At 59.7% G+C, this 53,427-nt stretch carries 43 protein-coding genes and 1 pseudogene; 14 read left to right on the top strand and 30 right to left on the bottom strand.

Annotated features, from left to right (window positions below):
• From ACQKP4_RS14000 to mtnA, 8 genes are all read right to left on the bottom strand, one after another.
• Window positions 1-867 (bottom strand): S1 RNA-binding domain-containing protein (locus tag ACQKP4_RS14000; protein WP_427633990.1); only part of this gene is annotated, 867 nt, incomplete at its 3' end.
• Between the two features lie 120 nt (window positions 868-987).
• On the bottom strand, window positions 988-1,677 hold the full coding sequence (gene cmk, locus ACQKP4_RS13995; RefSeq protein WP_427633989.1) for a (d)CMP kinase: 690 nt from the start codon (window positions 1,675-1,677) through the stop codon (window positions 988-990).
• Complete coding sequence (locus ACQKP4_RS13990; protein ID WP_427633993.1) at window positions 1,674-3,881, bottom strand: bifunctional prephenate dehydrogenase/3-phosphoshikimate 1-carboxyvinyltransferase; 2,208 nt, start codon at window positions 3,879-3,881, stop codon at window positions 1,674-1,676. The genes cmk and ACQKP4_RS13990 overlap by 4 nt, the downstream gene beginning before the upstream one ends.
• Before the next feature lie 28 nt (window positions 3,882-3,909).
• Window positions 3,910-5,022: a histidinol-phosphate transaminase gene (gene hisC / locus ACQKP4_RS13985; RefSeq protein ID WP_427633987.1), complete on the bottom strand. Its 1,113-nt coding sequence runs from the start codon at window positions 5,020-5,022 to the stop codon at window positions 3,910-3,912.
• A gap of 10 nt (window positions 5,023-5,032) precedes the next feature.
• The gene (gene pheA / locus ACQKP4_RS13980) at window positions 5,033-6,127 is read right to left on the bottom strand and encodes a prephenate dehydratase (protein ID WP_427633985.1); all 1,095 of its coding nucleotides are present in this window, start codon (window positions 6,125-6,127) and stop codon (window positions 5,033-5,035) included.
• On the bottom strand, window positions 6,127-7,212 hold the full coding sequence (gene serC, locus ACQKP4_RS13975; protein WP_427633983.1) for a 3-phosphoserine/phosphohydroxythreonine transaminase: 1,086 nt from the start codon (window positions 7,210-7,212) through the stop codon (window positions 6,127-6,129). The genes pheA and serC overlap by 1 nt, the downstream gene beginning before the upstream one ends.
• Window positions 7,213-7,526: 314 nt before the next feature.
• Window positions 7,527-10,190 (bottom strand): DNA gyrase subunit A, encoded by a 2,664-nt coding sequence (gene gyrA / locus ACQKP4_RS13970; RefSeq protein ID WP_427633981.1) that lies wholly within the window; start codon window positions 10,188-10,190, stop codon window positions 7,527-7,529.
• Window positions 10,191-10,637: 447 nt separating this feature from the next.
• Window positions 10,638-11,714, bottom strand: coding sequence for an S-methyl-5-thioribose-1-phosphate isomerase (mtnA, locus tag ACQKP4_RS13965; protein ID WP_427633979.1), 1,077 nt, complete (start codon window positions 11,712-11,714; stop codon window positions 10,638-10,640).
• A gap of 107 nt (window positions 11,715-11,821) precedes the next feature.
• Between mtnA and ACQKP4_RS13960 the strand changes: the two genes are divergently transcribed.
• From ACQKP4_RS13960 to ACQKP4_RS13940, 5 genes are all read left to right on the top strand, one after another.
• Window positions 11,822-13,156 carry a TRZ/ATZ family hydrolase gene (locus tag ACQKP4_RS13960; RefSeq protein ID WP_427633977.1) on the top strand — a complete coding sequence of 445 codons (1,335 nt, stop codon included), beginning with the start codon at window positions 11,822-11,824 and terminating at the stop codon, window positions 13,154-13,156.
• Between the two features lie 57 nt (window positions 13,157-13,213).
• The gene (gene ubiG / locus ACQKP4_RS13955; RefSeq protein ID WP_427633975.1) at window positions 13,214-13,912 is read left to right on the top strand and encodes a bifunctional 2-polyprenyl-6-hydroxyphenol methylase/3-demethylubiquinol 3-O-methyltransferase UbiG; all 699 of its coding nucleotides are present in this window, start codon (window positions 13,214-13,216) and stop codon (window positions 13,910-13,912) included.
• Window positions 13,913-13,916: 4 nt separating this feature from the next.
• Window positions 13,917-14,588: an N-acetylmuramic acid 6-phosphate phosphatase MupP gene (gene mupP / locus ACQKP4_RS13950; protein WP_283183652.1), complete on the top strand. Its 672-nt coding sequence runs from the start codon at window positions 13,917-13,919 to the stop codon at window positions 14,586-14,588.
• A gap of 69 nt (window positions 14,589-14,657) precedes the next feature.
• Window positions 14,658-15,398, top strand: a complete 741-nt coding sequence (locus ACQKP4_RS13945; RefSeq protein ID WP_427633973.1) for a YciK family oxidoreductase — start codon at window positions 14,658-14,660, stop codon at window positions 15,396-15,398.
• A gap of 373 nt (window positions 15,399-15,771) precedes the next feature.
• Window positions 15,772-16,698 carry a GGDEF domain-containing protein gene (locus tag ACQKP4_RS13940; protein WP_427633971.1) on the top strand — a complete coding sequence of 309 codons (927 nt, stop codon included), beginning with the start codon at window positions 15,772-15,774 and terminating at the stop codon, window positions 16,696-16,698.
• 62 nt (window positions 16,699-16,760) lie between these two features.
• Here the strand turns inward: ACQKP4_RS13940 and ACQKP4_RS13935 are convergent, their stop codons facing one another.
• On the bottom strand, window positions 16,761-17,522 hold the full coding sequence (locus tag ACQKP4_RS13935) for a TenA family transcriptional regulator (RefSeq protein WP_427633969.1): 762 nt from the start codon (window positions 17,520-17,522) through the stop codon (window positions 16,761-16,763).
• A gap of 78 nt (window positions 17,523-17,600) precedes the next feature.
• Window positions 17,601-20,060 carry an EAL domain-containing protein gene (locus tag ACQKP4_RS13930; RefSeq protein ID WP_427633967.1) on the bottom strand — a complete coding sequence of 820 codons (2,460 nt, stop codon included), beginning with the start codon at window positions 20,058-20,060 and terminating at the stop codon, window positions 17,601-17,603.
• A gap of 274 nt (window positions 20,061-20,334) precedes the next feature.
• Here ACQKP4_RS13930 and ACQKP4_RS13925 point away from each other — a divergent pair, with 274 nt between their 5' ends.
• On the top strand, window positions 20,335-24,960 hold the full coding sequence (locus tag ACQKP4_RS13925; RefSeq protein WP_427633965.1) for a hypothetical protein: 4,626 nt from the start codon (window positions 20,335-20,337) through the stop codon (window positions 24,958-24,960).
• Between the two features lies 1 nt (window position 24,961).
• Here the strand turns inward: ACQKP4_RS13925 and ACQKP4_RS13920 are convergent, their stop codons facing one another.
• The 5 genes from ACQKP4_RS13920 to ACQKP4_RS13900 all read right to left on the bottom strand — a co-directional run bounded on the left by ACQKP4_RS13920 (window position 24,962) and on the right by ACQKP4_RS13900 (window position 29,475).
• The gene (locus tag ACQKP4_RS13920; protein WP_427633963.1) at window positions 24,962-26,779 is read right to left on the bottom strand and encodes an ABC transporter ATP-binding protein; all 1,818 of its coding nucleotides are present in this window, start codon (window positions 26,777-26,779) and stop codon (window positions 24,962-24,964) included.
• On the bottom strand, window positions 26,772-27,374 hold the full coding sequence (locus ACQKP4_RS13915; RefSeq protein WP_427633991.1) for a DsbA family protein: 603 nt from the start codon (window positions 27,372-27,374) through the stop codon (window positions 26,772-26,774). The genes ACQKP4_RS13920 and ACQKP4_RS13915 overlap by 8 nt, the downstream gene beginning before the upstream one ends.
• A gap of 39 nt (window positions 27,375-27,413) precedes the next feature.
• Window positions 27,414-28,355: a rhodanese-related sulfurtransferase gene (locus tag ACQKP4_RS13910; protein ID WP_427633961.1), complete on the bottom strand. Its 942-nt coding sequence runs from the start codon at window positions 28,353-28,355 to the stop codon at window positions 27,414-27,416.
• Between the two features lie 277 nt (window positions 28,356-28,632).
• Complete coding sequence (locus ACQKP4_RS13905; protein ID WP_427633959.1) at window positions 28,633-28,932, bottom strand: BolA family protein; 300 nt, start codon at window positions 28,930-28,932, stop codon at window positions 28,633-28,635.
• Between the two features lie 12 nt (window positions 28,933-28,944).
• Window positions 28,945-29,475 (bottom strand): DUF2059 domain-containing protein, encoded by a 531-nt coding sequence (locus tag ACQKP4_RS13900; protein WP_427633958.1) that lies wholly within the window; start codon window positions 29,473-29,475, stop codon window positions 28,945-28,947.
• A gap of 191 nt (window positions 29,476-29,666) precedes the next feature.
• Between ACQKP4_RS13900 and ACQKP4_RS13895 the strand changes: the two genes are divergently transcribed.
• Window positions 29,667-31,061 carry a class II fumarate hydratase gene (locus ACQKP4_RS13895; protein WP_427633956.1) on the top strand — a complete coding sequence of 465 codons (1,395 nt, stop codon included), beginning with the start codon at window positions 29,667-29,669 and terminating at the stop codon, window positions 31,059-31,061.
• A gap of 125 nt (window positions 31,062-31,186) precedes the next feature.
• Here the strand turns inward: ACQKP4_RS13895 and ACQKP4_RS13890 are convergent, their stop codons facing one another.
• A complete protein-coding gene (locus ACQKP4_RS13890) occupies window positions 31,187-32,146 on the bottom strand; it encodes a DMT family transporter (RefSeq protein WP_427633955.1) in 960 nt (319 codons plus the stop codon).
• A gap of 209 nt (window positions 32,147-32,355) precedes the next feature.
• Between ACQKP4_RS13890 and ACQKP4_RS13885 the strand changes: the two genes are divergently transcribed.
• Complete coding sequence (locus tag ACQKP4_RS13885; RefSeq protein WP_427633953.1) at window positions 32,356-32,550, top strand: DUF6316 family protein; 195 nt, start codon at window positions 32,356-32,358, stop codon at window positions 32,548-32,550.
• Window positions 32,551-32,691: 141 nt separating this feature from the next.
• Here the strand turns inward: ACQKP4_RS13885 and ACQKP4_RS13880 are convergent, their stop codons facing one another.
• Both ACQKP4_RS13880 and pap read right to left on the bottom strand, forming a co-directional pair.
• Window positions 32,692-33,876 (bottom strand): thiolase family protein, encoded by a 1,185-nt coding sequence (locus tag ACQKP4_RS13880; RefSeq protein ID WP_427633951.1) that lies wholly within the window; start codon window positions 33,874-33,876, stop codon window positions 32,692-32,694.
• A gap of 114 nt (window positions 33,877-33,990) precedes the next feature.
• Complete coding sequence (gene pap / locus ACQKP4_RS13875; RefSeq protein ID WP_427633949.1) at window positions 33,991-35,514, bottom strand: polyphosphate:AMP phosphotransferase; 1,524 nt, start codon at window positions 35,512-35,514, stop codon at window positions 33,991-33,993.
• A gap of 160 nt (window positions 35,515-35,674) precedes the next feature.
• Between pap and mnmC the strand changes: the two genes are divergently transcribed.
• The 5 genes from mnmC (at window position 35,675) to ACQKP4_RS13850 (ending at window position 43,168) form a co-directional block, all read left to right on the top strand.
• Window positions 35,675-37,654, top strand: a complete 1,980-nt coding sequence (mnmC, locus tag ACQKP4_RS13870) for a bifunctional tRNA (5-methylaminomethyl-2-thiouridine)(34)-methyltransferase MnmD/FAD-dependent 5-carboxymethylaminomethyl-2-thiouridine(34) oxidoreductase MnmC (protein ID WP_427633947.1) — start codon at window positions 35,675-35,677, stop codon at window positions 37,652-37,654.
• 182 nt (window positions 37,655-37,836) lie between these two features.
• Complete coding sequence (locus ACQKP4_RS13865; protein ID WP_427633945.1) at window positions 37,837-39,609, top strand: N-acetylglutaminylglutamine amidotransferase; 1,773 nt, start codon at window positions 37,837-37,839, stop codon at window positions 39,607-39,609.
• 3 nt (window positions 39,610-39,612) lie between these two features.
• Entirely contained in the window at window positions 39,613-41,361 is a 1,749-nt protein-coding gene (ngg, locus tag ACQKP4_RS13860; RefSeq protein WP_427633943.1) for an N-acetylglutaminylglutamine synthetase, read from the top strand.
• A 165-nt stretch (window positions 41,362-41,526) separates the two neighbouring features.
• The gene (locus tag ACQKP4_RS13855; RefSeq protein WP_427633941.1) at window positions 41,527-42,717 is read left to right on the top strand and encodes an osmoprotectant NAGGN system M42 family peptidase; all 1,191 of its coding nucleotides are present in this window, start codon (window positions 41,527-41,529) and stop codon (window positions 42,715-42,717) included.
• A 223-nt stretch (window positions 42,718-42,940) separates the two neighbouring features.
• Window positions 42,941-43,168 carry a YheU family protein gene (locus ACQKP4_RS13850; RefSeq protein ID WP_007945785.1) on the top strand — a complete coding sequence of 76 codons (228 nt, stop codon included), beginning with the start codon at window positions 42,941-42,943 and terminating at the stop codon, window positions 43,166-43,168.
• A gap of 20 nt (window positions 43,169-43,188) precedes the next feature.
• Here the strand turns inward: ACQKP4_RS13850 and csrA are convergent, their stop codons facing one another.
• From csrA to ACQKP4_RS13835, 3 genes are all read right to left on the bottom strand, one after another.
• Window positions 43,189-43,374: a carbon storage regulator CsrA gene (gene csrA / locus ACQKP4_RS13845; RefSeq protein WP_427633939.1), complete on the bottom strand. Its 186-nt coding sequence runs from the start codon at window positions 43,372-43,374 to the stop codon at window positions 43,189-43,191.
• Between the two features lie 154 nt (window positions 43,375-43,528).
• Window positions 43,529-43,861 (bottom strand): YnfA family protein, encoded by a 333-nt coding sequence (locus ACQKP4_RS13840; protein WP_427633937.1) that lies wholly within the window; start codon window positions 43,859-43,861, stop codon window positions 43,529-43,531.
• Window positions 43,862-43,925: 64 nt separating this feature from the next.
• Window positions 43,926-44,741, bottom strand: a complete 816-nt coding sequence (locus tag ACQKP4_RS13835) for an SDR family oxidoreductase (RefSeq protein ID WP_427633935.1) — start codon at window positions 44,739-44,741, stop codon at window positions 43,926-43,928.
• Between the two features lie 279 nt (window positions 44,742-45,020).
• Here ACQKP4_RS13835 and ACQKP4_RS13830 point away from each other — a divergent pair, with 279 nt between their 5' ends.
• Window positions 45,021-45,179, top strand: a complete 159-nt coding sequence (locus ACQKP4_RS13830) for a DUF3309 family protein (protein WP_172825980.1) — start codon at window positions 45,021-45,023, stop codon at window positions 45,177-45,179.
• Between the two features lie 62 nt (window positions 45,180-45,241).
• On the opposite strand, the gene ACQKP4_RS13825 is transcribed toward ACQKP4_RS13830, so the two are convergent.
• From ACQKP4_RS13825 to ACQKP4_RS13785, 9 genes and pseudogenes are all read right to left on the bottom strand, one after another.
• The gene (locus tag ACQKP4_RS13825) at window positions 45,242-47,335 is read right to left on the bottom strand and encodes an LTA synthase family protein (RefSeq protein WP_427633933.1); all 2,094 of its coding nucleotides are present in this window, start codon (window positions 47,333-47,335) and stop codon (window positions 45,242-45,244) included.
• A gap of 406 nt (window positions 47,336-47,741) precedes the next feature.
• The gene (locus ACQKP4_RS13820; protein WP_427633931.1) at window positions 47,742-48,350 is read right to left on the bottom strand and encodes an START domain-containing protein; all 609 of its coding nucleotides are present in this window, start codon (window positions 48,348-48,350) and stop codon (window positions 47,742-47,744) included.
• 40 nt (window positions 48,351-48,390) lie between these two features.
• Window positions 48,391-48,645 (bottom strand): YkgJ family cysteine cluster protein, encoded by a 255-nt coding sequence (locus ACQKP4_RS13815; RefSeq protein ID WP_427633930.1) that lies wholly within the window; start codon window positions 48,643-48,645, stop codon window positions 48,391-48,393.
• 165 nt (window positions 48,646-48,810) lie between these two features.
• Window positions 48,811-49,284, bottom strand: coding sequence for a translation initiation factor 2 (locus ACQKP4_RS13810; protein WP_427633928.1), 474 nt, complete (start codon window positions 49,282-49,284; stop codon window positions 48,811-48,813).
• Between the two features lie 90 nt (window positions 49,285-49,374).
• Window positions 49,375-50,814 (bottom strand): PLP-dependent aminotransferase family protein, encoded by a 1,440-nt coding sequence (locus ACQKP4_RS13805; RefSeq protein ID WP_427633926.1) that lies wholly within the window; start codon window positions 50,812-50,814, stop codon window positions 49,375-49,377.
• A gap of 211 nt (window positions 50,815-51,025) precedes the next feature.
• Complete coding sequence (locus ACQKP4_RS13800; protein WP_427633924.1) at window positions 51,026-51,838, bottom strand: OmpA family protein; 813 nt, start codon at window positions 51,836-51,838, stop codon at window positions 51,026-51,028.
• On the bottom strand, window positions 51,835-52,191 hold the full coding sequence (locus tag ACQKP4_RS13795) for a DUF4398 domain-containing protein (protein ID WP_427633922.1): 357 nt from the start codon (window positions 52,189-52,191) through the stop codon (window positions 51,835-51,837). Before ACQKP4_RS13795 ends, ACQKP4_RS13800 begins: the two co-directional genes overlap by 4 nt.
• A gap of 9 nt (window positions 52,192-52,200) precedes the next feature.
• Complete coding sequence (locus ACQKP4_RS13790; protein ID WP_427633920.1) at window positions 52,201-53,037, bottom strand: substrate-binding periplasmic protein; 837 nt, start codon at window positions 53,035-53,037, stop codon at window positions 52,201-52,203.
• A gap of 80 nt (window positions 53,038-53,117) precedes the next feature.
• Window positions 53,118-53,336: pseudogene (locus ACQKP4_RS13785) on the bottom strand (FAD-binding protein); the annotation flags it as partial.
• Window positions 53,337-53,427: the final 91 nt, after the last annotated feature.

Genomic DNA, 53,427 nt, shown 5'->3' with positions numbered 1-53,427 from the left:
AAGCGCACCACCGACCGTCGCGGCAAAGTCGTCGAGCATACCGCCGCCGACCTGGTGACCTACGACGCGCGCAAGGGCGGTCCGGGCTCCCAGGGAAACACGATTGCGTTCGCGATCGTACTTCAGAACCTTGACATCGATCTCGTCGCCAACGTTGACGATTTCGGAAGGATGCTTGATACGCTTCCAAGCCATGTCGGTAATGTGCAGCAGGCCATCGACGCCACCCAGATCGACGAATGCGCCGTAATCGGTGAGGTTTTTGACGATACCTTTGACTTGTTGACCTTCCTGCAGGGATTCCAGCAGAGCTTCACGCTCGGCGGAGTTCTCGGCTTCGAGGACGCTACGACGGGAAACGACAACGTTGTTGCGTTTCTGGTCAAGCTTGATGACCTTGAATTCCAGCTCTTTGCCTTCCAGGTGCGTAGTATCGCGCACAGGACGGACGTCAACCAGAGAACCTGGCAGGAACGCACGGATGCCGTTAACGTCGACAGTGAAGCCGCCTTTAACCTTACCGTTGATAACGCCCTTGACCACTTCTTCGGCTGCGAAGGCTGCTTCCAGAACAATCCAGCATTCAGCGCGCTTGGCTTTTTCACGGGACAGCTTGGTTTCACCAAAGCCGTCTTCAACCGAGTCCAGCGCAACGTGAACTTCGTCACCGACATTGATAGTCAGATCGCCAGCGTCGTTGTAGAACTGCTCAAGCGGGATGAGTGCTTCAGACTTCAGGCCAGCGTGAACGGTTACCCAGCGAGCCTGGTAATCGATATCAACGATAACACCGGTGATGATGGAGCCTGCCTGAAGGTTCAGGGTTTTTAGGCTTTCTTCAAAGAGTTCCGCAAAGCTTTCGCTCATTTTAATTCCTGTTGAATAAGGGCGAAGGATACGCCCATCTCCACATCCCAGACGACGTGGGTTACGTTCATTTAAAGAAGCATTGCAAGACTATGACTGGTCCCCTGCAGAGCTTCTTGGTCATCCGGCGATATCGCGTAGTGCGATCTCGCTCATGATGCGTTCCAGCACCTGATCGATGGATAATTCCGTGGAATCCAGCTGGATGGCGTCAGCCGCCGGCTTGAGCGGGGATACCGCTCGCTGGGTGTCGCGCTCGTCGCGGACACGTATCTCATCTAGCAGACTCGACAGACTAACACCATCGACTTTGCCCTTCAACTGCAAGTATCGACGGCGCGCCCGCTCCTCGGCACTGGCAGTGAGGAATATCTTCAGTGGCGCATCCGGAAAAACCACGGTGCCCATGTCGCGACCATCGGCCACCAGGCCCGGCGCCTCCTGAAACGCCCGCTGGCGCTGCAACAGAGCATCGCGTACCGCCGGCAGCGCGGCGACCTGGGATGCCCAGGCACCGACTTGTTCATTACGCAAATCATCGGTGACATCGTCACCTTCGAGGATGATTCGCTGCGGATGACCTTCGGTCGCGCCGACGAACTGCACGTCCAGATGAGCGGCCAACAGCTTCAGCGACTCTTCGTTGGTGAGATCCACGCCATGGTTGCGCGCGGCGAATGCCAGCAAACGGTACAGCGCACCAGAATCCAGCAAACACCACCCCAGGCGCTTGGCCAGAATCCCGGCGATGGTGCCTTTGCCCGAACCGCTAGGTCCGTCGATGGTGATAACCGGTGGCTTGATATTCACGACTGAGCCTCTTGTGCAACACGGATGCCGACTTGCGCGCACAACGCCAGGAAGTTCGGGAACGAAGTCGCGACGTTGGCGCAATCATGGATGCGGATCGGTGCAGTGGCGCGCAACGAGGCAACGCTGAAGGCCATGGCAATCCGGTGATCGCCGTGACCGTGCACTTCGCCGCCGCCAATCAGGCCGCCGTCGATGATGATGCCATCCGGGGTCGGCTCACATTTAACGCCCAACGCGAGCAAGCCGTCGGCCATGACCTGAATCCGGTCCGATTCCTTGACCCGCAATTCCTCGGCGCCGCGCAGGATGGTGCGCCCTTCGGCACATGCCGCTGCTACGAACAGCACCGGGAACTCGTCGATGGCCAGTGGCACCAACGCCTCCGGAATCTCGATACCTTTGAGCTTGGCTGCACGTACACGCAGATCAGCAACCGGCTCGCCGCCAACTTCACGCTGGTTTTCCAGAGTGATGTCGGCGCCCATCAGACGCAGGATGTCGATGACGCCAGTCCGGGTCGGGTTGATGCCGACGTGTTCCAGCACCAGTTCGGAGCCTTCGGCGATCGATGCCGCGACCAGGAAGAACGCCGAAGACGAGATGTCGCCCGGCACTTCGATGTGGGTCGCGGTCAGTTTGCGGCCGGACTCGACGGACGCCGTAGCGCCATTGACCGTGACCGGATAGCCGAAGCCGCGCAGCATGCGCTCGGTGTGATCGCGGGTCGGCGCCGGTTCGGTGACGGTGGTCTTGCCTTCGGCGTACAGACCGGCCAGCAGCAGGCAGGACTTAACCTGAGCGCTGGCCATCGGCATGGTGTACGTCAAACCTTTGAGCTTGTGGCCACCGCGAATGACCATCGGCGGACGCCCTTCGGCAGCGGTCTCGATCACAGCGCCCATTTCACGTAGCGGATTGGCCACGCGATTCATCGGACGCTTGGACAGCGAGGCGTCACCGGTCAGCGTGCTGTCGAAGCTCTGCGCAGCCAACAAGCCGGATAACAGACGCATCGATGTGCCGGAGTTGCCCAGATAGATCGGGCCCGGCGCAGGCTTCAGGCCATGCAGGCCGACGCCGTGGATGGTCACGCGACCGTGGTGCGGACCTTCGATCACCACCCCCATGTCGCGGAAGGCTTGCAAGGTCGCCAGCGCGTCTTCGCCTTCAAGGAAGCCTTCGACTTCGGTGACGCCTTCGGCCAGGGACCCGAGCATGATCGAACGGTGAGAAATGGATTTGTCGCCCGGTACACGAATCCGCCCAGTCAGGCGGCCACCAGGTTGTGCCAGGAAAATCAGGTCGTTGGAGTTCATAGCGTCCACATAAGCCCGGCGGGCCAGGATTTTACTGAAATGTTCGCGGGCAACCCGGGCGCGCGTAAACACGCCCAACAATTGGTGCCCATCCCCTGCATCGACCGCGTCGCGCAAGGCGTCGAGGTCGCTGCGAAATGTATCGAGTGTGCGCAGGACAGCTTCGCGGTTGGCGAGGAAGATGTCGTGCCACATGACCGGGTCGCTCCCCGCGATTCTTGTGAAATCGCGGAAACCGCCGGCAGCGTAACGGAAGATCTCAAGGTTTTCATTGCGCTTGGCCAACGAGTCGACCAAACCGAACGCCAGCAAGTGCGGCAAATGGCTAGTCGCCGCCAACACTTCGTCATGACGCTCGACCTGCATGTGCTCGACATCGGCACCCAATTCGCGCCACAAACGGTCAACCACTGCCAGAGCTGCCGGATCGGTTTGCTCCAGCGGTGTCAGGATTACTTTATGGCGACGAAACAGCTCGGCATTGGAGGCTTCCACCCCGCTTTGCTCGGAACCGGCAATCGGATGGCCCGGCACGAAACGCGCCGGCATGCCGCCAAACGCTGCGGTAGCCGCGCGCACCACGTTGCCTTTAGCGCTGCCGACATCAGTCAGAATGGCCGAACCCAACTGCATGCCAGCCAAGCGCGCCAGCATCTTCTCCATGGCGAGAATCGGCACGGCCAACTGAATCACGTCAGCGCCCTGGCACGCGGCGGCCAGGTCTTCTTCGCAGCGATCCACTACACCCAACTCGACCGCGAGTTTGCGTGATTGCGGGTCGAGATCGACGCCGACCACTTCGCCGCACAGGCCACTTTCACGCATGCCCTTGGCAAACGAACCGCCGATCAACCCCAGGCCGACCACCACCAGGCGGCCGATCACAGGTGCCGCAGGTTGCAGCGCAGTGACATCACCCACGAGCCAGAACCTTGGTCAACGCCGCAAGGAAGCGGCTGTTTTCGGCCGGCAAACCAATGGTGATGCGCAAGTGGTTCGGCATGCCGTAATTGGCCACCGGACGCACGATGACGCCTTCACGCAGCAGGCCCTGGAACGCCGGCGCCGCCACTTGTCCGAGATCGACGCAGATGAAGTTGCCCTTGGACGGAATCCAGCTCAGCCCCAATTGGCCAAAACCCGCTTGCAGTTGCTGCATGCCAGCTTCGTTCAAGCGACGGCTTTCGGCCAGGTATTCGGTGTCTTGCAATGCAGCGCACGCAGCGGCCAGCGCCAGGCTGTTTACGTTGAACGGTTGACGCACGCGGTTCAGCACATCTGCGACCACGGCGGTGGACAAGCCGTAACCGACCCGCAACGCCGCCAAGCCATAGGCCTTGGAGAAGGTACGCGACACCAGCAGGTTCGGATAAGCCGCCAGATAATCCAGGCCATCCGGCAAATCGCTGCCTTCGGCGTACTCGATATAGGCTTCGTCCAGCACCACCAGCACATGGGCCGGAACGTCCTGAAGGAATTCGTCCAGCGCTTCGGCGCCGAACCAGGTCCCGGTCGGGTTGTTCGGGTTGGCGATGAATACCACGCGAGTGTTGGCATCGATCGCCGCCAGCATCGCCGACAGATCATGCCCCCAGTCTTTGGCCGGGATGATGCGCGCGTCAGCGCCCACAGCTTGCGTGACGATCGGATAGACCGCAAACGCATGCTCGCTGAACACTGCGTTCAGGCCTGGCGCCAGATAGGCGCGCGCGACCAGCTCCAGAATGTCGTTGGAACCGTTGCCCAACGTCACCTGATCCAGCTCGACACGGCACTGATCGGCCAGCAAGGTCTTGAGCGCAAAACCGTTGCCGTCCGGATAGCGGGTCAGCTCGGCCGCTGCTTCGCGAATCGCGGCCAATGCCTTTGGACTGGCGCCCAACGGGTTTTCGTTGCTCGCCAGTTTGATGATGTTGGCCGGATCGATGTCCAGCTCACGCGCCAGTTCGTCCACGGGTTTGCCCGGAACGTACGGCGAAAGTTGTTGCACGCCCGGCTGTGCCAGAGCGAGGAAGTCACCACTCATTTGCTACCCCTTAGAGAACTGCTTTCGGGTAGGAACCCAGCACTTTGAGTGCTACTGCTTCCTGACTGATCTTTTCCAATACACCCTTGATCAACGGATCACGGTGATGACCGACGAAATCGATAAAGAACACGTAGGTCCATTTACCGCTGCGTGAAGGACGCGTCTCGATTCGCGTGAGGTCGATGCCGTTGTCATGGAACGGCACCAGCAATTCGTGAAGCGCGCCGGGTTTGTTGCTCATGGAAACGATGATCGAAGTCTTGTCGTCGCCGGTCGGCGGCACTTCCTGGCTGCCGATCATCAGGAAACGCGTGGAGTTGTCCGGGCGATCCTCGATTTTCTCGGCCAGATGGGTCAACCCGTACAGACTTGCCGCCATGTCGCCGGCAATCGCCGCCGAGTTCCACTCACCCTTGACCCGCTTGGCCGCTTCGGCGTTGCTGGAGACCGCCACGCGCTCGACATTCGGGTAGTGCGCGTCCAGCCACTTGCGGCACTGGGCCAGCGACTGAGCATGGGAATAGATGCGGCTGATGCTGTCGGTCTTGGTGTTTTCACCCACCAGCAGGTGATGGTGAATCCGCAACTCGACTTCGCCACAGATGACCATGTCGTGCTCGAGGAAGCTGTCGAGGGTGTGATTGACCGCGCCCTCGGTGGAGTTCTCCACCGGAACCACGCCAAAATTCACCGCGCCGGCCGCCACTTCGCGGAACACTTCGTCGATTGCCGCCATCGGCTTGCTGATCACCGCATGGCCGAAGTGCTTCATGGCCGCCGCTTGGGTAAAGGTGCCTTCCGGGCCGAGGTACGCCACTTTCAGCGGCTGCTCGAGGGCCAGGCACGAGGACATGATTTCGCGGAACAGCCGCGCCATTTCTTCGTTGCCCAGCGGCCCCTGATTGCGTTCCATCACGCGCTTGAGCACCTGGGCTTCACGCTCAGGACGATAGAACACCGGCACTTCGCCTTCGGCCAGCGAGGCCATCTTTACTCGCGCAACTTCCTGGGCGCAGCGTGCACGCTCACTGATCAGCTCCAGGACCTTGGTGTCCAGGGCATCAATGCGAACGCGCAGTGCCTTGAGTTCTTGCTCAGACATTAGCCGTGTTCCTTCTCGAACTCTGCCATGTACGAAACCAGTGCGTTGACCGCAACGATGTCGACGGCGTTATAGATGGAGGCGCGCATGCCACCCACGGAACGGTGACCTTTGAGGTTCAGCAGGCCTCGCTCGTCGGCACCGGCCAGGAATGGCTTGTCCAGACGGTCATCGGCCAGACGGAACGGTACGTTCATCCACGAGCGATCCGAGCGGTTGATCGGGTTGCTGTAGAGGCCGCTGGCGTCGATGAAGTCGTACAGCGTGCGCTGTTTCACCTCGTTGAGCTTGCCGATGGCTTCGACACCACCCTGCTCTTTCAGCCATTCGAATACCAGACCCGACAAGTACCAGGCCAGTGTCGGCGGAGTGTTGTACATCGAGCCGTTATCGGCCGCGACCTTGTAGTCGAGCATGGTCGGGCACAGCGAGCGCGCCTTGCCCAGCAGGTCTTCGCGAACGATGTTGACGACGATACCGCTCGGGCCGATATTTTTCTGGGCACCGGCGTAGATCATGCCGAAGCGCGAAATATCGACTGGACGCGACAGAATGTCCGAGGACATGTCGGCAACCAGCGGTACATCCCCGGTCTCGGGAATCCACTGGAATTCCAGACCGCCAATGGTTTCATTCGGTGCGTAGTGAACGTAGGCCGCGTCTTTGGACAGGCTCCATTCGTTTTGACCGGGAATAGCGAAATAGTCGTAAGGCTTGGCAGTCGCGGCAACGTTGACGTGGCCGTAGCGCGAAGCTTCTTCGATGGCTTTCTGCGACCAGATACCGGTGTCGATATAGTCGGCGGTGCCACTTTCAGGCAACAGGTTCAGCGGAATCTGGGCAAATTGCTGGCTGGCGCCGCCTTGCAGAAACAGCACTTTATAGTTCGAGGGGATATTCAGCAGATCACGCAGATCCTGCTCGGCCTTGGTCGCAATGGACACGAACTCATCACTGCGATGGCTCATTTCCATGACCGACAGGCCCTTGCCGTGCCAATCGAGGAGCTCACCCTGAGCGCGCTTCAGGACAGCTTCAGGCAGCGCCGCAGGACCGGCACAGAAGTTATAGGCTCTCTTGCTCACATCCAATCTCGCTCTGATTTGGTGGTATCACGCAATAAATCACGATATCAGTCGACACAAAGACCCAATGTGGGAGCGGGCTTGCCTGTGGCGAGGGGGCTTGCCCCCGTTCGATTGCGTAGCAATCGCAAACCAGTCGCCGCGCGCTAATGCGAGATTGCGGTGACTGGTTTCAGGGGCACTTCGCACCCCAACGGGGGCAAGCCCCCTCGCCACAAAAGCCCGGCACCCACACAAGATCTCCATGAGTGTCAAAACTTTCAAAAGGGACAAACAACAAGGGGCGAATTCTCATCCGCCCCCTGCTTGTCCGCTTATTGCTGCGGTTCTTCGTCGGCTGCGGCGTCGAGTTGCTGGTCTTCGGCAACGTCGTCGATCACGACCTCACCGTCGAACACTGCACCTTCTTCGCCCTCTTCGCCTTCGAGCTCTTCGCCCTCGACTTCCGACGGTTCCTGAACCCGCTCCAGACCGACCAGCGTTTCATCGCTGGCCAATTTGATCAGGGTCACGCCCTGGGTGTTACGCCCCAGGCTGGAGACTTCGTCGACACGGGTACGAACCAGGGTGCCCTGGTCGGAAATCAGCATGATCTCTTCACCGTCGAGCACCTGGACCGCGCCGACCAGACGGCCGTTACGGTCGTTGCTGACCATGGCGATAACGCCTTGACCGCCACGTTTGTACTCAGGGAACTCGGTGATCGCCGTGCGCTTGCCGAAACCACGCGCCGAAGCGGTTAGGATCTGGCTGCCTTCTTCCGGGATCAGCATGGAAATCAGCTTCTGCCCTTCCGGCAGGCGCATGCCGCGAACACCGCGAGCCGTACGACCCATGGCGCGAACGTCGGTTTCCTTGAAGCGAGTCACCTTGCCGCCGTCGGAGAACAGCATGACTTCGCGGCTGCCGTCGGTAATGGAAGCGGAAATCAGCACGTCGCCTTCATCCAGCTCCAGCGCGATCAGGCCGACGCTGCGTTGACGGCTGAAAGATTCCAGCGGGGTCTTCTTCACGGTGCCTTTGGCGGTCGCCATGAAGATGAAGTGACCTTCGGTGTATTCGTCGACCGGCAGCATGGTGGTGATGTATTCATCACTGTCCAGCGGCAGCAGGTTGACCAGCGGACGACCACGGGCCGCGCGCGAGGCTTCCGGAATTTCGTAGGTTTTCAGCCAGTACACTTTGCCTTTGCTGGAGAATAGCAGCAGCGTGGTGTGGCTGTTGGCAACCAGCAGGTGAGCGATGTAGTCCTCATCCTTGACGCCGGTCGCCGATTTGCCTTTGCCGCCACGACGCTGGGCCTGGTACGCAGCCAATGGCTGGGTCTTGGCGTAGCCACCGTGGGAGATGGTCACGACGCGCTCTTCTTCCGGGATCATGTCACCCAGGGTCAGGTCGAGACGGGCATCGAGAATTTCGGTGCGGCGCACGTCGCCGTATTCGGCGCGGATCACTTCCAGCTCTTCGCGGATCACTTCCATCAGGCGCGTGGCGCTGCTGAGGATGCGGATCAGTTCGCCGATCTGGTTGAGAATCTCTTGATACTCGGCCAGCAGCTTTTCGTGTTCCAGACCGGTCAGACGGTGCAGACGCAGTTCCAGAATGGCTTGCGCCTGTTCTGGCGACAGGAAGTACTTGCCTTCACGCAGGCCGTATTGCGGGTCCAGGGTCTCCGGACGGCATGAATCGGCACCGGCGCGCTCAACCATCGCAACCACGGCGGAAGATTCCCACGCAGTCTTGATCAGCGCTTCCTTGGCTTCCGACGGCGTTGGCGAGGCTTTGATCAGGGCGATGACCGGGTCGATGTTCGACAGGGCAACGGCTTGACCTTCCAGGATGTGACCACGTTCGCGGGCTTTACGCAGCTCGAACACGGTGCGGCGGGTAACCACTTCGCGACGGTGACGAACGAAGGCTTCCAGCAGGTCCTTGAGGTTCAGTATCCGTGGACGGCCGTCGATCAGCGCAACGATGTTGATACCGAACACCGCTTGCAACTGGGTCTGGGCGTAGAGGTTGTTGAGGATCACCTCAGGCACTTCGCCGCGACGCAGTTCGATCACCACGCGCATACCGTCTTTGTCGGACTCGTCGCGCAGTTCGGTGATGCCTTCCAGCTTCTTCTCTTTAACCAGCTCGGCGATCTTCTCGATCAGACGGGCCTTGTTCAACTGGTAAGGGAGTTCGGTGATAACGATCTGTTGGCGACCACCGACCTTGTCGATGTCTTCAATCGTCGAACGCGCACGCATGTAAATGCGCCCGCGACCGGTGCGGTAGGCTTCGATGATGCCGGCGCGACCGTTGATGATCGCGGCGGTCGGGAAGTCCGGACCGGGGATGTATTGCATCAGCTCATCGATGGTCAACTCGGGGTTGTCGATGAGCGCCAGGCAACCGTCGATGACTTCACCGAGGTTGTGCGGCGGGATGTTAGTCGCCATGCCCACGGCGATACCGCTGGAGCCGTTGACCAACAGGTTGGGAATACGGGTCGGCATGACCGCCGGGATCATTTCGGTGCCGTCGTAGTTCGGCACCCAGTCCACGGTTTCTTTGTGCAGGTCAGCCAGCAGCTCGTGCGCCAGCTTGGTCATGCGCACTTCGGTGTATCGCATGGCCGCGGCGTTGTCGCCGTCCACCGAACCGAAGTTGCCCTGACCGTCTACCAGCAGGTAGCGCAGCGAGAATGGCTGCGCCATCCGAACGATGGTGTCGTAGACAGCGGTATCACCGTGCGGGTGATATTTACCGATCACGTCACCGACAACACGGGCAGATTTCTTGTACGGCTTGTTGAAGTCGTTACCCAGCTCGCTCATCGCGAACAGCACACGCCGGTGCACGGGCTTCAAGCCATCGCGCGCATCCGGCAGGGCCCGCCCGACAATTACGCTCATTGCGTAGTCGAGGTAGGACTGCTTCAGCTCGTCTTCGATATTGACCGGTAGGATTTCTTTGGCCAGTTCGCCCATGAGAAGCTCGATTCCTTTTTCTGGTGAAACCTCGTCACATCCATATGGGACGAACGAAGCTCGCCGTTGCAGGCTGAGTGCCATGCACCGACTTACGACAAACCAACGATTTTTGCCATGGATTTGCGCAGTTAAGACAACCCCGCGGGACTGCCTCGGAAAACGCCGGATGTTATCACAAGAGCCGCCACGCACCTATCCCCCATATGAGCATGGAGCATAGTTAGTTGACCGGTGACAGGCTTGAAGGAGACGAGAGGGGCTTAGAGCCGCAATGAATGCAGATTCTGTAGATGAATGAGGGTTATTTGGTGGCTGTAACTGCCACTTCGCGAGCACGCCCGCTCCCACATTGGTTCACTGGTGGGCCTGAGATCATGGCCTCACATCAATCAATTGTGGGAATAGGCGTGCTCGCGGAGGCGATTTATCAGGCGCCAGACCGCTTTAATGCAGGCGCTTGCGGCACATCAACTGCGCCATCTTCGCGGTGTCCGGCCGCTCGACGATGCCTTTTTCGGTGACGATCGCATCAATCAGGTCGGCCGGCGTCACGTCGAACACCGGATTGAACGCATCGACGTCCGCTCCGACGCGCTTGCCGCCGACCTCCAGCAATTCGCGACCGTCGCGTTCTTCGATAGGAATTTCGTCACCGCTGGCCAGGTTCATGTCGATGGTCGAGCTCGGCGCGACGACCATGAAACGCACGCCGTGGTGCATGGCGTTGACCGCCAGTTGATAAGTGCCGATCTTGTTCGCCACATCGCCATTGGCGGTGATCCGGTCGGCACCGACGATCACCCAGGTCACGCCTTTGGTTTTCATGATGTGCGCCGCAGCGGAGTCGGCATTTACCGTCACGGGAATGCCTTCATTGGCCAATTCCCACGCGGTCAAGCGCGAACCTTGCAGCCACGGACGGGTTTCGTCGGCGTAGACGCGCTCGACCATACCCTCGATGAAAGCCGCGCGAATCACCCCCAGCGCCGTGCCGAAACCGCCCGTCGCCAGCGCACCCGTGTTGCAGTGCGTCAGGATTGCCTGCGCATTGCCCTGATGCTTGCGGATCAGGTCCACGCCCAGTTGCGCCATGGTCAGGTTGGCTTCGCGATCACTTTCATGAATGGCGATGGCCTCCGCCTCAAGCGCCGCCAGCGGGTCGGCATCGCCCTTGATTCGGTCCAGGCGGTCGCGCATGCGACTCAAGGCCCAGAACAGATTCACTGCCGTGGGCCGGGTATCGGCCAGCAAGGCGAAATCCTCTTCCCACGCCGCCTGCCAGTCACCGCCCTCGGCAATCCGCGCGCGGGCTGACAACACCATGCCATAGGCGGCACTGATGCCTATGGCCGGCGCGCCGCGCACCACCATCGAACGAATGGCCTCGGCCACCCCAGCGGCGCTGGAGTAGGCGATCCAGGTTTCTTCGAACGGCAGAATGCGCTGATCCAGCAGATACAGGGCGCCATCACGCCAATCGATGGCCTTCACTTTCTCCGCAGCCAACAGTCGATCGCGCATCAATCACCCCGCACTCATGAACAAAAGCCGCCGATTATAGCGATCCCCCCGCGAAGACGCTCGGGTATACTTCGCCATCCTTACAAAAGCACTGGAACCGACCTTCGATGCCGAACACTGCCGCTGCGCTCGACCTGTTGTTGCTGCCGACCTGGCTGGTACCCGTCGAACCTGCTGGCGTTGTCCTGAAGGAGCACGGCCTGGGCATTCGCGACGGGCGTATTGTGTTTATCGGCCCGCGCGAGGCTGCGCTGAAGCTTAACGCAACCGAAGTGCGCGAGTTGCCGGGCATGTTGCTCAGCCCGGGCCTGATCAATGCCCACGGGCATGCGGCGATGACGCTGTTCCGCGGCCTGGCCGATGATTTGCCGCTGATGACCTGGCTGGAAAACCACATCTGGCCCGCCGAGGCCAAGTGGGTCGATGAGGCGTTCGTCCGTGACGGCACCGACCTGGCCATCGCCGAACAGATAAAAGGTGGCATCACCTGTTTCTCTGACATGTATTTCTTCCCGAAGGTTGCCAGCGAGCGCGTGCACAACAGCGGCATACGCGCGCAAATCGCGATTCCGATCCTCGACTTCCCGATCCCCGGCGCCAGTTCGGCCGACGAAGCCATTCGTCAGGGCGTGGAATTGTTTGGCGATCTCAAACATCACGAGCGCATCAAAGTCACGTTCGGCCCCCACGCGCCGTACACCGTCGGCGACGAGAATCTGGAGAAAATCCGGGTGATCGCCGAAGAGCTGGACGCCTCGATTCACATGCACGTCCACGAAACCGCCTTCGAAGTGCAGCAATCGGTCGAACAGCGTGGCGAACGGCCGCTGGCCCGACTCGGTCGTCTCGGCTTGCTGGGACCGCGCTTCCAGGCGGTTCACATGACCCAGATCAGCGATGAAGACCTGGTGTTGCTGGTAGAAAGCAACACCCATGTGATTCATTGCCCGGAGTCGAACCTGAAGCTGGCCAGCGGTTTTTGCCCGGTCGAGCGGTTGTGGCAGGCGGGCGTCAACGTCGCGGTCGGCACCGACGGCGCGGCCAGCAATAATGACCTCGACCTGCTCGGCGAAACCCGTACCGCCGCGCTGCTGGCCAAAGCCGTCGCCGGCTCCGCCACCGCGCTCGGCGCCCACAGTGCGCTGCGCATGGCCACGCTCAACGGCGCGCGGGCGCTGGGGATCGAAGCAGACACGGGCTCGCTGGAGATCGGCAAAGCCGCCGACATCGTCGCGTTTGACCTGTCCGGCCTGGCGCAGCAACCGGTCTACGACCCGGTTTCGCAGCTTATATACGCCACCGGCCGCGACTGCGTGAAACACCTGTGGGTCGCCGGCAAACAGCTGCTCGACGACCGGCGCCTGACGCGCCTGGATGAAGAACAGCTGTGCGCCACCGCCAAGGCCTGGGGCCAGCGCATCAGCGGCCACACCGAATCGTAAGCACCCCGGACCCACCACCGGGGCTACAGGATTTTTCAAGTTTTAGAGGACTGAACCATGAGCAACGTCGACCACGCCGAAATCGCAAAATTCGAAGCCCTGGCCCATCGCTGGTGGGACCGCGAAAGCGAGTTCAAACCGCTGCACGACATCAACCCGCTGCGCGTCAACTGGATTGACGAGCGTGTCAGCCTGGCGGGCAAAAAAGTCCTCGACGTCGGTTGCGGCGGCGGCATTCTCAGCGAGGCCATGGCCCAGCGCGGCGCCACCGTAATGGGCATTGACATGGGCGAAGCGCCGTTGGCGGTCGCGCAATTGCACCAACTGGAATCCGGAGTGAGCGTCGAATACCGGCAGATCACCGCCGAAGACCTCGCCGAGGAAATGCCTGAACAATTCGACGTCGTCACCTGCCTGGAAATGCTTGAGCACGTGCCGGACCCGTCCTCGGTGATCCGCGCCTGTTTCCGCATGGTCAAGCCGGGCGGCCAAGTGTTTTTCTCGACGATCAACCGCAACCCGAAGGCCTACCTGTTCGCCATCGTCGGCGCCGAATACATCATGAAGTTGCTGCCGCGTGGCACCCACGACTTCAAGAAATTCATCCGGCCTTCCGAGCTCGGTGCCTGGAGCCGCATGGCAGGCCTGACCGTCAAGGACATCATCGGCCTGACGTACAACCCGCTGACCAAGCATTACAAACTGGCGTCCGATGTTGACGTCAATTACATGATCCAGACCCTGCGCGAGGAATAAGCCGATGCGTATCAGAGCAGTCCTTTTCGACATGGACGGCACGCTGCTCGACACCGCGCCGGACTTCATCGCGATCTGCCAGGCAATGCGCGCCGACCGCGGCTTGCCACCGATGAACGACAAGCACATCCGTGACGAGATCTCGGGTGGCGCCAAAGCGATGGTCGCCGTGACCTTCTCCATGGACCCGGAATCGCCGGGCTTTGAAGCGTTGCGACTCGAGTTCCTGGAGCGCTATCTGGCCGGTTGTGCGGTTCACAGCAAGCTTTTCGACGGTATGGGCGAATTGCTCGCCGACATCGAGAAAGCCAACCTGATCTGGGGCGTGGTGACCAACAAACCGCTGCGCTTCGCCGAGCCGATCATGCAGCAACTGGGGCTGGCCGAGCGTTCGGCGCTGCTGATTTGCCCCGACCACGTGAAGAACAGCAAACCGGACCCGGAGCCGCTGATCCTGGCCTGCAAGATGCTCGACCTCGATCCGGCCAGCGTGCTGTTCGTGGGCGATGACTTGCGCGATATCGAATCCGGCCGTGATGCTGGCACCAAGACCGCCGCGGTGACGTACGGCTACATTCATCCGGACGATAATCCCCGGCATTGGGGCGCGGACGTCGTGGTCGATCATCCGCTGGAGTTGCGCAAGGTGCTCGACAGCGCCCTTTGTAGCTGCTGACCTGACGGGGGCAAGCCCCCTCACCACAGGTGACGCGTGCCTACTGTTGAATTGTTATGAGGTTTTTTTATGTTTGATTATTCCGCCCGCCCTGAATTGCTCAAGGACCGGGTCATCCTGGTCACTGGCGCTGGCCGGGGTATTGGCGCCGCCGCTGCGAAAACCTACGCCGCTCACGGCGCCACCGTGTTGCTGCTGGGCAAGACCGAAGCCAACCTGACTCAGGTCTATGACGAAATCGAAGCCGCCGGCCATCCTCAGCCGGCGGTGATTCCGTTCAATCTCGAAACCGCCCTGCCCCATCAATACGATGAGCTGGCCGCGATGATCGAAACCGAATTCGGCCACCTCGACGGTTTGCTGCACAACGCCTCGATCATTGGTCCGCGTACACCGCTCGAGCAGTTGTCGGGCGAGAATTTCATGCGTGTCATGCACGTCAACGTCAACGCGATGTTCATGCTCACCAGCACTCTTCTGCCGTTGCTCAAGCTGTCTCGGGACGCTTCGGTGGTGTTCACTTCAAGCAGCGTCGGTCGCAAGGGTCGCGCGTATTGGGGCGCTTATGGCGTGTCCAAGTTTGCAACGGAAGGTCTGATGCAAACCTTGGCCGATGAAGTTGAAAACGTCGCGCCAGTGCGCTCCAACAGCGTTAATCCGGGCGCGACCCGCACCAGCATGCGTGCCCAGGCTTATCCGGCCGAAAACCCGCAGAACAACCCTGCCCCGGAAGAGATCATGCCCGTCTATCTCTACTTGATGGGTCCGGACAGCATCGGTATCAATGGCCAGGCGTTTAACGCCCAGTAACAACCGCGCGTCGCATTTAGTGCCGCGCCGGCTTACCGTCGCGGCACTGAAACTCCGCTGCAACTACTGCGCTATAGAGTCAATTGGCCGGCGCTAAAAACCCTCACGCTTACCAAATACCGTCGCAGCATATTGATTCAGAACGATTTTTATCCGAATGAACTGAATGGCACGACTTTCGCTCTAAAGTTGTTCAGACACGCCGAGTGAAGCAAGCGGGCCAACGCCTCAGTCGATAGGTTACTAATCTTCGGCAAAGCGGACTAAACTTGCGTCAATTGTCCTGCGGGACTGATGGACCAGTATGACGCGCAGCCCACGCCGCTCTCACCCAGCCTGTAAGACAGCCTTACTGCTTAGGGGCTCACGCCATATGAAATCGCCTTCCCAGACCAACGCAATTGACTTTGATAGCGCCAAATTGCAACGCCTGGGCTTCGGTCAGCAGCCAGCTCTTCTGGAAAGGCCGGCGAGCCTGGCGCAGTTGCGTCAGCAACTGAGCCAACAGTTGCAAACCAGTCTTGAGCCACAACGCATTCTCGGTCTGTTCTTCCGTGAAATTCAGCGTCTGGTGCCGCTGGATGCCCTGACCTATGAGCATCCGGCCAGCGATTTGCGTCTGGAGTTCGGCCAGCGCGGCCATCATTCGGTCAGCTACAGCCTCAGTCATGAAGGCGAGCAGTTGGGTGAACTGGTGTTTCGGCGCAATCAGCGCTTCAGCGAACACGAACAGGGCAACCTCGAATCGTTGCTCTCAGCCCTGCTCTTTCCGATGCGCAACGCCCTGCTGTACCGCGCGGCAACCCAAAGTGCACTGCGCGATCCATTGACCGATACCGGCAACCGCATCGCCATGGACCAGACCCTGCAGCGTGAAATCGAGATGTCGCGGCGCCACCTGATGCCGTTGTCATTGCTGATGCTGGACATCGATCACTTCAAAAACGTCAACGATGTTTACGGCCATAGTGCTGGCGACGACGTATTGAAAGCGGTCGCTGCCGCGATCAAAAACCAGCTGCGCAACGTCGACATGGTGTTCCGTTTTGGCGGGGAGGAGTTTCTGATCCTGTTATCCAACACCACCCGCGAGGCCGCAGCCGTGGTTGGCGAACGGTTGCGCTGTGCGGCGCAGGCTCAGGAATATAAGGCCGACGGCAAGGCGATCGAACTGACGGTCAGTCTCGGCTGCTCGACCCTATTGCCCGGCGAGTCCGCCGAAAGCTTGTTACGCCGTGCCGACAGTGCGCTGTATGTCGCCAAACGCGAAGGCCGCAACCGGTTGACGATGGCAGGTTGAGCCGCCACCGCTGAAAAAAAGGGGAGCCAAATGGCTCCCCTTTTTAGTGCGCGAACTTCAGATCAGTTTTCGGCCAGCGCCATCCGTTCACGCAACAGCGGCAGCTTTTCCGAATGCTCTAGCGCCATGCAACGCTCAAGAAACAGGTGCATGTAGTCATAGCTCTTGCATACAGCCTGACGCAGTTCCGCTTGCAGGGATTTGCTCGGGTTCATGCCCGCCAGGGTGCAGATAATTTCCAGTGCCTCCCAGGGATGGGCGTCGTCGTACTGGGCGTGCATCTTCAACCACTTCATCGCCCGCTTGCGGTCCTCCTCCGGGAACGCTGCCGCGTAGACGCCAGTGGAGCAAACCACTGCCGACCACTCGCCGGTCGCGCCCTCAATGGCGTAGTTGGTCGCGGCGATGGCAACGATCAGCGAATCCGCCGAACTGGTGTGCCAGCACCAATGGCTCAAGGCGTGAAGTTCGGGGGCCACCTGTTGCGCCTGCAAATCTTCCAGGCTGACGCCATGGGCCCGGCTCCAGTGCACCCAATAATCGGCGTGGTTGAGTTCCACGCGAATATTGCGCATGAGCCATCGTCGCGCCATGTCTTCACCGGGATGACGGGCGAAACGGGTCTTGGTCAGGTTTTGTGCCATGTATAACGCGAACTGTTCGACCACTGGCCAGCCACCAATAAGGTACTGACGCATGGTTTTTGCGCTGAGTTTGTTATCACGCATGCGCTGATACAGTTCGTGTTCGACAACCCGGCGCTTACTCTCGCTGCAATCCTTGATGAGCTGTTGTGCCCAGGCGGGATAACTTGCAGCTTCCATGAGTGGTCCGGTTCGGTTGAATGTGTCGATCACTGTCGGGCTCCTTTTGATTGTGATTGTTCGGATCAGCAAGAGATTTCAGCGGAATGTGCCGGGCGCCTTGAATAACAAAGGTTGAGGCCTGGCAGGACGACTTTGCAGACTATCGCAGGTAAACAGATGCGGGCGTTCAATCACATACCCTTGAGCGAAGTCGACCCCTATCTCCAGTAATGCCTGTTCGATCTGGGGTGTTTCTACAAACTCTGCAATCGTGCGTTTACCCATTACATGTCCGATGTGATTGATCACTTCGACCATGGCGCGGTTAATCGGGTCGTCCAGCATGTCCTTTACGAAACTTCCATCGATCTTCAGGAAGTCTACAGGTAAATGTTTCAAGTAAGCGAATGAGGACATTCCGGCGCAGAAGTCATCCAATGAAAAATGACATCCTAAACCTTTGAGTTCATTGATAAATCTAATTGCACTTCCTAAATTCGAAATGGCACTCGTTTCGGTGATTTCAAAACAAATCATTTCAGGCGGAATGGCATAAGTAACAAACTGTTCACGCAGGAAGTCCAGGAACGCCTCATCTCCTATAGTTGTGCCTGACAGATTAATCGCACACATGGCCAGCGGTTCTTTATGTCCGTCCTTTATACATTGAGCAATGATCTTGAAAACATTCTCGACCACCCAACGATCAAGCGCTGTCATCAAGCCATAACGCTCGGCCGCCGGAATGAAACTGTCGGGCAATATCATGCGACCGGCTTCGTCATGCAGGCGCAGCAGAATTTCGATGTGCCCACTCCCGCGTTGGGTATGCCCAAGCGGCGCAATCTCTTGGGAGTACAGACAGAAGCGGTTCTCTTCCAGCGCCATATGCAATCGCTGCACCCACGCCATTTCACCGAAGCGCAGGGACAGTTCCGAGTCATCGGCGTGATACACCTGAACCCGGTTACGGCCCTTTTCCTTGGCCATGTAACACGCCATATCGGCTGCGCGCAGCGACGATTCGAGGGTCGTCGGCGCTTGGGCGACATGCACCAGCCCGATACTCACCGTCGTGACGAATGGCCGCCCCTTCCATACAAAATGCAGATTCTGCACGGTCTGGCGCAGCCCCTCGGCAATCTTTTCGGCCGCTTCCGGCGGGCAGTTCTCCAGCAAAATGCCGAACTCGTCACCGCCCAACCGCGCCAGCGTGTCACCTTCGCGCAAACCTGATTGCAACAAGGCGCAGATATGCCGCAGCAACTCATCGCCCGCCGCATGGCCGCAGGTGTCGTTGACCAGCTTGAATTGGTCCAGATCAAGGAACATCAACGCGTGGCGACCGGATTGCCGCGTCAGGTTATGCAGCGCCTGCTCGAGGCGATACTCGAATTCGCGGCGGTTGGCCAGCCCGGTCAAGGCGTCATGGGTTGCCTGCCAGGACAGATTGGCGATGTATTGCCGCTCCTGGGTCATGTCGTGCAGCACCAGCACAGTGCCGCTGACCTTGCCGGCGTTGCGGATCGGCGAACCCACCAGGGTCACCGAGACCGTGCTGCCGTCCAGGCGCTGGATCAGTTTTGAATGCTCGCTGCCACCGCTGAGCTGTCCGCTCAGAATGTGCTCGATCAGGGTGAAGCCGTCCGCCTGGGCATTGTCATCCAGAAGGTTGAACAACGCCGCCAGGGGTAACCCCGTTGCCTGCTCGGCTTTCCAGTGGGTCAGGGCTTCAGCCGCGGGGTTCATGTAGGCAATTGCGCCCTCGACATCCGTGGTAATCACCCCGTCACCGATCGACTGCAGGGTGATCTGTGCCCGGTCTTTTTCCAGTTGCAGTGCCTCGGCAAACGCGTGGCGTTGTTTGAGCAACTTGTGGGTACGCAACAGGGCGAGCGCAATCAACCCCAGCGCAGTGGCGAGGTTCGTCACCAGCAGCAATCGCAGGATCAGGCGCGAGCCCTCGCCCAAGGCATCGCTGAAGGCTTTGGCCGCGGGCGTCACGCCATCGTTGATGGCGAATATCTGCTCTTTCCAGCGCCGGATGTCGGCGTTCGAGGCCTGGCTGTCGGTGATCTGTCGATGCATCTCCTGCGCGACGTCATCGAGTTGCACCAAGTAGCCGTCACCCACGGTCCAGCGGTCGATAGCCTTCTCAAGGTAGCTGAAGTGCCGGAAATTGAGGTACAGCCAGATCAGGCTGGATACGTCGTCGGGATGGTTGCCCCCCTTGAGAATCGCGACCCGCGCAGCCTCAATGTTGGGCGGCTGGTGATCCAGCGCCAGGCGCAGTTCATGACCGCCCTGTGGCACCGCAATAGCGTCCCGGTATTTATTGAAAATCGCCTCGTCGCGGCTGTCCGCATAGAGGTTGAGGTAGTAGATGGCGTCCTTCTGGCCCTTTGACCACAGGCTTTCCCCGGCCACATAGCCACGAACCGCCGACAGCACATACAGACTGACCCCGCCCAATAGCGCCTGGAAAAGCACTACGGCAATAAATGGCCAGACGATGCCTAACAACCTTGGCGTTCCGAGAGTCCGCGTCTGATTCATGAGTTCCCTTGATTTAGCACTGCCAGATCATCATTCCGAGGTGATCGCTACAGCTAGACTAGGGGGCGTTCTCGGTCCCGGCAAGCGAGAAGCCGGTTGTGATGACCAAGTCCCTGCAAATAGCTGTTGTTTCCAGGGCGTTGCCGGCAGCCGCGCTGTCCGTATCAAAATATCTATATACCGCCCTCCTGCTCTCGTTTTCGCTTGAAATCGGACCACGACCCATCGCCTTTGTGCGATGCGACGATGATTCGACAATCAAGAGAAGCCGCTCATGCAAGCACCCACTTCAAGCACCCCGGCCCCTTCGTCGCCTTCCGATGCCCAGCTATATCAGGGCCAGTTGGACGATTACGAACTCATGCTGACTGCAATGCGCGACGTCAATCTGCATCAATTGATACCGATACGGCCTTTTTCACCGCTACACCGTCTGAGCGAGGACGGGTACACCGCGCTGTGGCAATTACTGCGCGACAGTGACTACATCGCCCTGTGCACGAACCTCAAGCTTCAGCACTTCGATCTTTGCGTCAATTTCAAGGATGGCAACTATGTCTATCAGGCTTGGGCAATCGATGGGGGCCGCGTTTCTCTGGCATTGACGGAACATGAAAAATGGCAGGCGCTGAAGACCCGGATCGAACAGGCCGCGACGTTACTGGGTGGAGAGATACACTCCAACCGCTGTATCAGCCTGGACAGGATCTGCCAGTTTTACGGGCTGGCGCCGTGGCGATTGCATCACCCCCAGGAGCACCCGGCCGCCATCACCGCCCTGCAAGAAAAGATTGCCAGTCATCGCTTGCGGCTCGAGGACGATTTTGACGCCCTCGACCTGAAGCGAAGGCCGACAGCAGACGAGCGTGAAATGGTTCAACTGCTCCAGCAAGTCTTTCCTGACACTGCGCTCGATGTTCAGGCACTTCATTGCGACCGGGTTCGCGGCGAAATAATAGCGGCGATCAAGCAATTCCTGCCCGAGGAAACCACCTCACTGCTGACCCACCTTGCCAACGACATCCTGTCTGCCGCGACGAACGATCGGGTGCGCGCAACGCCGACTGTCTATCTGGAAAAAATTCTCCATAGCGCTGAAGCCGTGAAACTGGGAAATGTCTTGCTGTCGACGATGGGTTGGTTCGGCGGCGCGTCAGGCGAAGAGACCTCCCCGTTCATCCGAACTAGGCTGACGGCCAACGCATTGCAGTATTGGTTGTCTTCACGATCCTTCGACAATCGCGACCTGATCGCCGGTTACGACTGGCAGGCGTGCTCAAACTGGGGGAAGAGCTATCAGGCTATCCGCGCCGACTTTGAAACCCATTTGCTGACATCAGAACGAGCAACGTCGGAGAAAGAGGCGATTGTTAGCGCGCGGTTGTTCCTGTCCCGATGTCCGACCGAGTGCCGTATCAGCGATATTCCGCTCGAACTTCCCTATAGAAGTTCAATCGTCTGGGTCAACTTCATAAATGGCGTCAATTTGATCAAGGCGCTCGACAGCGGGTTGCTGGACAGACTGACGTTCCAGCAACTGGTCAACTTGCCGACCCAGTTAACTGAAGGCGCGACGCCAGAACAGCTGAATAAAGTCGCGCTGGCGCGACTGCTTCCAACCCTGGACTGGGCAGTAACCCAGGGTTTCCTTAGCCAAGGAAAACGTGAACATCACACGCAGCAGGATATTGACCGGGCAGTGTCGGAACTGGAAAAACAGACTGACGAACTCAATGAAGCCGTCACCCGAATCGGTGAAGCGCCGCCCCAGCGATTGGCCATGGCCAAAAACGAAGTGGAGCAGCTCTTTGGAAAAGACGCCTTTACCGCGGATGGCCGAAGACTCGCCAGGACTCAAATGGGGCCCGTCACTCACCGTGACACGCCGTTCCTCAAAGGCGAGGGCTACGCGTCCTACTCGTTCCTCGACGTCCTCGCCTGCGGCAAGTTTGACGATCAGAAACGCTGGTTTGTAACAGAAGCCAACGGCACCACCCTCAACGGGCAATGGATCCGCATTGACGAGCACCGAACGATAAAGACCGAAGGCCCCTGGCCTTTACCGGAGAAAACGTTGCTGGGCCTCCCGTGGGTCATGTCACGGCACACGCGACTGCCAGACGTCCAAATGCTTTTCGACACGGCTTTCAAACGCCATCTGGAGCGGATCTCCGCGGCCTATGAAACGCTGATCAGACACCAACTTGCCTCGCTGCCTTTTACCGACCGCCAGGCGTTGGAATCGGGCGAGGTCCGGGTCTACACGCTGAGAAAGCAAACCACGCTGGTCGAGGGCCGCAATGAAACACCGGAAATGCACCTGCCGCTCAGAGCGCGTAATGGCGTGATATTGCAGGCGACTCATGACTTCAAGACCACCTGTTACGAACTGCTGCCCAGAGCGGCCGTGCTGCGTCGTATCGAAAATCCGGACGCGAAGCTGTTCGGTGGCGAACTCAAATCTGAAGAATGGCGTGTCTCCAAAAACGGCACCTATACCGTCAAGGTGCTGCGTCATAAAACAGTGCCGTTTGACTGGGACGCACATCTAACCGGTACCGCCCCCAAGCAGCAAACTGACTGTCAGGCCATCATCGAACAGCTGGGAGATACGCTCACCGCACCGCCCAAATCTGCGCAGAACACGCACGGTGCCCCACTGGCGTTATCGTCGAGCCGCTCAGTTGCAATCAGCCATCACATCGCAAAGGAGTTGTTGTTCGTCGACCCGGTTGCACTTCGTAAAAGCGCTGCCGGGCAGACACAGTTTGAACTCGAAGAAGAGAAAACAGAGACAGGACTGATGATCATCAAAATGCTCTTGCCGTTCTGGGGCAGCATCGAGGACCTGCTGTCAGATGACAAAAATCGCCATGCCATGGGTGTTTTTGGTCTGTTCACTGATCTGCTGTCCTTCGCGCTGCCGATTGGCAAATTTGTATCGGGTTCGGCACGGCTGATCACCACCACGACCCGATTGAGCGTGCGAACCGCGCACCCCGGTTTTACCTCGCTGACCAAAAAACTGTTGGCTTCGACGCTAAAGGCCCTGAACCCGCTTGATGGCATTCCTGCATTGCTTAAGGCATCAGGCACCATCGTATGGAAGAACGGGCGATTGGCCCTTGGCACACTCAATGGCCTGAGGGGAAAAACCGGCCATTACCGTTTTGTGCAGAGCCTGCCGCAGATCGGCGATGCAGGACGCTGGAAGTCCCTGGCAGTCGGTGATCAGTTAGCGCGCGTCAACGGCATTGATAACGTACCGGTGCGAAATCTGGCGAGCGCTGGCAACTCCGACTATCGCCTGATCGAGCCGATAGCCTCCAAACCCTACGGCCCGACACTGACCACCAAGTCCGGCGAATGCTCGCCTGGAGGCTCCCATTACTCGGCCATCGAAAAAACCGACCAGCACGTCATCGTCGAAATACCGGAAAACACTCGGGTCAACGAGGTGCTTGAAGTCGATGGCCGCACCACGTTGTTCCTCGACGAGGTGCCCTACCGACTGGATGGCGAGACATTGCTTCGCGCCGATCTGGTCGACGGCGGCGGCACGTTGAAAGCGCTTCCATGCCGAGTGCGTCGTGCTCCCAGATATCCAAAGTGTAAAACCCGCTATGCCGGCCACGAGCCGGCGCCCACGCCTGACATTGGCCATTTCGATGAAACCAAAGGTTGGGCCACCTGGTTTGGCGATGTCATTTACACCCCCGCCACCGGCAGGGCGCCGATGCGGATCGCCGCGCTCGCCGCCCACTCGTCCCTCGAAGCCACGCTGGAATTTCAGAAAGGTATTTACGGGCGGGTCATGGTCAGCGTTCCCGTACGCGGACAACAAACTGTCGATAACTTCCGCGTCGGCGCCATCCTCGTCGAAGCGATGGATGGCTCAAAAACCTATGTGTTCACGCGCCTGAACGCGGGGGATTTTCTGGTTGCCGAGCGGATAAAAGGCCAGAACGTGTACGACACGCTGACCTTCAGGAAAGCCGAGACCCTTGACGATGAACTGCGGCGGGAGTTGCAGGTGGTGTACACCGGCTCCCTGAATGCCAACAACGTTGCGCGAATCCATGGCATCGATGCCGTCGAGCGCGCCATGAAAACCATGGAAGAAATAGCCATCCCGATTGGCGGTCATGTGAATCCACCCGACACGCTCAAATGGATCAACGTCGATACCAGTCCCGGAGAGGCGGTGCTGTTCGATCACTCGACCCGAATGATCGTCACCCGGCTGCCTGAAGGTGCGAAAAGCTGGTCACGCAGCAAGGAGGCGTCCACATTGTTCCGCACCAGAACGGCAGAGATATTCGACACCTTGTTCCTTGAACCGACCATCAAACCGAAGAGCGCAGACAGCGCGCTAAGAATCGGCGCGACGATGAACAAGCTCCATAAACTCCTCCCTCGAAACCGTCGTTCGTATAGACCGAGGAACATCGCCTACGCCGAGGTGACCACGACGACGGGACAACGGGAAGTCTATGTCAGCGTTTCCGGCACGCAGGAAACGACCGGGCATTTGCCATTGTTCAGGCACCATTTGGGGACGGACACGGTGAAAGTCGGCGAAACGACCTACTTCAATATCGACTTCAACGAGGCGTCTCCCGGCACTTCGCTGAAGCTGACGCCCCAAGGCAAACTGCTGGCGGTGCCACACACCATAAAAGACATCGCCGCCTATTCGCCAGCAATGACCCGCGCCCCGACGTCACTGGACAGCGAAAGCAAGTTGATTGGTGTTATCCGCGAGAAATATCCGGACCCTCAATCCATCCAATCAATCGACGTCGCGACGACCATGCCGCCTTGCGACTCGTGCGCGGTGGTGTTGAAAGAGTTCGGCTACGACGGCGGGGAAAACGCGCTCAGTGTCCTGTGGAATTGACTTAGAGCTGCTGCAAATGCCCATAAAGCTTGGCGTAGAGCCCACCGTCGGCAATCAACTGCTGATGGTCGCCATCCTCGGCAATTTGCCCACCGTCGAACACCAGCACCCGGTCGGCCTGCTTCACCGCCGACAACCGGTGCGCGATGATCAGCGTGGTGCGGTGGCTGAGGAAGCGCGCCAGTGCCTGGTGCAAGTTGTATTCGGTGGCGGCATCCAAGGCAGAGGTGGCCTCGTCGAGGATCACCACTTTGGGTTCCGCCAGCACCATTCGCGCAATCGCCAGTCGTTGGCGCTGCCCGCCGGACAAGCGCACGCCGGAGCGTCCGACAATGCTGTCCAGGCCGTTCGGCAGCTCTCGAACGGTCTGATGCAATTGCGCAATTTCCAGCGCTTGCCAACAGGCGTCGTCGCTGCGTGAACGCCCCATGGTCAGGTTGGCGCGGATCGTATCGTTGAACAACGCGGGATGCTGCAGCACCACGGCGACGTTTTCGCGCAAGGTTTCCAGGCCGATTTCCTGCTGGGTCGAACCGCCGAAGCGAATGGTCCCGGCCAGCGGCGTGTACAAGCCCAACAGCAACTGCACCAGGGTGCTTTTGCCGCCGCCGCTGGCGCCGACGATCGCAACCTTCTCACCGGGAGCGATGGACAGGTCCATGGTGTTCAACACCAGTTCGTCGCCGTAGCCAAAACTCAAGCCCTGCACCTCGATGCCAACGGTGTCGCGGCCCTGAAACGGATCGACGCCGCCAGGGTATTGCGGCTCGTCGGCCCGCGCCAGCAGCTCGTTGATCCGCGACAACGCGCCGCCCGCCGCGTAATAGGCGTATTGCAGATTCAGTAGTTGCTCCACCGGCCCGATCATGAACCATAGGTAGCTGAACACCGCGAGCATCTGCCCGATGGACAGGTCGGAAAACAGCACGGTGAGCATGGCCGCCGCGCGAAAAATATCGATGCCGAACTGGAACAGCAAGCCGCTGGCCCGGTTCGAGGCGTCGGTTTTCCATTGCGAGGTGATCGCGTAATCACGCACTTCCCGGGCGCGATGGCCGAGGCGCCCCAGGAAGAATTCCTGACGGTTGCCGGCGCGCACTTCCTGGATCGAATCGAGTGTTTCAGTCAGGGCCTGGGTGAACCGCGAGGTGCTGTCGTTCTCGAGTTTCTTCAGGTGTTTGACCCGTTTGCCCAACTGCACCGTGGCGTAGATCACCAGCGGATTGAACAGCATGATCAGCAGTGCCAGCTTCCAGTGCATCCAGATCAGAATGCTCGCGGTGCCGACCAGGGTCAGCATTGCCACCAGGAATCGGCTGAGGGTTTCGCCGACGAACTTGTCCAGCGTGTCCAGGTCGGTGACCAGGTGCGTGGTCACGGTGCCGCTGCCCAGGCTTTCGTATTCCCCCAGGGAAATACGCTTGAGTCGTTCGATCAGCCGCATGCGAATGCGGTAGACGATGTCCTTGGCCAGTGCCGCAAACAATTTCGCCTGCACCACGTTGAACAACAAGGCGCCGCAACGCAGTGTCAACGTCACCAGCAGCATCAGGCCGATGTAGCCCGCCGCTTTCTGCCAGCCTTCGGGCAGCGCGTGGTTCATGACTTTCAGTGCGGCGTCGCCGTGGCCCAGCAGCACTTCGTCCACCAGCAACGGCAGCAGCAACGGAATCGGCACGCTGCACAAGGTGGCCAGCACGGCGACGCCATTGGCGATCCACAGGGATTTCTTGTGTTGCAGGGCCAGTCGGCGGATTTCGGCCCAACTCAGCCGATCGACACGCTTGGGAGCCGGGCTGTCATCGGACAGCTCATGCACAGGCAGCGCGCTCCAGCCAGCGGCCGAGCAGCGGCGACAATTCGCTCAACGGTTGATAACCATTGGTCAGCAACGCCAATTGCCCATCGCGTTCGGCCAACAGCGTGGGGAAACCGGCAATGCCCAGATCCTGAACCCAGGTGAAATCGGCGGCGGTCGCGGCGTGCTGATCGGCACGGTCGAACGCGGCCGCGAATTCGATGCGCGGCAAGCCGGCCTGCTCCGCCAATTCCACCAGCACACTGGCGTGGGTGACGTCGCGGCCTTCGGCGTAGAACGCGTGCTGGATCAGGCCCAGCAGTTTCCATGCGCAATCCGGCGCCAGGCTGCGCGCCGTCACCAGTGCCCGACAGGCCGGTTCGGTGTCGTAGACAAAGCCGTCCGGCAGCGCGCCTTCGGTCTTGAACGGCTGGCCGGTGGCCTCGGTGACCGCCTGCCAGTGTTCAAGAATGTAGCGCCGGGTGGTCGGCTCCAGCGCCGCGCCGCTGCCGGTGCGCAACCCGCCCACCACCAGATGCACCTCGACACCGGCCACGTGCGCCTGCTCGACCAGCGCATTGGCCACTGGCGCAAAGCCCCAGCACCAGGAACACATCGGGTCCATCACGTAGAGCAAGCGGCGCGCAGACATGGTTCAAGCCTCGGAAGGAGTTTGCTTGTAGTTGTAGCCGATCGGGTGAGGCAAATTGCGCGCCTTGGCCAGTTCGATCTGCTTCTGCCGATCAGTGGCGCTGCGCCGGGTCTTCTCGCTCAGCGTATCCCAGCAATGCGGGCAACTGATGCCCGCCACGTAGTGCTCGGACGCGCGGTCTTCAACGCTCACCGGTGTACGACAGGCATGACATTGATCGTAGTCGCCTTCAGTGAGGTCATGACGCACGGTCACGCGGTTGTCGAACACGAAGCAGTCGCCCTGCCATTTGGTCTCTTCCTGCGGCACCTCTTCGAGGTACTTCAGAATGCCGCCCTTGAGGTGATACACCTCGTCGAAACCCTGGCTGAGCATATAGCTCGAGGCCTTTTCACAACGAATGCCGCCGGTGCAGAACATCGCGACCTTCTTGTGCACGGCCGGGTCGAAGTGGGCTTTGATGTAGTCGGGGAATTCACGAAAACTGGTGGTTTTCGGATCGATGGCGCCTTCGAAGGTGCCGATCGAAACCTCGTAGTCGTTGCGGGTGTCGATCAACAGCACTTCAGGGTCGCTGATCAGCGCGTTCCAGTTCTGCGGATCGACGTAGGTGCCGACCTTCTTGTTCGGGTCCACGCCGTCGACGCCGAGGGTGACGATTTCTTTCTTGAGTTTGACTTTGGTGCGGTAGAACGGCTGATCGTCGCAGTACGACTCTTTGTGGTCGATGTCGTCCATGCGCGGGTCGTTCTTGAGCCAGGCCATCAGCCCGTCGATGCCTTCGCGGCTGCCGGACACGGTGCCGTTGATGCCTTCTTCGGCGATCAGCAGCGTGCCCTTGATGCCGTTGTCGACCATGGCTTGCAGCAATGGCTCGCGCAGGGCGACGTAATCTTCCAGGGTGACGAACTTATACAGTGCCGCCACGACAATCTGTTGTGTCATGGTATTTCTCCAGGTGGCTACCCTCGTAAGGGGTGAACCGGATTCAAAAAAAAACGCGCCGGGTGAGCGGCGCGTTGCGGAGTCTAACAAAAACGGTGCAGCTTTAGGACTGTCATCAAACTCTGTGGCGAGGGGGCTTGCCCCCGTTGGGGGGCGAAGCAGCCCCTAAAAACAGCCGCCCGGCTTGCAGATTTCACGACTGCTTCGCAGCCGAACGGGGGCAAGCCCCCTCACCACAGCAAGCCCCTCACCACAACAACCGCCCTTCAGTTGCACATCAATGTTTGCTGCCGCCAGCACAGGTGGGCGAGGCCGGAGCCGCGTCCATCTGTGCCCATTCCTCTGGCGTGTAGGTATGCAGCGCCAACGCATGGAACTCGCCCATCAGCTCGCCGAGCGTGCCGTAGACTTTCTGGTGACGCTTGACGCGGTTGAGCCCTTCGAACTGCTGGCTGACCACCACGGCCTTGAAGTGGGTCTGCAACCCACGACTGTGCATGTGGCTTTCATCCAGCACGTTCAGATGCTCAGGCTGCAACAGGCCAAGCGTCGATTCGATGCGTTGTTGCATGGTCATACCGAACTCCGCTTAAGGCTTTTTCTTTACAGCAGGAGCAGCAGCGCCGGCTTTAGGGTCCAGCTCGTTGGTCATGTCAGCCAACAGTTTGTTGACCACAGGCACTGCGCTTTCCAGCTTGGCTTGAGTCATCTGGGCCGATTGCTGGGTCAGCTGCGGCATTTTTTCCAGGACTTTCTTGCCCAGCGGCGACTGGTAGAACGCAACCAGATCCTTGAGCTCGGATTCGCTGAAATTGGTGGTGTACAGCTTGACCATGTCCGGTTTCAGCTTGTTCCAGCCAATGGCCTGGTCCAGTGCTGCGTTGGCTTTGGCCTGGTAAGTTTCCAGCACGGCTTTTTTCGATTCAGGGGCTTTGGTCTGTTCAAAGCGCTGAGCGAACATTTGCTGCACTTGCATGTACACCGGAGTGCCCAATTTGTCAGCGTGCGCCAGGGTCAGGAAAGCTTCGGCACTGGCGTTGTGGCTGGCGGTATCGGCAAAAACAGGGCCGCTGGCGCAAACCAGTGCAACCGCGGTACAGATGGCACGAAGACGAGTCATCGAGTTTCCTTTTCTAGCAGGCGAGGTAAAACCCCAAGGGCGTCCATTCTGCGCCTAAAAAAGTGTGTCACTCAACCCCATGCCTTGTCGGGCCTGATTTAGAGGGCTTGAATGGGCAAAAACCATGCAGATGGAACCACGGCCGCACATCACGGCCTAAACTGCGCTATCGACCTACAGGAGTGTGCAAGATGAGCCGTATCGAAACCGACAGCCTTGGCCAGGTGGAAGTCCCGGAAGAGGCCTACTGGGGCGCTCAGACGCAACGCTCGCTGGTCAACTTCGCCATCGGCGAGGAACGCATGCCGCTGGCCGTGCTGCATGCACTCGCCCTGATCAAGAAAGCCGCCGCCAGAGTCAACGACCGCAATGGCGACCTGCCAGCCGACATCGCCCGCCTGATCGAACAGGCCGCCGACGAAGTGCTCGACGGCAGCCACGACGACCAGTTCCCGCTGGTGGTGTGGCAGACCGGCAGTGGCACCCAGAGCAACATGAACGTCAATGAGGTGATCGCCGGGCGTGCCAACGAACTCGCCGGCAACCCGCGCGGCGGCAAGGCGCCGGTTCACCCCAACGATCACGTCAACCGCTCCCAAAGCTCCAACGACTGTTTCCCGACCGCCATGCACATCGCCGCCGCGCAAGCGGTGCAGCAGCATCTATTGCCGGCGATCAGCGAACTGTCGGGCGGCCTGGCCGAGCTGTCGGCGCGCCACATGAAGCTGGTCAAGACAGGCCGCACGCACATGATGGACGCCACGCCGATTACCTTCGGCCAGGAACTGTCGGCGTTTATCGCGCAACTGGATTACGCCGAACGGGCGATCCGCAGCGCGCTGCCCGCGGTGTGCGAGCTGGCCCAAGGTGGCACCGCAGTCGGCACCGGGCTCAATTCGCCTCACGGTTTTGGCGAAGCGATTGCCGCCGAGTTGGCCGCCCTCTCCGGTTTGCCGTTCGTTACAGCACCCAACAAATTCGCGGCACTGGCCGGCCATGAGCCGCTGACAACCCTGTCCGGCGCGCTGAAAACCCTCGCCGTGACCCTGATGAAAATCGCCAATGACCTGCGTTTGCTGGGTTCCGGGCCTCGCGCCGGTTTCGCCGAAGTGAAGCTGCCGGCCAATGAACCCGGCAGCTCGATCATGCCGGGCAAGGTCAACCCGACCCAATGCGAAGCGCTGTCGATGCTGGCCTGTCAGGTGCTGGGCAATGACGTGACGATTGGTTTCGCGGCGAGTCAGGGGCACTTGCAACTGAACGTGTTTAAACCGGTGATCATCCACAACCTGCTGCAATCGATCCGCCTGCTGGGCGATGGCTGCAGCAACTTCCAGCAGCATTGCATCGCCGGGCTTGAGCCGGATGCCAAGGTCATGGCCGAGCATCTGGAGCGCGGATTGATGTTGGTGACGGCGTTGAATCCGCACATTGGCTATGACAAATCGGCGGAGATTGCGAAGAAGGCTTACGCCGAAGGGCTGACACTGCGCGAGGCAGCGTTGCAGTTGGGGTATCTGACGGATGAAGAGTTTGACGCGTGGGTAAGGCCGGAGAACATGCTGGAGGCTGGGGCCAAGGGCTGAGAATTGCGGTAACTGATAGTCCGTCTTCGCGAGCAGGCTCGCTCCCACAAGTGGCCGCGTACTCCAGGGAAAATGCGATCACATGTGTAAGCGAGCTTGCTCGCGATTGGCGGCGCTGAAGATAGTCAGCCGACCACAATCCGCGCCTTCCGGGCCTTGAGCCCGGCAATCAACGACGGCCCCAGCGCCACCAGCGCCGATCCGAACACCACCAGCACCGCCCCGCCATAGCCCAAACCATTGATCGTTTCGGCATGCACAAAGTCCGGCCAGCACCACGCCGCGATTGCCACCGCCACAAACGTCACCAATGGCGTGATCGCCAGCGTCGCACTCACCCGCGACGCTTCCCAATGCGCCAGCGCTTCGGCAAATGCGCCGTAGGCGATCAACGTGTTCATACAGCACGCCAGCAGCAACCAGCCTTGCAACGGGCTCAGTTGCAAGGCTTCCAGCGGATGCACCCACGGCGTGAGCAGCAAGGCGCAGAACAGGTAGATCACCATCATCACCTGCAACGAATTCCACACCGTGAGCAATTGCTTCTGCCCCAGCGCGTAAAACGTCCACACCGTAGAGGCCAACAGCACCAGCAATACGCCGGCGGTGTAGTCGGTCAGCGAGGTGAGCAGTTCCGCCAGACGCTGGTTGAAGAACAAGCCAAAGCCAATCAGCAACACCAGCAGACCGATGCCCTGCCCCACGCTGAAGCGTTCCTTGAACACAAACAGACTGGCGATGAGCAGCATGATCGGGCCCATCTGTACCACCAGTTGCGCGGTGCCGGGGCTGAGCAGGTTCAGACCCATCAGATACAGCACGTAGTTGCCGACCAACCCGAGCACCGCCATCAGCACCAGCCAGCCGCCGCGTGGCCCCAGCACTTTGCGGCTGGGCAAACGCCGCGTCGCCGCCAGGTAGATGAACAGGCAGCCGCCGGACACCGTGAGGCGAAACCAGGTCACCGTCACCGGGTCCATCACCTGCAACACTTGCTTGAGCTTGATCGGCAGGATTCCCCAGAGCAGCGCGGTCAACAAGGCCAGAAACAGACCGTATACCCAGCGACCGGATGAAATGTGCATGCGAACCCCAAAGCCAGATGGCGAGAATCGTCATTCTAGGCGCAGCGTCGGTTGTCACACAGAGACAGTTGGCAACCGGGCGCAAATGAAACTGTGCAGGTCGCAGCATTAGCTGGCGATGTGCCGCCGATCAGTTGGCCAGGCGCTCCAAGTGATTAATGCTTAAGCTCATTGGATCCACGCTCAGGAACGCCCCTCAGGAGAACACCATGTACGGCATGCGCGCCCAGGACCACGCCCCCGCCACACACTTTCGCAGTGACCGGATTTGTCGTGTGAATGGGGAGTTCTATTTCGATACCCGGGAAAATACCCAAGAGGGGCCGTTTGAAAACCCTGAGGCGGCAGCGCGAGGGATTCAGGCGTATATCGAGCGGATGCAGGTTTTGAGTGACAGCCGGTAGCGCCACTCGTAGCGTCCGCCCGATCTTCGCGAGCAAGCCCGCTCCCACATTCAGACCGCATTTCAATGAGAGAACTCGGTCAAGTGTGGGAGCGGGCTTGCTCGCGAAGACGATCTGACAATCAACACATCTCCCTGGAAATCAGCGCACCGCCTCAAACAACCCCGTCGCGCCCATCCCGCCGCCCACGCACATGGTGACGATGCCGTAACGCAGCTCACGCCGCTGCAATTCCCGGACGAGATGCCCGACCTGACGCGAACCGGTCATGCCGAACGGATGCCCGATGGAAATCGACCCACCGTTGACGTTGTACCTGGCGTTATCGATTTCCAGCCGATTGCGGCTGTAGAGGCACTGCGAGGCGAACGCTTCGTTGAGCTCCCAGAGGTCAATATCAGCCATCTGCAACCCCTTGGATTTGAGCAATTTGGGCACCGAGAACACCGGGCCGATCCCCATTTCATCCGGTTCGCAGGCGGCCACGGTAAAGCCGCGGAAGAACGCCTTCGGCTTCAAGCCCAGTTCCAGTGCTTTTTCCAGGCTCATCACCAGCGTCATCGAGGCACCGTCGGATAACTGCGATGAATTACCGGCCGTCACCGAACCGTCTTCGGCAAACACCGGTTTCAAGCCCGCCAGGCTTTCCAGCGTGGTGTCCGGGCGATTGCAGTCGTCGCGATCAACGATGCCGTCGAGGATCTGAATCTGCCCGGTAACCTTGTCTTCCACCCGGTACTTCACCGCCATCGCCACGATTTCATCGTCGAACAATCCAGCGGCCTGCGCCTGGGCGGTGCGCTGCTGGCTTTGCAGCGCGTACGCGTCTTGCGCTTCGCGGCTGACGTTGTAGCGACGGGCGACGATTTCAGCCGTCTGGCCCATCGGGAAATAGATCCCCGGCACCTGTTCTTTCAGCAGCGGGTTGATCAGGTTGTCGGTGTTGACGCTTTTCATGGTCAGGCTGACCGACTCGACGCCGCCGGCGACGATGATGTCGCTGCAACCCGAAGCGATCTGGTTGGCCGCGATGGCAATCGCTTGCAGGCCCGACGAACAAAAACGATTGAGGGTCATGCCGGCCGTGCCAATGCCCAGACGCGACAGCACGGCGACGTTGCGACCGATGTTGCCACCCTGGGCGCCTTCGTTGGAGGCCGCGCCGACGATGCAATCCTCTACGCTGGCCGGATCGATGCCGGTACGCGCGAGCAATGCGTCGACACAATGGGCGGCCATGTCGTCCGGACGGGTCATATTGAACTTGCCACGAAAGGACTTGGCCAGGCCGGTCCGTACGCTGTCGACGATTACCACTTCACGCATGGCATACCTCATTGTTGTTATCGGTTGGGAGTGAGCCGAGCATAAGTCCAGCCCATTGCCAATCGCGATGATCATTCACCCCGCGTATGCGCAAACATGCTCCGGTTTTGCCGCTCACTTCTTGTGTTTCTTCGCCTTCCTGGCGTGCTTGTTGGACTTTTCGAAGGCTTCTTCCAGCGCGTGGTTGATCGTGCGCAGCACCTTGACCCGCGCCCAGCGCTTGTCATTGGCCTCGACCAGGGTCCAGGGCGAGATTTCGGTGCTGGTGCGATCAACCATATCGCCGACCGCCGCGCGGTACGCGTCCCACTTGTCGCGGTTGCGCCAGTCGTCTTCGGTGATCTTGAAGCGTTTGAACGGAATTTCTTCCCGCGCCTGGAAACGCTCCAGCTGCGTCTGTTTATCAATGGCCAGCCAGAACTTGACCACGATCACGCCCGACTCGGCAATCTGCTCTTCGAAATCGTTGATCTCGCTGTACGCCCGCAGCCAGTCCGCCGGCGGGCAAAAGCCTTCAACGCGCTCCACCAGCACCCGGCCATACCAGGAACGGTCGAACACGGTGAACTTGCCCTTCGCCGGAATGTGCCGCCAGAACCGCCACAAATACGGCTGCGCCCGTTCCTCTTCGGTGGGCGCGGCAATGGGCACGATGCTGTATTGGCGTGGATCGAGCGCCGCCGCGACCCGGCGGATCGCCCCGCCCTTGCCGGCCGCATCGTTGCCTTCGAACACCGCCACCAACGCGTGCTGGCGCATGCGTTTGTCGCGCATCAGTCCGGAGAATCGCGCCTGCTCGGTAATCAGTTGCTCTTCGTAATCGTCCTTGTCCAAGCGCTGGGTCAAGTCGAGGCTGTCGAGCAGGTTCTTTTGATCGACACTGGTGGGCAGCGGCGCCGCATGGACCTTGTCAGGATGGACCTTGGACCGCTTCAAGGCGTTTTGCATACCTTCGAGCAGGATCTTGCCCACCGTCAGGCTGCGGTAATGCGCGTCCGCACCTTCGATCACATGCCACGGCGCGTAGTCGCGGCTGGTGCGGCGCAACACCCGTTCGCCGTACTTCACAAACTTGTCGTAGGTGGCCGATTGCTGCCAATCGAGCGAGCTGATGCGCCAGCTGTGCAAAGGGTCGTCGGCCAAGGCCTTGAGCCGCGCCTTCATCTGCTTTTTGGAAAGGTGAAACCAGAATTTGAAGATCAGCGCGCCTTCGTCGCAGAGCATCTGCTCGAAACGCTCCGACTGGTTGATCGCCTGGTCCAGCACGGCGTTTTTGAACAAGCCATGGACCCGGCCCTGCAACATCTGGCTGTACCAGTTGCCGAAGAAAATCCCCATGCGCCCCTTGGCCGGCAGCATCCGCCAGTAACGCCAGGCCGGTGGCCGCGCCAGCTCTTCGTCGGTCTGCTGATCGAAGGTGCGAACCTCGATCAGGCGCGGGTCCATCCACTCGTTGAGCAGTTTGACCGTCTCACCCTTGCCGGCGCCTTCGATGCCGTTGATCAGGATGATCACCGGGAAGCGCTTTTGTTGTTGCAGCTCGAACTGCGCTTCGAGCAGCGCTTCACGCAGGGCCGGCACTTCGGCGTCGTAAGTTTCTTTGTCGATGGCGTGACCGATTTCGGCAGATTCGAACATGAACGACTCCCTTTCCAGATTGAGCAAGACTAGCGGATTGACCTCGGCAGTGCCGTACAAATCCCATTTTCGCCGTCCTGCCTGTTATCGACTTTGCCGTGGATCAAGCAGCGCCCCGGCGATCGGCTAGAATGGCCGCCTTGCCGTTGCCGAGCCTGCCATGAAACCTGTAATGCCTCACGCCCAACTCGACTGGGATGACCAAGGGCTCCCGCGTTCGCGGGTGTTCGACGATGTGTATTTTTCCGATCTGTCGGGCCTTGATGAAACGCGCTACGTGTTCCTTGAGCAAAACAATTTGCGCGAGCGTTTTGCGGCACTCCTGACCGGCGAGCGACTGGTGATTGGCGAAACCGGTTTCGGCACCGGGCTGAATTTTCTGTGCGCCTGGCAGTTGTTCGAGCAACACGCGGTGGCGGGCGCACGCCTGCATTTTGTCAGCGTCGAAAAGTACCCGCTGAGCGCGCCGGATCTGCAACGGGCACTGGCGTTGTGGCCGCAGCTCAAGCCGTTCGCCGATCAATTGCTCGCGCAATACGTGGCGATCCATCAAGGCTTCCAGCGCCTGGTGCTGGACAACGGCCGCGTCACCTTGACCTTGCTCATCGGCGACGCATTGGAGCAGTTGCCGCAACTGGATGCGCAGATTGACGCGTGGTTCCTCGACGGCTTCGCCCCGGCAAAAAACCCCGACATGTGGACCGCCGAACTGTTTGCCGAACTGGCTCGATTGGCGGCGCCAGGTTCAACCATCAGCACCTTCACCAGCACCGGCTGGGTGCGCCGCCTGCTGAACGCGGCAGGCTTCAAGATGAAGCGCACGCCGGGCATCGGCCACAAGTGGGAAATCCTGCGCGGCGTGTTTCTCGGATGGCCCGAAGAGGCAGCGCCTGCGGTTGTTGCCAAGCCCTGGTTTGCGCGCCCTGCGCCGTTGACCCGTGAGCGGCGCGCGCTAGTGATCGGTGCGGGCCTGGCCGGTTGCGCCACGGCCGCCAGCCTCGCTGCGCGGGGTTGGCAGGTCAGTTTGCTGGAGCGTCACGACGCGCTGGCGCAAGAAGCCTCGGGTAATCCTCAGGGCGTGTTGTACCTCAAGCTGTCGGCCCATGGCACGGCGTTGTCACAGTTGATCGTCAGCGGTTTTGGCCACACCCGCCGCTTGCTCGAGCATTTGCAGCGCGGCGTCGACTGGGACGATTGTGGGGTGCTGCAACTGGCGTTCAACGCCAAGGAAGCGGAGCGTCAGGCGCAATTGACGGCGGCGTTTGCCGACGATTTGCTGCACACACTTGATCAAGAACAGGCAGAAGCTCGCGCCGGCATTGCCCTGCAAGCGGGTGGCCTGTTTTACCCCGAAGGCGGCTGGGTGCATCCGCCGGCCCTGTGCCACTGGCAAGCGACGCATCCTGATATCCGATTCGTGCCCCACAGCGATGTGTTGGCGTTGAAGCAGGTCGACGGGCAATGGCAAGCGTGGGACGGCGAGACGTTGCTGGCCAGTGCCCCCGTAGTGGTGCTGGCCGGCGCTGCCGACATCAAGCGCTTCCCGTACAGCAGCGAATTGCCGCTCAAGCGCATTCGCGGGCAAATCACTCGCTTGCAGCAGACGCCTGAAAGCCAACACCTGAGTACCGTGGTGTGTGCCGAAGGTTATGTCGCGCCGGCACGCCTGGGTGAACACACCCTCGGCGCCAGTTTCGATTTCAACAACGACGACCTGACGCCCACCGCTGCCGAACATGCCGGCAACCTGCACATGCTCGAAGAGATTTCGCCGGACCTGCTCGCCCGGCTCGGCGCTGGCGCCCTGCAACCGGAAACGCTTCAGGGCCGCGCCGCTTTTCGCTGTACCAGCCCCGATTACCTGCCGATTGTCGGCCCACTGGCCGACAGTCAGGCCTTCGCCGACGCCTACATCGCCCTGAGCAAGGATGCCCGGCAAACGCCGGACGTTGCTTGTCCATGGCTCGATGGCTTGTACATCAACAGCGGCCACGGTTCACGAGGGCTGATTACCGCCCCTCTGTCAGGCGAATTGCTGGCCGCCTGGCTGGACAACGAACCGCTGCCCTTGCCTCGGGTCGTGGCCGAGGCCTGTCATCCGAACCGCTTCGCCTTGCGACGCCTTATTCGAGGCAAATAACCCCACTCAACCATCCGCGCACTCGATCAGGCGTTTTGAGCTACAGGGTCCGCCCTCTGCCAACGCGCTTATTACTTATCGATCTAAAACTCCCACGATCTCACCGGGTCAGTTTCTGAGTACCCGCCGTTTTGGCCGGGTATCGATCGACCCTCCCCAACGGAAAAACCGGTAAGGATTTTATGTGCGGATTAGCTGGCGAGTTACGCTTTGATCAACAACCTGCGGACCTCGCGGCCGTTGAACGTATTACCCATCACCTGGCGCCACGTGGCCCGGATGCGTGGGGCTTTCACAGCCAGGGGCCGATTGCCCTTGGCCATCGTCGCCTGAAAATCATGGACCTGTCGGACGGCTCAGCCCAGCCAATGGTCGACAACCAACTGGGCTTGTCCCTGGCCTTCAACGGCGCGATCTACAACTTTCCGGAGCTGCGCGCCGAGCTGGAAAACCTCGGTTATGCCTTCTACTCCGGCGGCGACACCGAAGTGCTGCTCAAGGGCTATCACGCCTGGGGCGAAGCGCTGTTGCCCAAGCTCAACGGCATGTTCGCCTTTGCCATTTGGGAGCGGGATGCTAAACGGCTGTTTATCGCCCGTGACCGTCTCGGCGTGAAGCCGCTGTACCTGTCGCGCACCGGCCAGCGTTTGCGCTTTGCCTCGGCATTGCCAGCGTTGCTCAAGGGCGGTGATATCAGCCCGATGCTGGACCCTGTGGCACTCAACCATTACCTGAATTTCCACGCGGTGGTCCCGGCCCCGCGTACGCTGATCGCCGGCATTGAAAAACTGCCGCCAGCGAGCTGGATGCGCATCGAAGCGGACGGCACCACCGAGCAAAAAACCTGGTGGACCCTGCCCTACGGCCCGCGCGCCGACGAGATGAACCTGACCCTTGAAGACTGGCGTGACCGTGTACTCGACAGCACCCGCGACGCGGTGGCGATTCGTCAACGGGCGGCAGTCGATGTCGGCGTGCTGCTCTCGGGCGGTGTCGATTCGAGCATGCTGGTGGGCTTGTTGCGTGAAGTCGGCGTGGAAAATCTCTCGACCTTTTCCATCGGTTTCCAGGATGCCGGTGGCGAACGCGGTGACGAGTTCCAGTATTCGGACTTGATCGCCAAGCACTACGGCACGCAACACCATCAATTGCGCATCGATGAAAAAGAGATCATCGAACAATTGCCCGCGGCGTTTCGCGCCATGAGCGAGCCGATGGTCAGCCACGACTGCATTGCCTTCTATCTGTTGTCCCGCGAAGTGGCCAAGCACTGCAAAGTGGTGCAGAGCGGCCAGGGTGCGGATGAGTTGTTCGCCGGTTATCACTGGTACCCGCAAGTCGACGGCGCGGCCGATCCTTACGCGGCTTATCGCGACGCGTTTTTTGACCGCAGCTACGAAGACTACGCGGCCACGGTGCAGCCGAAGTGGCTGACAGCCAATGACGCCGCGGGTGACTTCGTGAAGGAACATTTCGCACAACCCGGCGCTGAGGCCGCCGTGGACAAAGCCTTGCGCCTGGACAGCACGGTCATGCTGGTGGACGACCCGGTCAAACGCGTCGACAACATGACCATGGCCTGGGGCCTGGAAGCGCGGACGCCGTTTCTCGACTATCGCCTGGTGGAATTGTCGGCGCGGGTGCCGGGCAAATTCAAACTGCCGGACGGCGGCAAACAGGTGCTTAAAGAAGCTGCGCGGCTGGTGATTCCGAGTGAAGTCATCGACCGCAAGAAAGGTTATTTCCCGGTGCCGGGCCTCAAGCATTTGCAAGGCGATACCTTGAACTGGGTGCGCGAACTGCTGCTCGATCCGAGCCAGGATCGCGGCCTGTTCAACCCGGCCATGCTCGACCGCTTGCTGACTGACCCGCAAGGTCAACTGACCCCGTTGCGCGGCTCGAAGCTCTGGCAACTGGCCGCCCTGAACCTGTGGCTCAGTGAACAAGGAATCTGATCGATGAAACCTCACGCCACGGCTTACAGCCAACGCTTGTTGCGCGGCCAGTCGCCTTCTTATGAACGCTTGCAGGCACGTCTGGCCGAAGACGGCAGCGAATTGGGCGCCGCGCCGATTGCGCTGCATTGCGGTTGGGGCCGGTTGCTGATCGGTCACACCTTTCCCGACCCCGCCAGCCTCGCTCAAGAGTTGTTGAATGAACAACCGGGTGAGCGCGACATCGCCTTGTACGTCGCCGCGCCTCAGCAAATATTGGGACTGGAACCGGCGCAGCTGTTTCTCGACCCGTCCGACACCTTGCGCTTGTGGTTCAGCGATTACCGGCAGGCGACTCGGGTGTTTCGCGGCTTTCGCATTCGTCGTGCGCAAAGCGACGCCGACTGGCAGGCGATCAATCAGTTGTATCAGGCGCGCGGCATGTTGCCGATTGACGCGACGCTGCTGACGCCGCGTCATTTGGGCGGCCCGGTGTATTGGCTCGCCGAAGACGAAGACAGCGGCGCGATCATCGGCAGCGTCATGGGCCTCAATCATCAAAAGGCGTTCAACGATCCGGAACACGGCAGCAGTTTGTGGTGCCTGGCGGTCGATCCACAGTGTTCGCGACCCGGCGTCGGTGAAGTGCTGGTACGGCACTTGGTCGAGCACTTCATGAGCCGTGGCCTGAGCTACCTCGACCTGTCGGTGTTGCATGACAACAAACAGGCCAAGAGCCTTTACGCCAAGCTGGGTTTTCGCAACCTCTCGACCTTCGCGATCAAGCGTAAAAACGGCATCAACCAGCCGCTGTTTCTCGGGCCCGGGCCGCAGGCCGAATTCAATCCGTATGCGCGAATCATTGTCGAGGAGGCTCATCGACGTGGCATCGATGTGCAGGTCGATGACGCCGACGCCGGGATGTTCACCCTCAGTCATGGCGGTCGCCGTGTGCGCTGTCGTGAATCGCTGAGCGACCTGACCAGCGCCATCAGCATGAGTTTGTGCCAGGACAAAAGCCTGACGCACAAAGTGCTGAAAGCGGCCGGCCTGAAATTGCCGACCCAGCAACTGGCGGGCAACGCCGATGACAACCTGGCGTTTCTCGATGAACATCAGCGCGTGGTGGTCAAGCCGCTGGATGGCGAACAAGGCCAAGGCGTTGCCGTGGATTTACGGACCATTGAAGAGGTGCAGCAGGCGATTGAAAGTGCGCGCCAGTTCGACAGTCGCGTGTTGCTCGAAAGCTTCCACGAAGGCCTCGACCTGCGGATCGTGGTGATTGGCTACGAGGTGGTGGCCGCGGCCATTCGGCGCCCGGCGGAAGTGGTCGGCGACGGCCAGCATTCCATCGGCGCGTTGATTGAAGCGCAGAGTCGGCGTCGCCAGGCCGCTACCAGCGGTGAAAGCAAAATACCGCTCGATCATGAAACCCAGCGCACGCTACACGCGGCGGGCTATGACTACAGCAGCGTCTTGCCGGCGGGTGAGCACTTGTTCGTACGGCGTACGGCGAATCTTCACACGGGCGGCATTCTTGAAGATGTCACGGCGATTCTGCACCCGACCCTGGTCGATGCCGCCGTGCGTGCCGCGCGAGCGCTGGATATCCCGATGGTCGGGCTCGACTTGATGGTGGCTGCCGCCGATCAGCCGGAGTACGTGTTTATCGAAGCCAATGAGCGCGCCGGGTTGGCCAATCATGAACCGCAGCCGACGGCTGAGCGCTTTGTGGATTTGTTGTTTCCACACAGTCAGCCGGCCGCTTCTTAAGCATGTGTTGTCTGGACTGAAGCCTTCGCGAGCAAGCTCGCTCCCACGTTTGACCGCATTTCCCTGTGGGAGCGGCGATTCGATTTGCTCGCGAAGGCGCCGGCTCTGCCAACCATTTTTCCTCTCATCGAAACCATCGATGCCTTCAACTCATCAGGAGTTTCCATGACCAGCAAAATCCCCGAACCGGATCTTAATTACCTGCAAAAAGTCCTGCTGGAAATGCTCGCCATTCCCAGCCCGACCGGGTTCACCGACACCATCGTGCGGTACGTCGCCGAGCGGCTTGAAGAGCTGGGCATTCCGTTCGAGATGACCCGGCGCGGCACCATTCGCGCCACGCTCAAAGGCAAAAAGAACAGCCCCGACCGCGCGGTCTCCGCACACCTGGACACCATCGGCGCGGCGGTCCGTGCGGTGAAAGACAACGGGCGCCTGACCCTGGCGCCTGTCGGTTGCTGGTCCAGCCGTTTTGCCGAGGGCAGCCGCGTCAGTCTGTTTACCGACAATGGCGTGATCCGTGGCAGCGTGTTGCCGCTGATGGCGTCCGGGCATGCGTTCAATACCGCCGTGGATGAAATGCCGATCAGTTGGGACCACGTCGAGTTGCGTCTGGATGCCTATTGCGCGACCCGCGCCGATTGCGACTCGCTGGGGATCAGCGTCGGTGATTTCGTGGCCTTCGATCCGTTGCCGGAGTTCACCGAAAGCGGCCACATCAGCGCCCGTCACCTGGATGACAAGGCCGGGGTCGCCGCCTTGCTGGCGGCGATGAAGGCAATTATCGACAGCGGCGAGGAGTTGATGATCGATTGCCATCCGCTGTTCACCATCACCGAGGAAACCGGCAGTGGCGCGGCGGCGGCGTTGCCGTGGGACGTCAGCGAATTCGTTGGCATCGACATTGCGCCGGTCGCCCCTGGGCAGCATTCCAGCGAACACGCGGTGAGCGTGGCAATGCAGGATTCCGGCGGGCCTTATGACTATCACCTGTCGCGGCACCTGCTGCGATTGGCCAGCGACAACGATCTGCCGGTGCGTCGCGATCTGTTCCGGTATTACTTTAGCGACGCGCATTCGGCGGTGACGGCCGGGCATGACATCCGCACCGCCCTGCTCGCCTTCGGTTGCGACGCGACCCATGGGTATGAACGCACGCACATCGACAGCCTTGCGGCGCTGAGCCGGTTGCTGGGGGCGTACATCCTGAGCCCGCCAGTGTTTGCCAGCGATGCACAACCGGCGAAAGGGTCGCTGGACCGGTTCAGTCATCAGATCGAACATGACACGCAGATGGAAAGTGATACGCGGGTGCCGTCGGTGGACAGCCTTGTCGGTCAGCGGTCCGATAACTGACCGCAGCCATACGTTGTTTGCGAGATCGCCTTCGCGAGCAAGCCCGCTCCCACAGTCGACCGAGTTTCCCTGTGGGAGCAAGCCTGTTCTCACAAGCGACCGAGTTTCCCTGTGGGAGCGGGCTTGCTCGCGAAGGCGTCAGCCCAGGCACTCACTGATATGCAGGCTAGCCGCAACCCGCCATTCGCCGTAGCATCGCGCCATTGTTTTCGCCGAGGTGCCTATGCTGATCCCGTACGACCAACTTGAAGTCGACACCCTGACCCGCCTGATCGAAGATTTCGTGACCCGTGACGGCACCGATAACGGTGATGACACACCGCTGGAAACCCGTGTATTACGCGTCCGTCAAGCGCTCACCAAAGGACAGGCGCTGATCGTGTTCGACCCCGAAAGCGAGCAATGCCAGTTGATGCTCAAACATGATGTGCCCAAGCACTTGTTCGACTGAACCGTGTTTGACCGAGCGCCTCAGCGGCCCTTGGTTTTTGCCAGTTTGATCTGGATACGTTCGTAGACTTCGGCACGATGCACACTGACGTTTTTTGGCGCTTCGACGCCAAAACGCACGCTGTTGCCGCTGACTTCAAGAACGCGCACTGAAATATCGTCACCGATGGAAATCATCTCGCCGACGACGCGACTGAGTACAAGCATGGTCATGGTCCTTCAGGATTACCGGCCCTCGAAGATGCCCTGCGCGTAGCGGCTCTTCAATGCGCGGACGGCAAATCAGTCCTGCCCTACAGCGCCAGGCGAAGGACGCTGACGGAAGCGTCTGACAACACAGTCAAAATGCAGGACCGATCCTTCAGGATGCGCTAAAGCGCGGGCCGAACAGAATGATGCTGGCGCCGATGACACACAGCGCCACGCCGACCCAGTCCGAACCCAGCGGACGAATGCGCTCCACGACCGCCAGCCAGCCAATCGAGGCGATGATGTAAATGCCACCGTAGGCAGCGTAGGCACGCCCGGCATAGCTCGCTTCGACGCGGGTCAGCAACAGGGCGAACAGGGTCAGGCTGAGTAGCGCCGGCAGCACCCACCAGGCACTTTTGCCTTGGCGAAGCCACATCCAGAAAGCGAAGCAGCCGGCGATTTCGAACAGCGCCGCGAGGAAAAACCACAGGTAGTTGAGCATGCAGAGGTCTCGTGAGGATGGCCGATGGCGGCCACCCTAACGACGGTGATGCGCCCGGGCAAGATCAGCCGGCGTTTTGTTTGACCTTGGCGCGCATCTTGTCGGCCATGACGGTCATTTCGTTGTAAAGCAGTTGCGGGTTTTTCTGCTTGATCGCCCAGGCCATGCGGCCCTGTTCGTGGGGCAGGATCATGAATTGGCCGGCGGCGACTTGCTGATAAATATAGTCGGCAATATCGCTGGCGGTGATCGGCGAGCTCTCCAGCAACTTGCCGACCTGGGCCTTCATCGCCGGCGTCGGGCCACGGAAAGAATCCAGCAAGTTGGTCTGGAAGAACGACGGACACACCACATGCACGCCCACTTCCTGTTGCGCCAGTTCGATCAGCAGGCTTTCCGACAACGCCACCACACCGGCCTTGGCCACGTTGTAATTGCTCATTGCCGGGCCTTGCATCAGCGCCGCCATCGACGCGATGTTGATGATCTTGCCTTTGCTTTTTTCCAGTAACGGCAGGAACGCCTTGCAGCCCTTGACCACGCCCATCAGGTTGATCGCGATCTGCCAGTCCCAGTCTTCCAGCGACAGTTCGCTGAAAAATCCGCCCGAGGCCACACCGGCGTTGTTGACGATGACGTCGATACCGCCGAATTTTTCTTCGCACGCTTGGGCGAACGCGGTCAGCTGGCTGTAATCGCGCACATCGCAGCGCTGGGTAAAACCGTCGCCGCCGGCCTCGCGCACCAGTTTCAGGGTTTCCTGCAAACCGGGCTCGCTGACGTCCGACAAGGCCAGTTGCCAGCCTTCACGCGCCCAACGCAGCGCGATTTCGCGACCCAAGCCCGAGCCCGCGCCAGTGATCATCATGCGATTTTGCATAGCAGACAGCCTTGTTGTTCCGGGGAAGATGCGCTGAGTGTAGCGAAGGACATTGTCCGACCCACGCTCCATCAAATTGCTGAATGGCCCGAGCAAACCGTGGGCGCGTGCGTTTCAACTAACGCGTTTAAAAAGAAATAAGCCTTTCTTCGAAAAACATTAAAAAAACATGGAATTTTCCGACTTGCGCGAGAGTCGGAGATTGTAAGCAGCTTGAATTAAACGCCTTCCAGCTGACAGTTAAAAGCTAGGTCATTCCCGAACACTTCTAACAAGGAAATAGACATGGGCACCATTCTCATCGTAATTCTGATCCTCCTGCTGATCGGTGGTTTGCCGGTTTTCCCACACTCCAGAAGTTGGGGTTATGGTCCATCAGGCATCATCGGCGTGGTCTTGGTAGTGCTGTTGATCCTGCTCTTACTTGGTCGGATATAACCATTTAACGGACAAAAAAAGAGGCCCTTGAAAAAGGGCCTCTTTTTTATTGTGCCGGCTATTTAGTCCGGCTTGCCGTCCACCACACCGGCGGTGTTGTCGAGCAGGCTCTTGGTCGCAGTTTGCAGGAACGCTTCGAGTTTGAGTTTCAACTCGGCCGTGCGCGGATCATTGGCAAGGATCTCGGCATGCGGCTTGGCGCCCATTTCATAGCGATACATCTTGGGCTCCATTTCCTTCTCTTTTGGCAGCACCAGAATCTGGTCGCCGCTGAGAATGGCGGTGGTCTGTTCGCTGCCCGACGGTTTGATCACACCAAACCCTTGATCGCCTTCAGGCAGGTTCAACAGGTCGCGACCCCAGCATTGCTGGCGCACTTCGCCACCGATGCGGCCCATGATGGTCGGCACGATGTCGATTTGAGTGCCGACCGTGTGATTACGCTGACCGAACTTTTCCTGGATGCCCGGCGCGATCATCAGCATCGGCACGTTGAAGCGGCCAAGGTCCATTTCGGTAATTTGTTGCTCGTTACCGAAACCGTGGTCACCAACGATCACAAACAGGGTTTCCTTGAAGTACGGCTCTTTGCGCGCCTTCTCGAAGAACTGACCCAGTGCCCAGTCGGCGTAACGCATGGCGGTCAAGTGTTCGTTGAGGCTGCCGCGATCGGTCACGCGTTCGACCGGCAATGGCGTCGGCAAGGCGTATGGCGTGTGGTTGGACAGCGTCTGCAGCAGGGCATAGAACGGCTTGCCGTTTTCCCGTGCCTTGAGCTCGACCAAACCACGGTCAAACATGTCCTGGTCGGACACGCCCCAGGTCGGATCAGAGAACACCGGGTTCACGAAGTCATTACGACCGATGAAGTTGGTCATGCCCTGGTTGCTGAAGAAACCCGACTGGTTGTCCCAGGCGAAGTCGCCGTTGTAGACGTACACGTCATCGTAATCACGCGCGCTCAGCAATTGCGGCAGGCCGGACAATTTGTGGCTGCCTTCCGGGGTCTGCATCAGGTATTCGAAACCCGGCAGGTTCGGGAAGCAGGCCATGGTGGCGAACATACCCTGGTGGGTGTGAGTGCCGTTGGAGAAGAAGCGGTCGAACAACAGGCCTTCTTTCGACAGTTTGTCGAGGTACGGCGTGATGTTGCCCGGTGCGCCCAGGGCGCCGACCGAGTGACCGGCCATGCTTTCCATCAGGATCACGACCACGTTCTTGATCGGCAGGGTCTTGTCGGCCGGCGGCGTGTAATCGCGGCGCACGGCGGCGGTCTCGGCATCCACCAGCTTGTCGTCGCGCATCACCAGCATGTCACGCACGGTCTGCTGGGCCAGAGGTTGTGGCAACGTGGCTTTCCAGATGTTGTCGCGATCTTCGGACATCCGGCTCTTGGCCGCAGCGATCAGCGACAGGGTGCCGTTGAGGCCCAACTGGTTGGCGAAATTGGAGTCGGTGGTGTAGACGTCACCCCAGCGCAGCGGCGGCCCCTGACGCAAAGTGCCGCGAGCGGCCACCACACAGATCAGCAGGCACACCACGAACACCGCGGTGCGGGTGTACCACGGCGCCACCTGGCGGGTGCCGATGCTGCCGCCGCTGAACGGACCGCGAGGACGGGTCGCGCGGTCGGCGCCCTTGAACGCGAGGGTCAGGATCAGCGTGCCGAACGCCCACGCCAGCAGATAGCGAACCACCGGGAAACCGTACCAGAGCATGCTCATCACGGTCTTCGGATCTTCCTTCACATACTGGAAGACCAGGCCGTTGAGGCGCTGGTGGAACTCGCGGTAGAAGTCCATCTCCATCAAGCCGAGGAACAGCGCGATGCTCGATGCGATGGTCAGCCAGAAGCGGAAGAACCCGCGGGCAGCCATGGCCCGAACGCTGAACAGCGCCAGCAGCAGCGGAATGCAGAGGTAGACCACCAGACGCAGGTCGAAACGCAAGCCGTTGGCGAACGCTTCAAGGAAGGTCGAGGCCGGTGTGTCGAGGATCATCGAGCGGTTGTACACCAGCAGCGCAACGCGCAGCAGGCTGAACATGACCATCATGATAAAGGCGCACAGCAGCGTGTAGGCCAGATGCGATTTGACGGTCGGTTGCAGCAGGCGACTAGAAGCTCGCTGCTGATTCAGGGCGTCCGGGTTTGCCATGTCGTTTAAGGACCCATTGGAAGTTTAAGTTTCAAAAATACGGCGGCGCCTTGCCCTCTGTTGGCCAATTCTCGACCCCGGGGCTTGCGCGGTGCGCAAATGTTGCACGATCACCCGCCTCATTGCCATTGATTACTGATTGGCAGGCTGACGGGGGCGGATTGTCTTGGAGGTCTTGTGAAAATTTCGTGCAACGAATATCCGGAAACACAATAAAGCCAGAACTGACAGTGCCTGCAACTTGTGGGAGCGGGCTTGCTCGCGAATGCGTCGTGTCAGTCGCCCTCCCTGTTGAATAGTTAACCGCCTGCGCGAGCAAGCCCGATCCCACCGGGATTGCGCTTTGGTCTCGCCCCAACGAAAAACGCCCCGAACCAGTCGGGGCGTTAGTTGCCGCGCTTGACGATTACTTCTCGGCGCGTTCTTTCAGGGCCTTCAAGGTATCGAACGGCGCATCGACCACGAACTTGTTGGCAACCATGGCCGGCACGCTGCCACCTGGCTCTGTGTGCACCTGGTAAGTCACTTCGACCTGATCAGCACCTTTAGGCACAAACTTCCAGAAACCCTCTACCTGGGTCACGCGTACGAAACCCTTTTCTTCCGGGATGTACTTGGGCACGCCTTCAAGCTTGCGGGTCAGGCTGCCGTCGGCCCCTTCGATGGTGGTGACGTGCAACACCGAATCACGCGGGGTCACTGGCCACGGGGTATTGAACTGGGTGTAGGTCCAGCTCTGATCGCCTTCGTGCTTGAGCAGCTTCTGGGTCTTGCATTCGTGAATCCAGGCACAAGCGCCCGCGACGTCTTCCTGCAACGCGCGCAGTTTGGCGATGGTGGTCTTCATCACGGTGACGCCCTGGTAGGCCTTGTAATCAGAACCGGCCACTTCACTCAGGGAGACCTTGATGCCGTCTTCATTCTTGGCCACTTTCCAGTCTTCCGCCTGGGCGGCCGAGGTGGCGAGTACAGCCGTCAAACCACACAGCACAGCAATACGATGCAGCGAACCCATAGTCTTATTCCTTATTGTTGAAGTTCCGTTCGTAAACACATCACGCCGCCGTCATTTGCTCCCACCAACCCAGCAATCTGATCGCTTCGTCATTGCTGGTCCCGCACACTTCGACATCGGCAGCAAAAGCAGAGCACACCGCAGGACGCTCCGGTTTGCCGAAGATCGTGCACAGGTTTTCGACAGAAAGTTGCACGCAACGTTCTCCGGCGGCTTTGCCCTGAGGCATGCCGGGAATCGGTGAACTGATGGAAGGGGCAATACAACAAGCGCCACAGCCTTCACGGCATTTCATGACGACAAGCTCCTCGCGACGGGCGCTGTGTTAAAGGACGGGGCACAGAGTAACCGCTAAAACAGTTGTTTAAAAATACCTGGGCCCGGGTTTTTTCGCTGAAACCACCGTGACTGACCAGTCTCCGACAAAGCGTCTGGCCCGCGGGTCACGGATGGGGGTGATTTACTGTTTGAACTCGAAGTCCAGCGCGGCGCCTTCGACTTCCCGACGCTCTTCGTTACGCAGTTGCAACTGCATTTCGTTGCTGAGCAACCGGCCGTTGAGTTGAAACGGGCTGCTGCCCGCCTTGTCGCCAAACATCTGCGGCAACACTGCATCGTGCTTGGGCAGTGGCACCGTGCCGATCGGTTTCAATTCTTCGGCCATTTGCGGTGGCAGTCTCAAATCAAGGTTGGCGGGTGGAAGCTGGGTTTTCACCACTTCACTGGCGGGTTTCGACTTGGAGGCAATCGGCAGGCGTTTTTTCACCGGCGCCGGCTTCTTTTTAACCGCCGCGGCTTTCTTGACCGGCGCTGGTGTCTTCGCCGTCGTGCTGGCAGCCGGCGTTTCCTGAGCAGCCGCCGCCATGACGCTTTCGGTATGAAAGGTCACCAGCAGGCAGAATGAAAAGCAGATGAAAGGAAAAATCGGCTTCATGAACCCAACAGCGCTGACGGCAGAGGGCCATATGCTCGCCTGTTGTAGGCAACATGACAAGTATGCGCAGGAAACTACCTGCCCAGCTCGTCAGAACAAGCCGGTCGTCTCCTGACACAATTGTGTGGCCAGCATCCCCAATGTCATCAATGCGCGCTCGGCTTCACGGTTCCACGGGATCCCGCAGTTCAGCCGAATGCAGTGATTGAACTGCTCGGTGTTACTGAAAATCAGCCCCGGCGCGATGCTGATCCCCTGTTGCAAGGCCCGTACGTGCAATTCCTGGGTGTTGACGCGTCCCGGCAAACTGACCCACAGAATGAAACCGCCGGTCGGCCGGGTCATCTGCGTGCCTTCGGGGAAATGCTGCTGCACTGCCAGCTGGAAAGCGCTGAGGTTCTTGCGGTATTCCTGACGGATGTAGCGCAAGTGTCGGTCGTAGCCGCCGTTCTCCAGGTACGCTGCGATGCCCATTTGGGTGACGCTGCACGCCGAATGCGTGCTGAAGGTCTGCAAGCGCTGGATTTCCTGCTGATACTTGCCAGCGATCATCCAGCCGATACGCACCCCCGGCGACAGGGTTTTCGAGAAACTGGAGCAATAAATCACGCGGTCGAGCCGGTCGTATGCCTTGAGTGCCTTGGTTCGGCCTTGCTCGAACATCAGCTCGCCGTAGATATCGTCCTCGACGATCTGGATGTCAAAGTCCGACGCCAGGCGCAGCAGTTGTTTCTGACGCTCCTCCGGCATGGTGCCGCCCAGCGGATTGCTCAGACGAGTGGTCAGCACCAGTGCCTTGATCGACCACTGATTGGCCGCCAGTTGCAGGGCTTCAAGGCTCATGCCGGTGGCCGGATCACTGGGGATTTCAATGACTTTCAGGCCCAGCAGATCCGCCAGTTGCAGCAGACCGTAATAGGTCGGCGACTCCGCAGCGATCAGGTCGCCCGGGCGCGTCAGCACGCGCAAGGACATCTGCAATGCGTCGACGCAACCGTGGGTGATCACCACTTCGGAGGGATCAACCACCACACCGGCATCGCGCATGCGGATCGCGACTTGTCGGCGCAACGGCTCAAAACCGGGGCTGAACATGTAGCTGAAAGCGCGCGGGCTATGGAATCGGGTGACTTTGGCGAGCTGCTGATGCAGCGCGCGGACTGGTAAATAATCGACACTCGGCACCGCCGCGCCCAGGGGGAACACACCCTCGCGGCGGGATTCGACCAGTACTTGCTGAATGATGCTGCTGCGCGTGACCAGGCCGGGGCGCTCGACGCGGGCGATGTCCGGGGTCGGCGCGGTCAGGGCTGGCGTCTGGTGCACGTAGTAACCGGACTGCGGCCGGGCACGAATCAGCCCCTGATCTTCAAGGTTGGCGTAAGCCTGTAGCACCGTCGCATGGCTGACGTTGAGCTGCGAACTCATCTTGCGCACCGAAGGCACGCGCTCCCCCGGTTGATAGACACCACGGCGGATGTCTTCGGCCAGTTGTTGAGCAATACGTTGGTACAGCAAGAGATTGGTCATGACGCAGCACTCGATTTCACGGGCATTTTATTCTTGTGCGAAACAATACCGGAACAGTTTAGAAGTGTACGGGCACAGTCGCCACAATAGTCGACCGTACAGTGCAGTGTCAGCAAAATCTGTACTGCTTTTATCGATTGCATGAGCTGATTCACAGTCGTAAAAAAACCCGGCGCTGCCTGGCAGGCCGGGTTTTCCAGTGACGCAACCGTTAGCGGGCGGCGCCGAGCTGGCCTTTTTCGTCGGAGAACACAATTTCCACCCGACGGTTCTGCGCACGCCCACGCTCGGAAGCATTGACGTCCACCGGGTATTCGTCGCCGTAGCCTTCAACCTGGATGCGTTTGTCGTCAATTCCCAAGTCCATCAAGACATCGGCCACCGATTGCGCACGGTCACGCGATAGCTTGAGGTTTTCCTGCTTGCCACCGGTGCTGTCGGTGTAGCCTTCGATGCGCACCACGCGTTTAGGATTGAGCTGCAGGAACTGAACGATTTTCAGCACTACGCGATTGGCCGAATTCTTCAGCTCGGCCTCGCCGGTGTCGAACAGCACATCGCCCAAGGTCATCACCAAACCACGGTCGGTCTGGGTGGTCGCCAACGCGACAATCTGCTCTTCGAGCCACTTGCCCTGTTGCTGCACGCTGAGCAGCTTGGACTCGCGCAACGCCAACTGCAGGCGCTGACGCTCAAGTTCGAGTTTTGCCGCGCGCTCTTCGTTGAGCACCTGGTTGGTGTGCTCCCGGGCGATTTCGCTGTAGCGCTGGCTCAAATAGGCGTAATGCACCACATCCGAACCGCTGCCCCAGTAGCTGGACAGGCGATCGGCGCGGGCCAGGGATTCACCGGCGCGGATCACGTCTTTCGGCGCGATACGCAGCACGTTCGAATCTTCCTTGACCTTCTGGAAGTCGGCGCCCGCCTCTTGCAACGCCGCCTCACTGTGCTGGCCGGCGCAACCATAAAGGCTGACGCATCCAGCGAGGATCAAGCCGCCCAATACTTTCGAGTGCAGGCTCATTGAGCATCCCCCAACTGCTTGCGCAGACGAGTGATGCGGGTGTTGAGCACGTTCAGTTGCTCCTCGCTTTTAGCGGTCAGCACCTTGGCTTCGGCCAGGCGTGCGTCCAGTTCGGCCTGCTCGGCACGCATGCGCGCATGTTTGTAGGACTGATCGGTCATGTCGCCTTGGGCACGGGCAAATTTGTCTTCGGCCAGTTTCATTTCCGGCATATCGTCAGCGGTGGCGCCCACGGCTTTTGCTTGTACGAGCGCCTGCTCGGTCAGGCGTATCTGTTCATTCGGCGCCGGATCGGCTGCACAACCCGCCAGAGCCAGAACGGCCAGGGCAGCGAAAAGAGGTCGAATACTCACTAAAAATCCCTACTGTTTTGGGGTACTGACGGGTTGTTGCTGCTGTTGAGAAAGTTGTGCTTTCCAACGTTCGATATTGCGCAGCAGCGCGGCTTCCGTCAGTCCGGACGCGGGCAATTCTGTCATCTTTTTAGCCAGCTGTCCGCGCAACCACGGATCGTTGCAGGCGGAGTTGTGCGAAACCGCGAGGAACAGGCCGGGTTTGTCGACCGGCTCGACACGGGCAACAAGGTCGTTGGCCATGCTCAATGCCTGGGCGGCCGCCATGCCTGAATAGCGTCCGGCGAGGACAAATTCCACTTCGCCCAGGAGTAATTTCTGAAAGGCCTGGGTCAGGTTGGCGGTACGTGTGAGGGTCAATTGCTGCTGGGCAAATGTGCCGAATGCCTGCGTCATTCGAGACTTTTCCGACACGGCGCCGGGATGGCCGTGAAGGTCTTGCACCTGGTTGTAGACGAGCGCCGAATCCTTGCGGGTCCAGACCAGATAATCGTTTTCCAGCAACGGCGGATGGATGTAATCCAGGGTTTCCAGTTCACTGACGGTCAACGGCGCATCAGCCAGCATGTCCATCCGCCCGCTGCGCACTTCGTCCAACGCCTGGGAGCGTTTGCCGGCGTAGAGCAATTCGACCTTGATGCCCAACTCCCCCGCCACTTGCTGCAACAGGTCAGCGCTGGCGCCGATCAAGTACTTGGGGTTCTGCGGGTCTTGCCACAAGTACGGCGGCGCGTCCGGGCTGCCGGTCACCACCAGGCGCTCGCACTTGCCCGCGGCATTGGACAGCGCCGGCAACATCGTCAAACCCAGCAGTAATGACCAGCCACACAGGCGGCGCAGATCCATGACGATGCTCTCCCACTTAAATCCGGAACAAAAAAAAGCCCGACCAAAAGGTCGGGCTCTTTATAAGTGAAGCCGCTGGATTAGACCAGCTTCTCCAGCTCAGGGATGGCTTCGAACAAGTCCGCCACCAGGCCGTAATCGGCCACCTGGAAGATCGGCGCTTCTTCGTCCTTGTTGATCGCAACGATCACTTTGGAGTCTTTCATGCCGGCCAGGTGCTGGATCGCGCCGGAAATACCGACCGCGATGTACAGCTGTGGAGCAACGATCTTGCCGGTCTGACCGACCTGCATGTCGTTGCCGGTGCAGGTGGCCGAACTCAACGGCAGGCAAATGGGTGGCGCTCAGGTGCTGTGTATCGATAACGAGGACAGCATCCTGATTGGCATG

The organism is Pseudomonas sp. NPDC086278 (assembly GCF_050280905.1).
GTDB lineage: Bacteria > Pseudomonadota > Gammaproteobacteria > Pseudomonadales > Pseudomonadaceae > Aquipseudomonas.
The sequence above is the reverse complement of the archived record's forward strand: the minus strand, read 5'-3'. Positions and strand labels throughout refer to the sequence as shown.

What these genes read in the sequence shown, in the direction of transcription:
- hisC (WP_427633987.1), bottom strand. Translation starts at nt 5,022, where the DNA reads ATGAGTGGTGACTTCCTCGCTCTGGCACAGCCGGGCGTGCAACAACTT.
- pheA (WP_427633985.1), bottom strand. Translation starts at nt 6,127, where the DNA reads ATGTCTGAGCAAGAACTCAAGGCACTGCGCGTTCGCATTGATGCCCTG.
- gyrA (WP_427633981.1), bottom strand. Translation starts at nt 10,190, where the DNA reads ATGGGCGAACTGGCCAAAGAAATCCTACCGGTCAATATCGAAGACGAG.
- mtnA (WP_427633979.1), bottom strand. Translation starts at nt 11,714, where the DNA reads ATGCGCGATCGACTGTTGGCTGCGGAGAAAGTGAAGGCCATCGATTGG.
- ACQKP4_RS13960 (WP_427633977.1), top strand. Translation starts at nt 11,822, where the DNA reads ATGCCGAACACTGCCGCTGCGCTCGACCTGTTGTTGCTGCCGACCTGG.
- ubiG (WP_427633975.1), top strand. Translation starts at nt 13,214, where the DNA reads ATGAGCAACGTCGACCACGCCGAAATCGCAAAATTCGAAGCCCTGGCC.
- mupP (WP_283183652.1), top strand. Translation starts at nt 13,917, where the DNA reads ATGCGTATCAGAGCAGTCCTTTTCGACATGGACGGCACGCTGCTCGAC.
- ACQKP4_RS13945 (WP_427633973.1), top strand. Translation starts at nt 14,658, where the DNA reads ATGTTTGATTATTCCGCCCGCCCTGAATTGCTCAAGGACCGGGTCATC.
- ACQKP4_RS13940 (WP_427633971.1), top strand. Translation starts at nt 15,772, where the DNA reads ATGAAATCGCCTTCCCAGACCAACGCAATTGACTTTGATAGCGCCAAA.
- ACQKP4_RS13935 (WP_427633969.1), bottom strand. Translation starts at nt 17,522, where the DNA reads ATGGAAGCTGCAAGTTATCCCGCCTGGGCACAACAGCTCATCAAGGAT.
- ACQKP4_RS13930 (WP_427633967.1), bottom strand. Translation starts at nt 20,060, where the DNA reads ATGAATCAGACGCGGACTCTCGGAACGCCAAGGTTGTTAGGCATCGTC.
- ACQKP4_RS13925 (WP_427633965.1), top strand. Translation starts at nt 20,335, where the DNA reads ATGCAAGCACCCACTTCAAGCACCCCGGCCCCTTCGTCGCCTTCCGAT.
- ACQKP4_RS13915 (WP_427633991.1), bottom strand. Translation starts at nt 27,374, where the DNA reads ATGTGTTCCTGGTGCTGGGGCTTTGCGCCAGTGGCCAATGCGCTGGTC.
- ACQKP4_RS13910 (WP_427633961.1), bottom strand. Translation starts at nt 28,355, where the DNA reads ATGACACAACAGATTGTCGTGGCGGCACTGTATAAGTTCGTCACCCTG.
- ACQKP4_RS13905 (WP_427633959.1), bottom strand. Translation starts at nt 28,932, where the DNA reads ATGACCATGCAACAACGCATCGAATCGACGCTTGGCCTGTTGCAGCCT.
- ACQKP4_RS13900 (WP_427633958.1), bottom strand. Translation starts at nt 29,475, where the DNA reads ATGACTCGTCTTCGTGCCATCTGTACCGCGGTTGCACTGGTTTGCGCC.
- ACQKP4_RS13895 (WP_427633956.1), top strand. Translation starts at nt 29,667, where the DNA reads ATGAGCCGTATCGAAACCGACAGCCTTGGCCAGGTGGAAGTCCCGGAA.
- ACQKP4_RS13890 (WP_427633955.1), bottom strand. Translation starts at nt 32,146, where the DNA reads ATGCACATTTCATCCGGTCGCTGGGTATACGGTCTGTTTCTGGCCTTG.
- ACQKP4_RS13885 (WP_427633953.1), top strand. Translation starts at nt 32,356, where the DNA reads ATGTACGGCATGCGCGCCCAGGACCACGCCCCCGCCACACACTTTCGC.
- ACQKP4_RS13880 (WP_427633951.1), bottom strand. Translation starts at nt 33,876, where the DNA reads ATGCGTGAAGTGGTAATCGTCGACAGCGTACGGACCGGCCTGGCCAAG.
- pap (WP_427633949.1), bottom strand. Translation starts at nt 35,514, where the DNA reads ATGTTCGAATCTGCCGAAATCGGTCACGCCATCGACAAAGAAACTTAC.
- mnmC (WP_427633947.1), top strand. Translation starts at nt 35,675, where the DNA reads ATGAAACCTGTAATGCCTCACGCCCAACTCGACTGGGATGACCAAGGG.
- ACQKP4_RS13865 (WP_427633945.1), top strand. Translation starts at nt 37,837, where the DNA reads ATGTGCGGATTAGCTGGCGAGTTACGCTTTGATCAACAACCTGCGGAC.
- ngg (WP_427633943.1), top strand. Translation starts at nt 39,613, where the DNA reads ATGAAACCTCACGCCACGGCTTACAGCCAACGCTTGTTGCGCGGCCAG.
- ACQKP4_RS13855 (WP_427633941.1), top strand. Translation starts at nt 41,527, where the DNA reads ATGACCAGCAAAATCCCCGAACCGGATCTTAATTACCTGCAAAAAGTC.
- ACQKP4_RS13850 (WP_007945785.1), top strand. Translation starts at nt 42,941, where the DNA reads ATGCTGATCCCGTACGACCAACTTGAAGTCGACACCCTGACCCGCCTG.
- csrA (WP_427633939.1), bottom strand. Translation starts at nt 43,374, where the DNA reads ATGCTTGTACTCAGTCGCGTCGTCGGCGAGATGATTTCCATCGGTGAC.
- ACQKP4_RS13840 (WP_427633937.1), bottom strand. Translation starts at nt 43,861, where the DNA reads ATGCTCAACTACCTGTGGTTTTTCCTCGCGGCGCTGTTCGAAATCGCC.
- ACQKP4_RS13835 (WP_427633935.1), bottom strand. Translation starts at nt 44,741, where the DNA reads ATGCAAAATCGCATGATGATCACTGGCGCGGGCTCGGGCTTGGGTCGC.
- ACQKP4_RS13825 (WP_427633933.1), bottom strand. Translation starts at nt 47,335, where the DNA reads ATGGCAAACCCGGACGCCCTGAATCAGCAGCGAGCTTCTAGTCGCCTG.
- ACQKP4_RS13820 (WP_427633931.1), bottom strand. Translation starts at nt 48,350, where the DNA reads ATGGGTTCGCTGCATCGTATTGCTGTGCTGTGTGGTTTGACGGCTGTA.
- ACQKP4_RS13815 (WP_427633930.1), bottom strand. Translation starts at nt 48,645, where the DNA reads ATGAAATGCCGTGAAGGCTGTGGCGCTTGTTGTATTGCCCCTTCCATC.
- ACQKP4_RS13810 (WP_427633928.1), bottom strand. Translation starts at nt 49,284, where the DNA reads ATGAAGCCGATTTTTCCTTTCATCTGCTTTTCATTCTGCCTGCTGGTG.
- ACQKP4_RS13805 (WP_427633926.1), bottom strand. Translation starts at nt 50,814, where the DNA reads ATGACCAATCTCTTGCTGTACCAACGTATTGCTCAACAACTGGCCGAA.
- ACQKP4_RS13800 (WP_427633924.1), bottom strand. Translation starts at nt 51,838, where the DNA reads ATGAGCCTGCACTCGAAAGTATTGGGCGGCTTGATCCTCGCTGGATGC.
- ACQKP4_RS13790 (WP_427633920.1), bottom strand. Translation starts at nt 53,037, where the DNA reads ATGGATCTGCGCCGCCTGTGTGGCTGGTCATTACTGCTGGGTTTGACG.